We start from the raw sequence: 56,956 nt of genomic DNA on the forward strand, positions 1-56,956 counted from the left end.
CAATTGTTCGGGGGGAAGAGAGAATGCCGGCAGATACAACAGATCCCATAAGCCACCCAGACTCAAACGTCCAGGGTTGTATTGACTGTGGAAAACACCGTCGCTATAGAGGCGCAGAGTTTTTCCGGCACTGCGGACTTCGTAGCGGTGACCGTCTTTTTGCTGAAACCAGAGCAGCGCCATAATGCTCAGTGCAGAGCCGGAAACTGATATTCCAACAATGCCCGTGCATCCTTGAGCAGTTTGTCGCGATACTGTATTTCTATTTTGTTTCGGGCAAGATCCTGTTTCATACGTTCATTTTTGGGAAGTTGCTGACGTGCCTGATGACTATCGAAATCCTTGACCATCTCATACATTTCTTCAATGTTGGCAAATTGCTGTCGCTCTTCCTCACTGAGGTACAGGTTGTCCAGTAATACTTTGAGACGAATGGCGGCTTCAGATTCATTCATTTCACCGGCTACCAGTGTTCTGGCAATCACAGTAATACTTTCGATCAGCTCCTCACGCTGTTTGCGTCTGCGTTCAAGTTGCAAGGCTGTCTGCTGACGGACCTGTTGCCGTTGCCGAAATACGCGACGCCACATCACCACTGCAACAGCAGTCAGTGCCAGAATCGTTGTCGCTGCCAGTACAGTTAGCGTGATAGTCAGGGCAGTCATAAATCGGTCCTCTCCTCGCGCAATAGCTCTTTGGCTTCATCACTGGTCACTACATTGCACGTTTCGGTCAATGGATCAAACACGATATACACCTGCTTGTTCTGCAACTGCTGGCGAACTTGATCAACTTTTTCCAAAAGCGTGTAATCAGTGTCAAATTGATCAGCACCTTCCTGAACCACAAAGGCCTCCAGCAAAGCGGTCAAAGTCTCGGCAGGCAATGCTTCGTATGGGATGATCATGATGCGGCATACCGGAAACTGACATCATGTTCCCATTCACAACGTACACTCAATGCTGCATCTCCAGGGCAATGATGAATCCCCGTCGCATCCCAGTTAAATGTGTGTTTACCACTTAGCTCTGTTTCCAGGTGAACGGTGGCAGACACCCAATACATCTGGGTTAAAAGTCTCTCAAACTTGGACATCCAGCGCTCCCATTCATACTCCACAGCTTTGTAGGAAGCAGCAAAGTGGATCACCTGCGTCTGGTACGTTCCGCTCAGCAGTTCATCAGATGGCAACGAAAACATGCTGGTCAACAACGCAGGCTGCATATCCACTTCACCCAGTTCCAGTATGGCGTTGCAGTTGGTCAGTCGGAAGCGTGCCAGTTCATGGGAGCTGCTGCTGGGTACATCACGAATAACCCCGTAAACGATTGATTCCTGATCCACCTCAATTCTCCAACGTTTTCAAGTAATCCATAAATTCAGCTTCGTCCATGACCGGAATATTCAGCTCATTGGCCTTTTTCAGTTTTGATCCGGCACCCGGGCCAGCAACCACCTGAGTGGTTTTTTTGGATACACTGCCAGCCACCTTGGCGCCCAAAGCCAGTAACCGTTCGGAGGCCTCATCCCGACTCATGGCTTCAAGTTTACCGGTGACCACCCAGGTCTGGCCGGCCAGTAAAGCATCACCATTATCCTGCTGTTGTTGTGGCCATTGAATGCCCAGATCCAGCAACGCCTGAACTTCCTCACGGTTGTGGGTTTCAGCGAAGAAGGCAGAGACATATCTGGCAGCCACAGGACCAACATCATCCACGCCCAACAGATCCTCTTCTGAGGCATTCATCAGCTCATTTAGATCCGTAAAATGGTTGGCAAGGTTACGCGCTGTGGTTTCTCCCACTTCGCGGATACCCAGGGAAAACAGAAACCGTGGTAATGTTGTCAGCTTGCTACGTTCAAGCGCTTCCAACAGATTGTTAGCCGACTTCTCTGCCATACGCTCAAGATTCACCAGTTGCTCGAACGTCAGCCGAAAAAGGTCAGAAAAATGGTTAACCAGCTTAAGATCCACCAACGTATCAATCAGCTTGTCACCAAGGCCTTCAATGTCCATGGCCTTACGCGAAACAAAATGTTTCAGACCTTCTTTACGCTGGGCATCACAAAACAGGCCGGCGGTACAGCGCAAAGCCGCTTCGCCTTCAACCCGTAACACGTCTGAACCACAAACCGGGCAGGCGGTCGGAATAGCTATTACCTCACGCTCATCGTCATCAGCCTGATGAGCCACTTTCACAATCTGCGGAATCACATCACCGGCCCGACGAATAATCACCTGATCGTTGATGGCCAGGCCAAGACGGGTGATTTCGTCGAGGTTGTGGAGTGTGGCATTGCTGACAGTCACGCCGCCCACGAAAACCGGCTCAAGCCGAGCCACGGGCGTAATCGCACCGGTCCTGCCTACTTGATAATCTACCGCCAGCAGGCGTGTTTGCTCTTCCTGCGCCGGAAATTTGTGCGCAATAGCCCAACGTGGCGCCCGGGACACAAACCCCAGTCGCCTTTGCAAAATCACATCATCGATCTTGAACACAACTCCGTCGATGTCGTAATCCAGACCATCACGCTTGTTCAACATCTGTTGAAAATAATTCAGACAACCCTCAACACCCGTTACCTGGCGCATTTCGGAATTGATCTTTAACCCCCACTGTTGCAACTGTTTCAACAGTGCATATTGGCTGTCAGGTACTGTTCCCTGTTCAACCCGGCCAACGGAATAGCAGCAAAACTCCAGTGGCCGTTGTGCCGTGATTCCGGAATCCAGCTGACGCAATGCCCCCGACGCCGCATTACGGGGATTCATATAGGTTTTTTCATCGTTGCTGCGAAACCGTTCATTCATAGCTTCGAAGCCGGAACGGGTCATGTACACTTCACCGCGCACTTCCAGAATACCGGGATAATTGTCTCCCCGGAGACGCAGTGGGACATTACGAATGGCTTTGGCATTAGCGGTAATATTTTCACCTGTGGTGCCATCCCCCCGGGTGGCGGCGCGCACCAGCACACCATTTTCATATAACAGGCTGATGGCCAAACCATCAAGCTTGGGCTCGCAACAAAACTCAAATTCGTCCTGCTGACGCAGGCGATCCTGTATCCGGCGAACAAAATCGCGCATGTCAGGTTCGCCAAAGGCATTATCCAGAGACAGCATTGGCACTTCATGTACGACGGTTTCAAAACCTTCGGCCGGCCGGCCACTGACTCGTTGAGATGGAGAGTCGGGTGTGACCCATTCAGGGTGTTCAGATTCAATCTTCCGAAGCTGTTGCATCAAACGATCATATTCGGCATCAGTCACGGTGGATTCATTGAGCACATAATATTCATAGTTATGATGCTCAATAATTTGGCGCAGCTGTAGAAGCTGCTGATAGTCGGCTTGGTTCATATTGGGATTATGCATTTAAAAGCTGGGCGCGGGCGAATTCGCGGATCCGGTTACGACAATGTTCAACGGTCTGGCCCCGCATCACGCTGTGCATTTCATCTTTCAAAACACCGTGCATGTGACGGGCAACCACATTGGCTGTTTCATGCATGTAATCAAACGATTGCATGGCATCCGCACTATTGGGAAGCGTCATAAAAAAGGATACGCCCTGTATTGGCTGCTGCCCCATGTTATCGATATTAAATGTGCCGGGTTTCATGCAATTTGCCATACTGAACTGCAGCTGCCCCTTGTCATTAGTGCGATGAAAAATATCCATGGCACCGAAACGCATACCACACGCAAGCAGGATCTGCAGTAATTGCTCACCATCGAAACCTTCGTGCTCGGATACGACATTAATCACGATAACTTCCTGTGGTTCAACCAGGTCCTGACCTGGCACTTCTGTCGCAAAAATATCCATTTTTTCCTCAGCCGCTAGAGTTTTGGGTGGTTCACTGACCACTGCCGGTTCAGGTTGGAGGTCAAAATTGTCGGATTCCCGATCATACTCATCTTCAGGTTCATCGAAACTGTCTTCCAGATTTTCTGGCTCTTGTTCATCATCCAGTGCAAATGTTGGCTCCTGCCGAACATCGTCTTCTGCTTCGTATTGTGCTTCCGGCTCCTGAATGAAGTCTGTCTGATCGTTCCATTGGTCACTGTCCTGCTCTACCAGCTCAAGGGATTGCTGGTAGTGATCACCTTTAGCATCCTCACTATCAAAGTTATCTTGCTCAGGCTCAACCGACATAGTTTCCATTAGCAAAGGAACTTTTGTATCCAGATTAATTCTTTCATTACGTGCAAGAATTTCCTGTGGTGACAACGGCCTGACTCTGGCACCACCATTGGGCAGTTCTCCAGACGGGAACTCAGACAGTTCTTCTTCATCACGGGTATAGGAACCCTTATATTTAGGCCGTTCTTTCCAGCGACGAAACCCGTCGAGGAAAATTAAAATAATGGCCAGTACGCACAGGATTAACAGCCAATGTCGCAATTCCATGTCTCGACCCTTCTTATGCTCTCGATTATATTGCGGCCAGCTCTGCCGCTTCTTCTACGTTAACAGATACCAGCCTTGATACTCCAGGCTCATTCATCGTGACACCCATCAGGTCTTTGGCCATTTCCATGGCAATCTTGTTGTGAGTGATGTAGATAAATTGCACGTGCTCAGACATCGCATCCACCAATCGGGCATAACGCCCGACGTTAGCATCATCCAATGGTGCATCCACTTCATCCAGCATACAGAAGGGTGCCGGATTTAGTTTAAAGATGGAAAACACCAGAGCGATTGCCGTCAGTGCTTTTTCACCACCGGACAACAAATGAATGGTACTGTTTTTCTTACCTGGAGGTCGGGCCATGATGGCTACTCCGGTATCCAGTAAATCCTCTCCAGTCAATTCCAGATAGGCGTGACCACCACCAAACACTTTCGGAAACAGATCCTGTAATCCACCGTTGACCCGATCAAACGTTTCTTTAAAACGATTTCGGGTTTCACGGTCAATTTTGACGATGGCATTTTCCAGCGTTTCGAGTGCTTTCTGCAAATCATCATTTTGGGCATCCAGATAGGTTTTACGTTCACTCTGGATTTTATATTCGTCTATAGCTGCAAGGTTGATGGCACCCAGTCGCTGGATTTTCTGGTTGATCTGTTCCAGTTCCTGTTCCCATTCCTCTTCACTGGCATCCTCAGGCAGATTGGCCAGCACGGTTTCCAGATCAAAACTGGCTTCCTGCAATTGTTCCTGCAATGTGGTTCTGCGGGTAATGACAGTTTGTGATTCCATCCGAGCCTGTTCCAGTTTGCCGCGCACTTCCACGGCTTTGCCCTCCGAGCGATGGCGCTGACTGTCCAGCTCACGCATTTTGCTATCGATCGCTTCCATCTCGGCACGGGCATCAGCAACTTTCTGTTCCAACTCCAATCGCTGTTCCAGTTTGGTTTCCAGTTCGATCTGCAGATCGTTATCAGGCTCCAGCTGCTCTTCTTTCTGCATCAACAGCATTTCGCGTTTTTCCTGCAAACGTGCCAATTGTTGATCCAGGCGTTCAAGTGCAGTCTTTATCGCGTCAGCCTTGGCCTGACTGGCCTGATACTGCAACGCCAGAGAATGCACTTTATCTTTTTGTGAACGACTCGCATCTCGGGCTTCATCAACAGCCTGGCGCAGTTGCTCTCGCTCCTGCATCAGGTTTTCCCGTTCTTCTGTGCCTTCTTCCATGGCATCCAGAGCCGTCTGTAATTCTTCTCTGGACATGGCCATATTTTCCCGCTCTTCCGCGAGGTGGGTTTCCTGCTCGCTGATTTCCGCCAGCAATTGCTGGCGACGGTTTCTCATCTGTTCAGCCTGGGCCTGCTTGCCACTCAAGCGGGATTTAAAATCGGCATACTGACGGGCCAGCTGACCCAACTCCCGTTGAGCCTGCTCACGCTCCTCATTTAGTGAGCGAACCCGCATTTCCACAACCTCGACATCCACGTCGAGTTCTTCAACAGCCGCATCGAGTTCATCCAGCTGGATCTCAATTTCTTCAAGTTCGGTCTGACGACTTAGTATGCCATCAGCATCGTTACTATCTTTACTGATACGCAGCCAGTTGCGTCCCAGCCAGATACCGTCACGAGTGACGACTGATTCTCCAGCCTGAAGACTGCTGCGCATGGCCATAGCGGCTGGCAAGTCTTCTGCGATACGAATTCTGTCTAACAGGTCAGAGAGATCGTAGCGGCTATCCACTTCGGCACTTAGATAACCGGGTTGTGATGACGCTGCAGAGGCTGTCTGGTCGATCAGATTAAGCATACCCTGTTCAAAACGGGCCAAACCATGGGTCAAAGCCTCTGTGTCGTCTACACAGACGGCCTGCAGATAGGCACCCAGAACCGTTTCCACGGCTTTGTCCCAACCGTTTCGAACATGTACCTGCTGGGCCAGACGCTCCCGGTGCTGCAGTTGATGGCTTTCCAGCCAGCTTTGTACACCACCACCCGCCTCGCCCATTGCGGCCTGCTGCAAAGCTTCCAGCGTTGCCTGACGGCCCTTGATCTGGGTCTGACGACGTTGAGCATCGTTAAGTCGGGAACGTTTATCTTCCAGCTGGGTACGAGAGCTTTCGAGTTGTTCAGATAAGTCATCAAAACGATGTTGCTGAGTTTCCATGCTCTGCTCAGCTTCTTCGGTCTGCATCAATAACTCTTCGATTGCTTCTGCTTCCGGATCTGCCAGCAGACCATCACGTTCCTGATACAAAGAGCTCAGGCGCCGGTTTATCCGATCAATGACCTGCTCGAGATGTTGAATACGGGACTGAGCCACTTCTGCGGTTTGCTTGGGACCCGCCGAGTCCTGATTGAACAGCTCCCATTTGTGCTGCCATTGCTGCATGTTCTGTTCGTGGCGAACCAGAGCTTCCTGAGCCTCTTCTTCAGCAGCACGGGCCATTTCGAGTTCTGGCTCAGCAATCATCAACTGCTCTTCGATTTCCTCAAGCCGGTACTGATCTTCTTCTTTTTCGCGTGAGGTTTCCTGCAAACTGCGATCAAGTTCAATGAGATCAGTCTGCAACTGGGCAGCTTTTTCTTTCTGATGCTGCATGCTCTGTTCGAACCGGGCGATCTCAGTTCCAAGCTGGTAATACTGACTCTGTACCTGATTGAAAACTTCTGTGCGGTCATTATGACTGTCACGTAACTCTTCAACCTGAGCATCGATGCTGCGCTGTTCGGCAATATATTTTTCGTATTCGGTTTCCAGTTCGTTAATGCGCATTTCCCGCTGCCCGGCATCTTCATCAAGCCGCTGCCAGCGAATTGCACTCAACTGTGCCTTTCTCTCCCGCTCTTCTTTTTTCAGCTCGGTATATTTTTCCGCCGCCTGGGCCTGGCGATGCAGGTGCTGCAGCTGACGTTCCAACTCATCACGGATATCTGTTAGCCGTTCCAGGTTTTCCTGAGTCCGGCGCATACGCGACTCAGTCTCTTTACGGCGCTCTTTATATTTGGAAATACCTGCAGCTTCTTCGATATATACCCGCAGTTCTTCCGGCTTGGCCTCAATCAAACGGGATATCATCCCCTGCTCGATAATCGCATAACTACGAGCCCCAAGGCCGGTTCCCAAAAACAGGTCGGTGATATCTTTGCGCCGGCACTTGGTACCGTTGAGAAAATAGTTGGACTGACCGTCCCGGGTGACTTTGCGGCGTACTGAGATCTCGGCATATTTGGCATATTCACCGGGCGCTTTGCCATCGTGATTATCAAACACCAATTCCACCGAACACTGACCGACCGGTTTACGATTATTGGAGCCGTTGAAAATCACATCGGTCATAGATTCGCCACGCAGGTGCTTGGCGGAAGACTCCCCCATCACCCAGCGAACGGCATCGATGGTATTGGACTTGCCACAACCATTCGGACCGACAATTGCAGTCATATTGGTTGGAAATGGAATCGTGGTTGGATCGACAAAAGACTTAAAACCAGCCAGCTTGATACATTTAAGACGCATTGAGTCCAAATTCTCCGAAACTTTTTGACCCTTCCCTGATTCACCTGGCCCGCCTTCCAATTCCAAACGGACTGCGTGGCCGGACGTTATCAAGCAAGAAATAATCGCCGGATTGTATCGAAGTTATCAACACTAAGAAACAGCTTAATTCAGCCGCAAATGATAGGATTTTCCAACACTGACAAGTACTTAGAGCCTCTACGGAAATGACGAAAGAGGCTCTTTACATGCTGGTTACCCAGTGATGTGATCAATGCACCTTATCTATTAAAACCGTGGTGGCCTGCTCGCCAACCTTAACGGTCAACGGCTGCGACAGACCTTCGAGATCGCCAGCCTGGGCAGTCGCCACACCACCCTTAGATAGCCTGGCAACTATTTCAATATTCATTCCATCCTGCAAACCTGTCATCGCCGCCATCGTGGTGGTATCGTCCAACTGGATTGTAACTGGGAAAGAAGACGGTACAGACAGACGTTGAACCGCTACAGGCATCGGTGGCCCATTGACCTGACGTGCAGCAACAAACAACGAACGAGCACCATCAAGCTGCTGTTTAAGCTCATCCGAAAGGTCGATCGTAACCGCTAACACAATGGTAGGTTCAACAGCTGATTCGTCTTTAGGTATTGGCTTTCCGGCAGCTTTGAGATTATTTTCCGCCATAGTAATTGCGGACTGAACAGCCTCTGCTTCATTCGCTGGCATGACCTTGAGCATTTTTCGCCAATTGATCAATGCCTGCGCAAAGTCACCAGAAGCAAAAGCATCAACGCCCAATAACCCTAACGCCATTGTGTTAGTCGGTGCCAATTCCAGTGCCGTCTTCAGCATCTGCTTATCGGTATGACTGAGCACTCGATCATTATTGCTAAATCTCGCCTGGATCAGATTGGAAATCAACCAGGAATGATCAGTTGGATTAAGAGAACGGTTTTTTTCCGCAACTATTAAGGCTTTTTCGAAAATTCGTTCTGCATCCTGAGTCCGCCCAACCCCGAAATAGGTTTTACCAAGAAAAAACAAATCTTCAATGTTATCGGGGTGTCGTTCAACGCGCTCTTCCATCTGATTAAAAAACACCTGTTGCTGCTCCGGACTCTGACCCGCTGCCAGCATGGCTTCACGAAGTCTGACATCCCGCCAGCCACCTAGCTGGTAATAGACAGAAAAGGCGAACACGACCAAAACAACACCAGCCAACGGCACAAGCCATCTGGGGCGCGAAAGATCTTCACGGGAACGGGCTTCGAGTTTTTCAGTGTCCTCTACCAGACGGAGCTTCAACTCATTTTCAAGCTGTTGGTAATCTTCATCAGTGAATTCACCAGCAGCATGCGCCTGCTTAAGTTCACTAAGCTGTAATTTATGAGCACGTAAATTTTCCGCCTGACGATCAATTTGACGGGTCTTGGGCAGACTTCTGACAAACGGATAAAACAAAAAACCAAGCGCCACTAACGTCAGCAGGCCAGCAGTAATCCAGAACATGATTATTCCTTGCGGTTCAACAGCTCATCAGCTTTACGGAGCTGTTCTTCGGTCAATTCGAGTTGTTTGGTGGGTTTACGGGTACGCACGATCAGAACAGCTAAACCAAGTGCCAACAATAACGCCGGCCCCAGGTACAGCCATATGGTTGTCCAGGAAAGACGGGTGCGATAAGTTACAAACTCACTGTAGCGGGCAACCATAAAATCTACGATTTCTTTATCGGTCTTGCCGTCATTCAACAGTTCGTACACTTTGTCACGAATATCCTGAGAGATCGGTGCATCGGAATCGGCGACATTCTGATTCTGACATTTGGGACAGCGCAGCTCCTTGGTCAGCTTCTCATAGCGAAGCTCTAGTGTCGGGTTGTTCCAGTCGTATTTATAATCAGACACAGCACCAAATACGAAACCACTGCCCAGAAGTAAAAACAGTAAAATACTAAAGCGTTTCATAGATTGCCTTCAGCTTGTCATTCCAGACAACGTCGTTGATCTCACCCACGTGACGATAGGCAATCGTGCCATCACTGCGGATAAAGAACGTTTCTGGTGCTCCGGTTACACCAAGGTCAAATCCCAGGGTGCCGTCTTCATCATAAATATTGACTTCATAGGGATTGCCATAGGTCTCAAACCATTTGAGTGCAGATTCCCGACTGTCTTTGTAATCCATGCCGATAATTCTAACTCCCTGCTTGGAGAGCTTGTTCAACATAGGATGTTCAACCTTGCAGGTAATACACCAGGTTGCCCAGACATTCAGCAAAAAGGGCTTACCAACCATCGTGGTATTGCTGAGTATCTTTTGTGGATCCTTAACTGTTGGTAACGAAAATACCGGCAGTGGCTTACCTTTCAATGGGGTGGGAATATCCTCTTTGTTCTCGAGCTTAAGTGCCGGGACAAAGACCACCCCCAGAATGATGGCAAATACAACAGGGATAAAGAACAACCACCGATTCATGCGATTGCCTCTTGCTTGGCTGAAACATTATCGGTTTCCTTTAGGGCAGTTTTACGATAACGCTTGTCCAGCATTCCCAAAAGACCTCCAAATGCCATAAACAATGCTCCAAACCAAATCCAGCGCACGAACGGTTTAACATGAATACGAAGAGCCCAATCACCGCTGTCATTCAACTGCTCACCCAGTGCAACATACAAGTCACGAGTCAGGCCCGGTTGAATATCGGCTTCGGTCATGATGCTTCCGGCTGCCAGATACTGGCGTTTTTCTGGATGTAATACGACGATCAAATGCCCATTCCTGGAAACATCAATAGATCCTCTTTCAGCGAGATAGTTAGGGCCTCGTACCTTTTCTGTACCATTGAACTTGAAGTCATAACCGGAAAAGCTTTTTTCCTGCCCAATGGACATCCGTACATCATGTTCGACCTGAAAGTTTGCCACCATAACCACGCCAACCACCGTCACCACTACACCAAGATGCGCAATCAGCATACCGTAGTAACCCAGATTCATTTTTTTCAACCCGGCGGCAAAAGATGAAGCATGACGAATATTGTGGCGCACACTGATCATGGCGCTCAAAACGATCCAAAAAACCAGAGACAACCCCAGAACAACTGACCAAACAATACCACCGCTGTAGATATAAACAGCGAGAACAGCCAGCACCACTGAGACCGGAGCACTGATCAACTGAAATTTCAGAGTATGGGCAAGATTATCGCTTTTCCATTTCAATAACTGCCCGACACCAAGCAATGCCAGAAGTACAATCATCAGGGTATTGAACACCGTATTGAATATGGGTGGTCCAACCGAGATCTTACCCAACTTAAAAACATCGAAAATCAATGGCAGCAGAGTCCCCAACATGACTCCGAATGCAGCCACCGCCAGCAAGATGTTATTAAAAAACAGGAATGATTCCCGTGACATCATTTTGAAATAGGTGAAACTGCGCAGAGAAGGTGCCCGCAACGCAAACAACAACAGCGAACCACCAATCGCGATGGCCAACAAAGCCAGAATGAAATACCCCCGCTTGGGATCAGATGCGAAAGCGTGTACAGATGTCAGAACACCGGAGCGCACCAGAAACGTGCCGAGCAATGAAAAGGAAAAAGCGAAAATAGCCAGCAGCACCGTCCAGGACTTAAAGGCCCCGCGTTTTTCTGTCACAGCAAGACTGTGTATTAACGCTGTTCCGACCAACCAGGGCATAAAAGAAGCATTCTCAACGGGATCCCAAAACCACCAGCCTCCCCAGCCAAGTTCGTAGTAAGCCCACCAGCTGCCAAGCGCAATACCCAGCGTCAGGAAGATCCAGGCCACATTAGTCCAAGGCCGCGCCCACTTGGCCCAGGCAGCATCAAGTTGGCCGGAAATCAGTGCTGCGATAGCAAACACGAAAGCCACAGAGAAACCGACATATCCCATATAGAGCATCGGTGGGTGTAAAATCAGACCAATATCTTGAAGCAGCGGATTCAGATCCCGGCCATCCGCCGGAGGCATTGGCAATACCCGATCAAACGGACTGGATGTTAAAACCACAAAAATCAGGAATCCCAGAGTAATGATACCTAGCATACTCATTACCAGGGCCAATAGATCGGTAGGAAGTGAACGACTGAAAACAGATACCGCTAATGTCCAACCAGACAAAATCAGCACCCAAAGCAACATAGAACCTTCGTGACCACCCCAAATAGCACTGATTTTATAATAAATCGGTAATGCTGAATTGGAGTTACTGGCGACATAGGAGACCGAAAAATCATCCGTTGCCATGGCATAAGCCAACAAACCAAAAGCAAACGCCAGCATGACAAATACGCCCGTCGCAAGCATCCTGGAGGACATCATCATCCATACATTATTTTTAAAATAACCCCAGGCGGGTATTGTGGCGAGCAGAAAAGACAGCCCCAGTGCCAGAATCAAACAAAATAAGCCAAACTCAGGAATCATTGTGTCGCCTCTGCATAACTTGCATCACATGTGGCACCACCCTGTTGCGCTGCATCCAGGGCAGCCTTGGCTTCCGGTGGCATATATTTTTCGTCGTGCTTGGCCAATACCTGACTTGCCTTCACCACGCCATCGATAACCTTACCTTCAACCACTACACTCTGACCTTCACGAAATAAATCGGGCAATATTTTGTTATAACTGACTTTTACATCACTCATGCAGTCGGTCACCAGAAACTCTGTTTTCAGAGTGTCCTGATCCAACTGTCGGAACGAGCCGGCTTTCACAAGCCCACCGATTCGTACTTTCTGATCCACCAGATAATCACCTGCAGCAATTTCGCTCGGATGCTTGTACCAACTGATACTCTGACTGTTGGCATAGAGAATGACAGCAGCGGCAGTTCCTGCGAGCAGTACGCCACTTAAAATCAACACCAGTCGCTGGCGACGTTTTGGATTCATGATTCCTCCCGTCGATATTTTTGTAATTGCTGTTTAACAAACTGGCGCTGCCTGATTTTAGGCGCCATGATCAGATAGACCACACCAATGGCAAAACTGCCATAACTTAGCCATACATATTTGGCATGATGGCCCATCTGCAGGAATGCAGAAAAAGATTCAAACTGCCCCACTAACTCACTCCTCCCAACCGTTTGACTTCTTCACGAACCCAATTGGTTTTACGTTCCCGCTGCAGAATCTCTTGCCGGGTTCTGATCAAAACCTGGCTCCCGAAAAAGCAATACGTACCTAACACCATTACCAGTAATGGTATCCACATTTCTGCGGGCATGGCTGGCTTTTCAGTTAATTTAAACGTGGCGGGTTGATGCAGTGTATTCCACCAGTTAACAGAATATTTAATGATGGGAATATTGATGACGCCGACCAATGACAAAACGGCCGCCGACTTATCTGCGCTCTGCTGACTCTCCATGACGTTATAGATTGCCAGCACTCCCAGATATAAAAACAACTGAATCAGCATGGAAGTCAATCGGGCATCCCACACCCACCAGGTTCCCCAGGTCGGCTTGCCCCAGACAGCTCCGGTAATCAGCGACAGAATGCAGATCACCGTGCCAAATGGCACAGCTGACTTCAGCACCATATCTGCCATTTTCATACGCCAGACCAGACTGATGGCCCCTAGTACAGCCATCATGATGTAACAGGACTGCGCCAGAATAGCAGTGGGAACATGAATATAAATAATCCGATAACTATTACCCTGTTGATAATCAACCGGAGCATAAACCAACCCCCAGACGGTACCAATGGTTAACAATATCAATGCCAGAATGCCAAGCACCATACTCCAGCGCCAACTCATCTGGTAAAACCATTTCGGGGAACCCCACTTGTGAAACCAGGTCCACATAATCTATCTCAACCTCTTTTAAGACTGATTAACACTGATTCTCAATGCTACCGTAGTAATCCACGGAGCCAGGGCCAAAGCCACCAGAGAAATCGCGCAAATGTATAACAACTGTATTTTGAAACCCAGCCCAAGCGCCGCAGAAGCTACCGCACTGGCTCCGAATATCAGTACCGGAATAAACAACGGCATTACCAGCAGCGATAACAGCAGACCGCCCTTTCGCAGTCCGACGGTCAATGCAGCTCCCACTGAACCAATCAGACTGAGTGCCAGCGTCCCCACCCCCAACGACAACATTAGCGCGGGTACGGCTCTGCCGGGCAACGCCAGCATCAACGATAAAGCTGGACTGATCAGTGTCAGGGGTAACCCCGTCACCAGCCAGTGAGTTAACATCTTGGCCAGCACTCGCCATTCAACCACACCGTTTGACAACAAAATCTGCTCCAACGTGCCATCGTCGAAGTCAGCCCTAAACATCATGTCCAGCGATAACAGGGTTGCCAACAACGCAGCAACCCAGAGAATGCCAGCTGATAACTCACCCAGCTTCTCCATATCTGGTGTCACACCCATGGGAAATAGCGTAATAACCATCAGGAAAAACAGCAGTGGATTAAGTAAATCAGTACGTCGCCGGTAAGCAACCACCAACTCACGTTGTAACATTGCCCAGAATGCGCTCACCGGTACTGCTCCAGATCCAATACACTTAGATGTTCCATGTCCAGCCGGTGGTGGGTCGTCAAAATCACTGATCCACCACGTTCGCTGTGACTCGCAATATGTTGTTCCAGTTTGGCCACACCATCGAGATCCAGCGCCGTAAATGGCTCATCCAATACCCAGAGTGGCACCGCTTCATCAAGCAGATACAAACGTGCCAGGGCAATTCGCCGTTGTTGCCCGGCGGACAGGCTATGAGCCGGAACATCTTCAAAACCTTTTAGTCCGACTTTATCCAACGCTGCCAGGTACCGTGCCTCAGGCAAACTTAAATGAGCCTTAAGGGAAACACTGAAGCGCAGGTTTTCCAACGCAGTCGACACATTGGTCACACCAGGACGATGGCCCAGATACAAAAACTTCCCGGCATCCAGTTCCTGTTTGCTGCCGACAGGCTCATACCATTCGACGTCGCCTTCGACCACATCACTCAACCCTACAAGCTTACGTAATAAGGTTGTCTTGCCAGAACCATTTGCACCCTTAACCTGCATGACCTGATGACTGGTCAATGTCACAACAAGATTTTTGAACAATAAACGATCATCCCTTTCACAATATAAAGGGGATGTTTTTAGAATGACACGCTGCAAAAGCAATAACCTATGCTGAACCGGACTCAGATCAATCGAACTACCCCATGGGGAGTACTTTATTATCAGGGTTCGATAATCCCAGAAAAATCAATTATTTATAAGTATGCTATAGGCAAAGACCGGGGACTGTATCAAACCCTGAGTGTTAACTCTGTCAGAAAATTGACAAGAGTGATCCAACCCGAGCTCCAGAAACCCACTTTCCAGCCGATAAGGTGAAGGAGTATAACTACAACCCTGACTGGATGCATCGACCTGAATTTCATGGCTAATATCAGTAAAGAATCTATCCGCTTGTCACCCAGCAAACAGACGGGCGCCATTTCCAGCCAGACGGAACATCCGCCGGCAACAGCTCGCGCTCAGCCTCAGTCAGCTCCTGGTAACAAACTGATTGAAGCCATTGTCATGCGCAGCGAACCGTTTGTCGACCTGCAAAAAGGTAACGGAGAGCAGTTTCTGCTGGAGCTGAAGACTCCTCAGGGTACGTTATTCGTCAAATACCACAGCGCACTGGAACAGGGAACCGTGCTACTGCTCGAGCAAGAGAGCCAGCACTCGTTCAAAACGGCAGACATGAACCTGGAACCGTTAAGACTGAAACAACTGATACTTGCGGCTCAACAGTTCAATAATGAAAGTCTGCCAAAATCGAAGTTTATAGAGGGGCTCAGCACCCGTATTCTGAATCAATTGCAGAATACGGCATTCGAGTCGATTCCGACCCGCATTCAAAACGCATTGATTGCAGTATTGGTACATCATGCTCAGATGGGCGACTCCAACGCTGAAACACTCAGACAATGGGTCGGTCAGATTCAAAAACCGGCGATGCCAATTATCGAACCTTCTCAGACGCAGACAGCCTCCTCAATACCCAACAATCTTAATAACGAGCACAGTCAGCAGCAAACTTTCGCCCGAACGGCAGAAATCATGCGGCAGGTTCAGGAGCTGACTCTGCCAATCAAGTCAAACAATCAGTGGCAATCATTGGTCCGGATCCTGGCTGGTGAGTCGACCTCTTCCTCCTCACAACCGGCGACTCTGTCTTCTCAACATCAACAAACAACGCCAACATTAACGTCGCCAGGTACTGGCCCTGCTTCATCCATTACTACGGATTGGCCAGCCAGGCTGCAGTCGCTGTTTACTCAACTGCAGCCATACATTAAAAAACAGGAAAACACCGACCCGGCAACATCACAGCCAGCAACAGCTGCTACGGGGTCATCACCACAAGGTCCGGAGCAGGCTGCGACAATCCGTCAGCGCTTCATCGAACTGCTGGCCAAGGTCTCCACAAACAGCACAACGACAGATGCCGGTGTTCACCCTGTCTCAACTGATTTTGCCCCCAAAACAACGGCAACATCGGAGATACCACAACTGGTCGAACGAATTGCCAGGAAAACGGAAACCCTGCCGTTATCGCTTCTGCTCATGGAACTTGAACGCAGTCTCAACCAGGAACTGAGACAAAGACCGGACAGCATTGCCAACCGGCTCAAAACAGAAGCACAACGAATACTCAGCAGTACCGGCCTGTATACGCCGGAAAGTCTCAAAAAACAGGCTCACGGCGCATTAAGACCGGGCTCACAGGGTAATACTCAGGCATTGGAAGCGGTTTTGAATGAAAGCCGATCAGCACTGGCAAAAATTCAGTCTCAGCAAATGAATAACCTGCAGTTTCAATTTGAACCGGAATACCATCGGGCACATTTCCAGCAGTTCGAAATCCCTGTCAATCTGCCGGGTGTCATGACTCATGCTTTCGCCGAAATATGGCACCCTTTGGATAACAGCGATGAGACATCCGAGCAAACCAACAGCCGACAACAGCGTAAATGGCACCTGCGCCTGCATATGGAGTTCAAACCACTGCCACCGCATTGTGTGGAGTTATTTTTTTCGCTGAAAAATGAACATCAAATCCAGCAGCTGGGCCTAGTGTTCTGGAGTGAGGACCCACTGTCGCTGAACCTCTTTAATCAGTACCAGGACATCTTGCAGTCAGCCCTGCAAAGCAAAGGCATCGACGTGGAGCGGTTTGAATCCAAGCGGGGATTACCTGCCAGAGAACACATATCCCAACAACAACACAGCCAATCAATGGTGGACTTTAAAGTATGAACCAACCGGACCCTCAATCAGCGCTGGCGCTGCACTACAATGGCAAAGATACTCCAACGGTTGTGGCTACCGGTCAGGGAGAACTCGCGGAGGAGATTCTTAGACTGGCCAGGGAATATGAGGTACCCGTGCTGGAAAATAAAGAATTACTGGCTATGTTAACGAGCCTGGATATTGGCCAGGCCATTCCCGATCAGCTATTTGAAGTAATTGCTGAAATTATCGCCATGTCTTACTGGCTCAGAGGACGGGTACCGGAAGGGTTCAACTCAGACTAATGTGAGACAGTTTTTTACTGGGAGATGCTTACAGAGCAGCCCATCAAAACTCAATCAGATAACAGGAGAACACATGCACAAAAGCAAACTGGCCGGTTTTATCATTGATTGCCAGACACCTGACCTGAAGGGTTCTGCAGAATTCTGGGGCGCAGCACTAGGCATGATAACGGAAACATTTCCTGGGGAGGCGGGAGAAAAGTACATCAAACTTCAATCGCCGGAGACTCAGCTGAATATTGAGGTACAGACCGTTACTCACCCCAGCCGTATTCACCTGGATATAGAAACCGATGATATTGAAGCGGAAGTAAGCCGACTACAACGGTTAGGGGCCAAAGAAATAGAAAGGATTAAAACCTGGGTCATCATGGAAGCACCGACAGGCCATCGTTTTTGTGTGGTACAGGCCGAACCGGGAAACACATTCGACGATACTGCGAATCATTGGCAAGAATAATCTGTCACTCCACCTGGTCAGGGTGGAGTGAACTCAGACAAAATCATTGCAGATAGTACACACCATAGCGAATGGCTTTTGACAGATCAGCCGCCGCCTGACTTGCTGCAGTACCATTTCTCCAGCTTTTTGACACACTGGGTGAAAACTGATCCAACACCTGTTCAGTGGTCGCCATTCCATGGGCAATACTGGGCAGCAACTTGCCATTTTCAGAGGCAGCCATAAAGTCTTTTTTGCTTTTTTGGGCACACTGATCAAAACCCGCCAAAGACAAGTCCGTGCGTGCAGGAATAGAACCCTTGGCTTTATTGAACGCTATTTGAAAGCGCTCGCTCATGACATCTGATGCTAATGCCAGCTGGGCTTCAATTTTGCTTTCACCTTCCAGTTTGAACATGGCGAAACTGTCAACCACGTAAATAAAGCTGCCTTCCGTTCCCGGTGTCGTCGCACAGATATAGTCACGACCAGCTTGTTTGTTGGCCAGAATGAACTCACCCTTGGCCCAGTCACCCATGAACTGAAAAGCGGCTTCTCCATTGATAACCTGTTTGGTGGCTGCGTCCCAGGCCTCCGACCCCTTGCTCGGTGCCAAAAATGGCTCAAGACGTCCCATCTGCTCAAATACTTTCTCCATAGTTTTACTGCGCAGAACACCGGTGTCATGCTTGACAAATGCATCGAGATAAAACTCCGTACCACCTACAGCCAGAGCAACCGATTCAAACAACGTTGCGTCCTGCCAGGGCTCATTTCCAGCCGCAATCACAGGATACCCGGCCTTCTGAATTTTTTTTGCAACCGTCTCAAACTCTGCCCATGTAGTTGGAACTTTGGCACCAACTGCATCGAGAATCGATTTATTCACCCACATCCAATTACTGCGGTGCACATTCACAGGCGTGGCGACATAATGCCCTTTCAATTTCATTTCGTCGGCGATGACTTTGGGCAATTTGGAGTCCCAGTCTTCACGTTTGGAAATATCATCGAGATTAGCCAGGTAATTAAATCTCGCCCAGCGCTTGATTGACTCGCCTTTTAGAACGGTGGCTGCCGGCGGGTTACGCAGCAACACTCGATGATTAAGTTCCGATCTCGCCTGTACACCACTCCCTCCGGTGACGACAAAATCTTTCCAGGTATGGCCGGAATCCTGGACCATTTGCTTGAGGATATTGATCGCCGCAGCCTCACCACCGGATGTCCAATAGTGTAAAACCTCTACTTCCCCGGCCTTGACAAAAGTTGAGGCCATGAAAATGCACGCTATTTTAAAAAATATTCGAACCTGACGAGCTAATTGACAATTCATATTGATAACTTCCGTACTCTCTCGTTTATTTCTTGAACAACTAAAAACTGCTACCACTCCGGATTCGCCATGTCATTCAGGGGTCCTCTTATTGGAAACCCAAAGACAATCATCAAATTTGTCCGACTGAGCAAAACCTCAACAGTCTCACAAACTCTACGAAAATTTTTTTGATGAAAGCATAACCGCAATATTTACACTTTTATTATTCTCTTACAATTAGTAAATATCTAGTAAGCATCATATTTTATTTTTTAAGTAAGAAAGTTTCCATAGAACCTAATTTTCACGACCGCTAGACTGGTTAAAAAACTGAGGAGAGTACTATTTGAGAGGAAAGATTGAAAAAATCGGCTTTTTAGTAAGACATGCGACAAAAAGGAAACCGACACATCGTGTCAGTTCCCTGTATTGAATTACACGTTATAGGTTGAAGATGCGGTATCTCCGCCACGACCAGTCCAGTTAGTATGGAAAAACTCTCCACGTGGACGATCAATACGCTCATAAGTATGAGCCCCAAAGAAATCACGCTGAGCTTGTAGCAGATTTGCCGGAAGACGTTCAGCTCGGTAACCATCGAAATAGCTCAACGCTGATGTCATCGCAGGTGCTGAGATACCGTTGGTAACAGCCGCGGCGATCACTCTGCGCCATCCGGCCTGAGCCTGAGTAATTTTTTCTTTAAAATACGGGTCCAGTAACAGGTTGCTCAGCGCAGGGTTATTGTCAAACGCCTCTTTGATATTGCCCAGAAAAACGGAACGAATGATACAACCACCACGCCACATAAGTGCGATACCACCGTAGTTAAGGTTCCAGCCATATTCTTTGGCAGCTTCCCGCATCAATACATATCCCTGAGCATAGGAGACGATTTTGGCCGCAAACAATGCCTGTCTCAGGTCCTCGATAAACGCCTGCTTGTCACCTTCGAACACTGTTTGAGGGCCAGATAACACCTTCGAAGCCTCAACCCGTTCTTCTTTCTGGGCTGACAGGCAACGGGCAAAAACAGCTTCTCCAATCAAGGTCAGCGGGACACCCATTTCCAGTGCCGATACCCCTGTCCACTTACCCGTACCTTTTTGTCCAGCAGTATCAAGTATTTTTTCCACCAACGCTTCGCCATCTTCTCTATAAGCAAAAATATCGCGGGTGATTTCGATCAGGTAACTGTCAAGCTCCGTTTTGTTCCACGCAGCAAAAACGTCATGCAGTTCATCGGCATTCAGGCCCAGCAGCACTTTCATAATCTGATAAGCCTCCGTAATGAGCTGCATATCGCCATACTCAATGCCATTGTGAACCATTTTGACAAAGTGACCGGCGCCATTCTCACCCACCCAATCACAGCATGGAGTACCATCTTCTACTTTGGCGGAAATACCCTGAAAAATCGGCCGAACCGCTTCCCAGGCGGCGGGCGATCCACCTGGCATGATCGAAGGACCCGTCAGAGCACCTTCTTCCCCGCCTGATACACCACTGCCGACAAACAACAAGCCTTTGCTTTCAAGATAAGCCACTCGGCGATTGGTATCCGGGAAATGAGTATTGCCACCATCAATGATAATGTCACCGGGTTCAAGATGAGGAATCAACTGTTCGATGAAGTCGTCAACCGGCTGACCGGCTTTAACCATTAGCATGACTTTTCTAGGCTTGGACAAAGAAGCTACCAACTCTTCAATGGAATGGGCACCACGGATATTTTTACCCTTAGCACGACCAGCCAGAAAATTGTCCACTTTTTCTACGGAACGGTTGTAAGCTGTGACGGTAAACCCCTTGCTCTCCATATTCAGGACCAGGTTTTCGCCCATCACTGCCAAACCCACCAGACCGATATCCGATAATGCTTTCATAATTACCTTCCCCTCAATTTTTTAATCGCGCCGGGCAATTAACAGATAAACAAATTGTAGTTTTATTACAGAATAGTAACGCTTTTTGATGCTCAAAGTGAATTTTCTATCCCTTAATATCCTTTTTGAGCTTATTTTTTTGTAACAAACTTTCAGGATTGAATAAAACTCCAATGGTTGTCCCAGCGCAACCCAGTCTGCAGACTTGCTGACTGATCATCCGCCTTGATCATGCCAATGCCGCTACCGGCCCACCAATGCTGTCCATCAGAGACCAGAGAACAAACATCCGGAATATAGTCGCTATATAGAAAGGCCCGGCTGGCGACATCCCATACGCCAACCCGATGTCCACGCGGAGAACTGGCTACAATCTGATGTCCACAGCTCACAACAGACCCGATATAGTTTTTGAAATTCATCCAATCGAGATCACTGGCCTCAAAGGGTAACAGCTGTTGTGGCTGCTGGTCGACCGGACGATCTGTAATCGCCAGTAGCGGAAGGGTTTGCGGAATGTCGGATTGATACTGCATTGCAATCACTGCATGCCCGCTATCCGTCAAAGTCAGATGCCGCGTACTCAATAGATGATCCGCCGGTGCCAGACGCCAGTGTTCTTCACCTGTCCCCGGATGCACGCATAACAATGAAGGCTGCATGATATCCTGATTCAAGATCTCTCTACCAGCCGTCCTCAGGCCCCCAATACCAACCAATAGATAATCAGGGCGATGAAGAAGGATTTCATGTGGCCCCAATCCATCCAGAGGAACCATATCCCGCAATGACCAGCTTTCACGTTCATAATGAAACAACACCCCATCACTGGACCCCAGTTTTTCTCCGGAAACGTGCATGGCGTTGTCGGTAAATACCACATGACCATTAAACACATAACCTTGCGGTGCCGTGATACGACGGATAACTTTGCCAGTATCGGGCTCAAACACGATCACAAATGTACCCGGCCTACGGGCCACCACTGCGGCAACCTGATGCACCACTGACGCTGAGCCGTGAGCCCGGCCGGGCAGTGGAATCTGGTAGGTGACTCTGCCGGCAGTCAAATCAAAACAGATTGCAGACCATTGTCCGCCTCCTGTTTTAATCACTCCCAGAACCTTTTTCTGCTGACCACTTGGCATACTCGTGGCCAGGGTATGCCAGCTCATTCCGGCCAGCGCTGTAACCTTAATAAAGTCTCTACGATTAATCGCCATCTAAATTACTGAACCCTATGGTAATTCCAAGCTCAGGGGCCATTTCCGTCACCAGCAGCTTCACCAGGCTTTCTACAATAGTCTTTTGAATAACCCAGGATTTCAGTGGCATCTGCGGTTCTTCACCAGTGCTCAACACCACCATAACAGCATCAAAATCATTCCATAAAGCAGCATCCGTCTGCTGTTTCAAAACCTCTTCCATCTCCCGGATGGCATTAAACAGATGCCCCAGTATTATTAACTGAGAACCAGTCCGCCATCCTTCCATACCATAGAGGTTCAACTGGGTTTTACTCCCGGCAACCGCATCGATACGTTTTTCAGTCATGCCCAATAACGAGGTGTACTGGTTGAATTGGAATGCCAGGGTGGCTTGATCCGGAGTATTGGTGATTGACTCGACCTGCTGCAACATAGCGCTAAAGTTTATGATCCAGGCAGTAAAGTAACGACATGACTGCGAAGCTGGAGCCTGTTGGGCTGACAAAACATACTCAGCGCCCCCCAACGCGACTGCTGGTGCCGGTGCCTTGCCGAAGTCCATAGTATTGCTGGCCAATAAAGCCTGGGCCTGGCGTCGGGTAAGATCCTTTCGGTCGGGCCAGAAGCTGAACCGAAAGGCCAACCCCGACGCCTCCAACCGGTACGGTGCCAGCAACTGATAGCCGAGCCAGTTCCCGTGTAGGTTCTGCAACGAGTCCAGAGCTTGTTGGTAAGACGCCCCCTGCTCCTCAAGAGACTGACTGTCGTCATCAACTGCGGTACACAACGCCGTCACATCGTGCTCAAACGTTTCAAGCTGTTGATGGATCATCGCTAGTTTTTGGGTTTCATAGGTTTCCCACGGAGTCGCAGCAAATGCAGGAACCGTGATCAAAGCAAATAAAAAAGCAGCAACTTTCATTAGAGTGATTCCAAAAATTTCAATAATGACTGACGACTATCACGATCAGCTCTCAGATAGCGGTCGCGAGCGGCCTGGGCTTCGCCACCATGCCATAAGATGGCTTCTTCAATGGACCGGGCACGACCATCATGCAGGAAGAACGCTTTTCCGCCGGCTACTTCGTCAACCAGCCCCAACCCCCACAGTGGCGGGGTCCGCCATTCTGAACCGCTCGCATCAAATTCAGGACGATGATCAGCGAGACCTTCTCCCATATCATGCAATAACAAGTCGCTGTAAGGATAAAAAACCTGATTAGCCAACGATAGGTCCGCAATAGAAGCCGTTCGTTGTTGCGGTTTATGACACCACGCACATCCCATTTCGGCAAACAACTTTTCGCCCTGCTGTACGACGGGGTCATGGGTATTCCGTCGCGCAGGAACCCCCAAATGAGCAGTGTAAAATTCCACGTGAGAGAGGATATTATCACTGACTTCCTGATCTCCTCCGTTGGGAGCAGCCAGACAAGCCTGCTGCGCGGGTGTGCAGTCGGTCTGGTGAAACAGATAACTGGTCAGCCCCATATCACCAGAAAATGCTGCCGAATTCTGCTGCATCAAGGTAGGTTGACCGGCTTTCCAGCCAAACCGCCCGATCACGGTCTGTTGACGGGCAATATCCCAGACCTGATTAGGTCTGCCAGATACCATGCCCTGCTCTGCCTGTCGCTGCTGTTCGGCCAGTATATCGGCCTCTGGTATCGCCTGTATGAGCCCCAGACCAATCATTTGTGGAGCAATGCGAACAGAGGTCAGTAGGTCGGGCCCAGGGGCGCCGTAGCCAAAATTTTCCAAACGAAGATGAGGTTCTCGCAACTGCAGAGTCCTACCATCGGCAAAACGAACTTCTTTATCCTGATAATCAATAAAGATCTCCGCTTCTGCCGGGACGCTGGGAATGGCCATATCCTGTAACTGTCCTCCATAGACAGGATGAGGAATAACCCCTTCCCGCTGCAGTTGCTCTGGATCCGTCGTACCAGCGACACTCAACCGTACAAGCATAGATACTGCATTTTGCTCACCGGCTTCACGCGGATGACCTCGACCGTCTTTAATGTGACAGTTCTGACAACCGTTGGTATTGAATAATGGCCCGAGGCCATCGCGCGCGGTGGTTGAAGACGGCGCGATCACCCAGGGATTACGAAAAAAGCTGTTGCCAACACTAAAATCCAGACGCTGCAGAGGAGTTAGATTGGCTGCAGGAAGGGAGAAAGCCTGGCGACCGGATGCACTGACAGTGGTTTGTCCGCCACTCGGAGCCGCGTTAGCAACACCATAAACAAAAAGCAGAAACACAAAAGTTGGGAATATTTTTTCTTTCATAACAACAACGAAAAAGGCCGGTTTAGCACCAGCCTTTTTCAACATGGCTCAACGCCATGACTCCTCTATTAAGATTAGTATCAGAATTCATGATCCGCGGTATCCGGATTCAAATTGGTAATATCCAAAGCTTTCGCAGCACTTTCGATCCCCTGTGTCTCGGTGACAAGGGCCAAAATAGCGTTTCGAATAATCTCATGCCCAGCTTCATTTTCAGGAGCAATCATCTGATCAAACGCAATGTGGTTCTGTTCAGCTGAATTGACCATTACCGTCAGAGCAGAAGAGGTTGCCTTGAAATCGGCATCAAGCTGTTTGGATAATGCCTTATCAGTTTTCCGTAGCAGTTTGCGCAAGCTGGCACCCTTGGTTTTTTTGCCATCAGTAGCAACATAGGTACCATAGTAAATATTGCGGATACCCTGCGCATCGTAGAAATGGGAGTTATGGGTGTTGTCGCTAAAGCAATCATGCTCGTCTTCAGTGGAATTTGCCTCCAAAGCCACTTTCATGCGCTCTCCAGCCAATTCACCCAGGGCCAGGCTGCCCATACCAAATAGCATTTTGCGGATGACCTGTTGCTCAGGTTCAGCCAGCAGTTCAGCGCGATAATTATCAGCGACACCTGCCTGCCATTGGCCGGTCATCCACTCCAGATCATTGACCAGTAATTGAGTGACCGCTTGCAGATATTGGCCCCGACGATCACAGTTGCCATGAGTACAACCAGCACCCGTCAGGTAATCAGTGAAGGAACGTTCACCTGCTCCAGCTTCTAAGCCATGAAGATCCTGTCCCCACAGCAAAAACTCTATTGCATGATAACCGGTCGCCACATTGGCTTCAGACCCGGCAAACTCATTGAGACTAGACAACAGCTCTGGCGTCAGTTCTGTCATATCAATCGTTTCACCACCAATTTCCAGTTTGGGCGTGGCAATAATGTTCAAGGTCGCCCCCGGATTACCCAACTCGTAGATGTATGTGCCTTGGTCGACATAATCGATCAATCCTTCATCTAATGGCCAGGCATTCAGCCCCCCTTCCCAGTCATCCACAACCGGGTTGCCGAAACGAAATACTTCAGATTGTTGGTAAGGAATTCGGGAAACTTTCCACGCGGCTTTAGCAGCAGCCATAGTCTCAGCACTAGGCGCTTTCACCAGTGCGTCAACCGCAGCCTGCAGATCTTGGGCAGTGGCTAGCGCATCAGCATATGTAGCATAAGCGATATCTGCATAATTCTTGACGATCTTACTTTCCAGGCTAACAGCGGATGCCGCCCCAGCACATAAAGCTGCCATGATTCCGGCAACCAGCTTGACACGATACATCATTCTTACTCCCCGTTTACTTAATTGATAATCATTATCATTTAAAATGTTAACAAAATACTTATAATATGCAATCAATAATTATTTGTATTTGTAATACGGAGATTTCATCATGTTTTTGACGGCACTGTTTTCCATCATGGTGATGTTTGTTTGGCTACTGATCATTCTGGGATCAGACCGGGAAAACAAATATTTCGGGTTAAAAGCAGGACGGCTTTTTCAATGGGGTTTGCCCACCGCAGTGATCATGGCGATCAGCATAGAGCTATTGCATTTTTATTTTTAAAATCAGTTGCTGCTAGCTGCGCTTGAACTCTAAACGTCATCAATCTCACGAGCAAAATTTTCCGGCAGATTTTTTTTGGCCGTGGCCCCCATGGCCTTGAGCTTTTCCACTCGTCCCAACAGGTTGCCACGACCGCTCTCAAGCCGTTTGACAGTTTGTTCATACGAGTCCGATGCTTTGTTCAAATGCCGGCCAATTTCGTTTACCGATTCCAGCACCATTGCAAATTGGTCGTACAAACGGCCAGCATCCTGGGCGATGCGTTCAGCATTGCTGTTTTGGTTTTCATAGCGCCAGATGCTTTGCACTGTACGCAAAGTGGCCAGCAAGGTTGTCGGACTAACCAGAATTATGTTTTTTTCAAAAGCAGATGTAAAAATAGCGGAGTCTGTTTCCACCGCCAGCATAAATGCCGCTTCAACCGGAATAAACAACAGTACAAAATCCAGGCTACGCACACCTTCGAGGCGCTCATAGTTTTTCGCTGACAACAGCTGGATATGGCGCTTCACAGAATCGACATGGGCACGCAAATGCTTAACACGCAACTCATCAGTCTCTGCATTGCGGGTTCGCTCATAATCCAGCAGAGAGACTTTCGAATCGATAATAATGTCTTTATTTTCAGGCAGATGAACAATGACATCGGGTATCTGGCGTTTACCGGCTTCATCCTTCAGCACAACCTGGACATCATATTCATGACCTTTGCGTAAGCCACTATCCTGGAGGATTTTTTCGAGTACCATCTCCCCCCAATTACCCTGGATCTTGTTATCTCCTTTCAAAGCACGGGTAAGCGCCTGTGCCTCTTGAGACATTTTCAGATTCAGGTCTTTTAAACTTCCCAGCTCGAGTCGCAGCATCCTTCGGTCATCAGTATCTTTTTCATAAACATCCTCCACCCGTTGGCGAAAATCCTGCATTTGACTCCGCAAAGGATTCAGCAACGCTTCAAGCGAGTCTTTGTTGTCCTGTTTGAAAGCTTGTCGTTTCTCTTCAAATATCTTGTTGGCAAGGTTTTGAAACGACTGCGTCAACCGCTCTTCTTCACGCTGCACCAACTCCATCTGTTCCCGATACCGTCGGCTCTCCTCGCTACGGCGGGTTTCAATAACAGCCAGTTGCTGCTGTAACTGACGTACCCGTTTATCACTTAGATCCAGTTTGTCACGCAATCTTACGATCTCATGCTCCTGGCCGACTAACTGGGCAGACTGCTGTTGTTCCTTGAGGTTTGAAGCAACATGGTGATGACGCAGTTGTTCCAGCTCATCCCGTTGAGCCCGCCGCTTTGCAGCAGTAATGAAGATCCATCCCAGTAGCAGTAACACCAACAATACAGCAATTCCAGCCACTGCCTGCCACACTACCAGTTGTTCAATAATCACGTACGTATCCCAAACAAAATCAACTAAAAAAACCTGCGATTTTTTTTCGCTCTGCTAAATTAAATTTATATAGGAGGAAAAATATGAGCATCACCATATTACAGGCAACCCAAGAAATAGACGATCTACTGCCATTGCTGGATCGTGCTTATTGGGAAGCCAACAGTATTGATCACAAGGATACCATACACAACGTCATCTGGTTGCTGACTCAGGAAGCCATAGAGCTACACAAAGTCAGCATTCAGGATGGCCACTACCGTTATGAACCGGTGACTGAGACAATACGACATGCGCTACCACAGATGCGATATCTGGCAGAAAATCTGAGCGAAGTTTGTCGGCGAACCAATACTCACAAAGCATTGAGCCCGGCACTGCACAGCGCCATAACCATCTTCGACTAGCGTTCATCGTTAAATTCCGATACCCCTATTTCGGTATCGATTCTGACCTGAACAGGCATATCCATGAAAAAAACATTAATGCTGTACACGGGCGGAACCATCGGCATGAAGCCATCAGCCAAAGGCTTAGTCCCGGTCACTGGTTTTTTTGAAAAATATCTGCGCAGCCAGGATTTTTGCCGCTCTCACAAACTACCTGAGTTCGACTTTATTGAATTCAAACCTGTACTGGATTCTTCCCAAATACAGCCGCAGATATGGAATGACATCGCTGATCGGATTATTGCCCACTATGACGATTATGATGGCTTTATGATTGTTCATGGCACGGATACGATGGCATATACTTCATCAGCGCTCAGCTTCATGTTGCGCAATCTCGACAAGCCGGTAGTCATGACCGGCGCAATGTATTCTATTGTCGATTCCGGATCCGACGGCCCGGGCAATATTCTTGGCGCCTTCGATGCATTGACGTTTCCAGCAAACCAGCAGGTTTGCGTTTATTTCGCAGGGCATCTGTTTCCCGGTAGTCATATTACCAAAATGGACTCTATGGACCATGATGCCTTTGCCGCGCCCGTCAGTGGCCCTCTGGACCTGCGCTTCCACTATAACAAGACCGGCAGTGGTGATATTTCATTATTTCAGGCTCAGGCAACACATATCGATATTCTGCATTTTTACCCTGGAGCCCCCCTGTCTACTCTGGCAAACATGGTGGCAAGTGACAGCAAAGCCATCGTATTACGCAGCTACGGCAGCGGTAATGGTCCTGACAATCCTGATTTTTATGAACTCTTAAAACAGGCACAGCAGAAACGGAAGCTGATCATCAACAGTAGTCAGTGCTTTCGACCTCTGGTCAATATGGCCCGATATGGCGCCGGTGCACAATTACTGGACAGCGGAGCGATTGGCTCACAAACCATGACCCTGGAAGCGATTATCACCAAACTGACGATATTATTTTCCAACTTCGAGGAACTGGAAACGATCAAGCAGCAGTTTGAAACTCCATGGGCCATGGAGTATCCAAACTGAGACTGACCGGCTTGCAGTTGGCGCCGGTGCCCGCATAATGGTTCGTCTTATCGCAGACATAGAGAGCAAACCACATGAGCACCGGTACCTGGGAACCAGAACCCCAAACCCCAAGAACCCCCGACTCCGCAGTACTGGCAAAATTTCTGACTCTGACGGATGAACAAACGGCCAATCTCGCTGAACATATTGATGCCCCAACCCTGGCTGACAATCAGTACCTGATGAAACTTGATCTGGCAGCCTGGCAGCCAGTCGCAAATCACTTTAATGATGACGAGATTCGCCAGCTAATTCGCTTTTTTACGCTGGCAGAAGCACAACTGCCTGGCTGGGAGGCCCAGGATAAATCCCCAGTCATCTGGCTCTGTCGAATCCTTAAGCAACGAGGGCAGTTTCCAGATAAAGAGCTGACCCGTTGGATCAAAGCGCATACCGAAAACCGCTTTCTTCCTTATGGCAGTGTACTGTGACATTACCGGTATTTGATATTCAGGAACCCCTGCAAAGCACTCTGAGCAATCATCCGATCACCTTATTACAGGCACCTCCCGGCTCGGGTAAAACCAGCTGGGTACCGATCTGGCTCAACCGTCTCGGTGGCAGAGTGCTGCTGATTCAACCACGTCGGATTGCAGTATTGAATGCTGTGCACCAGCTCTCCCGTAATTTTGATGATAAACCGGAAGGCACAGTGGGCTATCGCATGCGGTTCGATACCTGTATCACCAGACATACTGAGATTGAGGTAGTCACCGAAGGCGTATTTGTCCGGCTGATACAATCCGACCCTGAATTAGCCGGCTATCATTGGGTTATTTTTGATGAATTCCACGAACGGAACCTGGATGCTGATCTTGGTTTGGCACTGGTTCGCTCGTGTCAGGAACTGTTTCGCCCGGACCTTAAAGTGTTGCTGATGTCTGCCACACTGAATGAAGGTAGGATCAGTCAGCAACTTGGGGCACCGGTAATCAAATCTGACGGCAGATCGTTTCCCATACAGATTCGCTATCACTCTGTAGCAGCACCGGATCTGAACAAAACGATACTGCAGGCCATCAGTAGCGTATTTGCCACGGAACCCGGAAATTTGCTGGTATTTTTACCTGGAATGAAAGAAATTCTGAGTTGTCGTGACTTTTTGAAGTCACAGCTACCCGACACTCTTCAAATCGATATACTGCATGGCAGTTGTACAATACAGGAACAAAAGCAGGCACTGGAACTCACTCGGCAACGCAAACTGATTCTGGCCAGCCCGGTTGCCGAATCAAGTATTACCTTACCGGATATCAGGGTCGTCATCGATTCCGGTCTGGCACGATTCCCCCGCTATGACCGGGACACCGGCATGACCCACCTGATTACCCGCAAAATCAGCAAAGCCAGCGCAGACCAGCGGGCCGGTCGGGCAGGACGAACGGCACCGGGCATATGCATAAGACTCTGGAGTGAAGATCAACAAAATGGTCTTGCTCCCTTTCCAACCGTTGAAATGGAACAGGCGGATTACAGCCGGATGCTGCTGGAGATTGCGGCCTGGGGCATGCAGGTCGATGAACTGAACTGGCTGACCAAGCCAAACCCGGCCAATGTCACAGAAACCCAGACCATGCTGAAATCCATTTCTGCATTGCATTCCGAATCAGGGCTACACATTACTGATCACGGCCAGAAATTGCTGTCTATGCCCTGCCACCCACGACTGGCACATATGATCTGCGAACAACCGGGAGAGCTGACCATCAGGCTAGCGGTATTACTGCAGGAACGCCCCATGCCTCAGGGAATGATTGATGAGTCCTGGTTAAAGCAGCCGTTGACCACAAACGAACGTCAACTACAGCAAAGGTTGTCGGCGCACGTATCCATGGGTCACCACCCGGATTGGAAAGCCGCCCTGTGCCAGGCTTTTCCCGATCACATTGGCCACCGATTGAGCGACAATAAAGTCAAACTCGCCAATGGCCAACAACTGACAATATTGAAACCGGACAACCATGCCTCCTGGCTATTGGCACTCAAATTCAACGATCACAGGATTATCAGTTGGATAGACCTGAGGGATTTCCAGGCTCAGACATTCCCAAATATGTTGATAAACCAAAAGCACCTGGCATTGGAAAATAACCGCCTTCAGGCTAAAGAAATCGAGCTGTTCGGTCGTATCCAGCTGAAGCAGCGGAATATCCCAGTGAGCGCAGAGCAACGACTTCATTTCTGGGATGATTATTTCCAGCACCATGGCCTTAACCATATTACCCTGACGGATGCGGAACAAACCCTGCTCAAACGGATGTCCTGGATGTCAGAACTCACTCATGACGAACAGTGGCCAGGGAAAAACTGTCCACCACTTGATTTTCTGTACGAACATCGACAACAGTATCTGCTTCCCATATGTACTGATGCAAACAGCTTAAATGACATTGAAATTAGTCGAGCCTTGGATATGATGCTGAGCTGGGAACAACGACGGACCCTGGATAACATGCTGCCCGTGTCGATTGTTATAAATGACCGGCCAAGACCGCTTATCTACGGTGAACAGGGTCGGGTGTCCATTGCCATTAAACTGCAGGAGACTTTTGGGTTGCTCAAAAATCCAACGATTGCCGGAGGCCGTATTCCGGTTGTCTTCGAGCTGTTATCCCCCGCCGGTCGGCCATTACAGATCACCGCAGATCTGGAACACTTCTGGCTCCACAACTATCAGGAGATTCGCAAAGAGATGCGTGGCCGCTATCCAAAACATCCCTGGCCGGAAGATCCTATCAACGCAAAACCGACTGCCTATACCAAACGCCACGTCGCCAGGAGTGAACAGTGACCAAGAGAGGAACCAAAGGGTTCAGCAGATTAATCAATGCAACCCGTTTTACATTTAAGGGACTGATCGCTGCATGGAAAAATGAAGAAGCTTTCCGCCTCGAAGTACTTGGGCTGCTTTGTATTCTACCTCTGGCGATCTGGCTGGCCAGTAGTTATCTGCAGTTTGCGTTGCTGTGGGGAAGTGGTCTGGTGGTGGTCATAGTTGAACTGATCAATTCTGCTATCGAAGCGGTGGTTGATCGAATTGGTGAAGAACGCCATGAGTTGTCAGGTCGTGCCAAAGATATGGGGTCTGCAGCGGTATTTCTGGCGCTGATCCTTACGGCAATCATCTGGATTGCAGTGGTATTTGACCGCTTTTCAGGTTAAGGGCAATAGTGTTTGTAAGGCCAGTAATCTGCAGGACGATCCTCAATCTTCTCCAGTTCAGCCACCTGCTGCTCAAAAGCAGAGATAATTTGCATGGTATATCCAAAAGACTCTTCATCATCCATACCAATTGTTGTCACAACCAGACACAAACGGCTACAACATCGCTGATGACTCTTGATAAACAGATTATCAATCTGCCATTGCTCAGCAAATGCGGTCAGCAATTCCGGCGAAGATATCGGGGTTTTGACTTTTAGCCACCAACACCGCTCCCAACTGTTCCGGGAGAGGCGTCTTTTAGGGGGGAGAAAGGGGATATCAGGCTGTTCCAGGTTAAATTCAAATAAATTTTCTGCAAAAACCATGACACGGATATCCAATTAGTCAACTACACGCTGTTAAAAACAAGGGGCTGTGACAATGAGTATAGCTGTTCAAAAAACAAACAATTATAAAACAGCCATTTTTTCATGCTAAAAGCGCTCCATGCTGCTGTTTTTTGCAGAACTGAGAACCAATTCTCACCTGACTAACAGATTCCCTGGATATCTCCGTCTTCCGGGCGACAATACATTTCGTACAACAATGCCATCAGCCGACCGATTTTAGGGTCATTAATACGATAATAAACAGTTTGAGCTTCTTTGCGTACCGCCACAAGCTGATCGTGACGAAGTTTGGCTAGATGTTGTGATAACGCAGACTGACTCAATGGGACTTTCTCATTGATTTGCGATACAGACATCTCTCCATCCAACAGATTACACATAATAATAAGCCGACAATCATGACTGAGTGCCTTCAGCAATGCAGCAACCTGACCTGCTTTACTACTCAGTTCATCAATCGATTGAGAAGCCATATCCAATGCTAAAAACTCCTGTAGAAGGTTTCATTCGTGGTTAATTATCGTAAACTAGTTTAATCGAAAATAAAAAGCAGTTGCATTTTGCCTAAGTCCTTTGTCTATGTCATCACAATCATTACCTAAGCCATCTCTGTCTAAAATACTCGCTGCCATTTTCTACGATCTGATCGTGGTCTGCGGCATCCTCATGATTACTGGATTTATCGTAATCCCTATTTATCATGGAGTGACACATGAAGATTCCATTCCGGCAGGCAACTGGCTGTTCCGTATTATCCTCTATCTGGTGGTCTTTGGTTACTACGCTTTTTCCTGGTTGCGGGGAGGACAGACAATTGGAATGAAGTCCTGGAAACTGAGATTGGTCAGTGACACTCCCCAACCCATGACCCTGCCCAAACTATTTATACGTTTTGTTGGCGGACAGCTGTCATTTTCACTCGCCCTGATCGGTTACCTGATGCTGCTGGTTGGTCCACGGTACAGAATGCTGCACGACCTCATCAGTGGCAGTCATATTGTAAGCCTCAAAACCAAATAAACGGATGGCAGTACTGGCAGGTTACTGTTTTTTTGTGTGATGACAAGGTGTAAAACATCGAGAAAGCGCAGTTGTTACTTGAAGCCACGAGATCATAAATGAGCATCTTAAGGTAGTTTTCTACGCCTAATTCACCCTGCTAGCCAACCCGGCGAAGTAACCACAACCCCAGACCACCACAAAGCACTATCGGCAACGAATCTATGATAATCGGATCGATATCGTAGATCATCGCGAACGATGGCAGGATGTTTTCACTCATTTTAATCAGCAGGCCAACCAGCACACCTGCAAATATGCGTGTTCCCATTGCCACTTCACGCAAAGGGCCAAAAATGAAACTGATGGCCACCAGCACCAGCGCGGCGGTCATAACAGGTCGCAAGGCTTTCTCCCAGAACGCCAGCTCATATTTACTGGCATCTATTCCCTGAGCATTCAAATAGGAAACATACTTCCACAACCCCAGAATGCTCAGCTTACCCGGTTCAACGATCAGGGTACTTAGCAGCTCAGGTGTGACATCAGTGTTCCAGCTCATCACATCATATTGCTGCTGCTCAATAGAACGATCATGAAACTTGTCCTGTTCTACCTCGAATAATTGCCACTGATTATTTTCAAACTTTCCTCTTTTGGCAAAGATCATCCCTGCCGGCCGGCCGTTGCTATTCACGATATAACGACGCAGCCCCTCAACATTTCCCTCAGGTGTCAACGCTCCAAAATAGATAAACTCGTTGCCGTCTTTGTGCCAGAAACCGTAACGACCAGAAGAGGTGTCCTCATGGCTTCGGGTACTGCGGTAGGCCTGACCATAACTTTCTGCCATTGGGATGAAGGTTTCCCCTAATAATCCCACCACAATCATAATGACCAAAACCGGCTGTAATACCCTGATAGTAATGGCAGGAATAGAAAAGCCCGCCGCCCGGATCACTGTAAGTTCGCTTGAGTTGGCCAAAGAGCCAAGACCGGTCAAACAACCAACCAATACAATCAGTGGGAATAGTTCATATAATCGACTCGGAGAAGTAACCAGCACAAACCATAAGGCCTGAACCACCTGATAATCCCCTTCAAGACCATAGCTGAACTCACTCAACCCCGTCATCATGTACTCAATAATGCCGAAGACCAACAAAACAGTCAGAATGTGAGTAAAAATACGCTTCCACAAATAAACATTAAGGATCATCCATGCTTCCTTTTACGAAGCCATGAAGGCAGTGCGGTAAAAAACAGACATAAGGCCACCGTGCCAAACTGCAAAATATGGATCCCATACTCCAGTGGAATACGACCTTTCGAGACATTCTTATCCCAATCATTCAGAAGAAAATTAAATACGGCGTATAACAGCACGGCAGGAAACACTTTCAAAAAGCGTCCTTGCCGGGGATTGATTTTACTGAGGGGAACAGCAATAAATACGGCCACCAGGATGTTTAAAGGCGTCAATATCCGCCACATCAGCTCTGCTTTGTGTTTTATATTGTCTGATTTAAACAGATCAACGGTACTGATGTTACGGTTACGCGTTCTCGGGCGCTTTTGCTGTTCGGCGATTTTCACGCCATATTCCCGAAAATCGGTCAAATTAAATTCGCCCTGAAACGGAATACCCTGCTGCTGCACCCCCTGAGTCAGTACCAGATACCGGGCTCCGGAGTTACGATCCACCCGAATTTCACCACCCTGAGCGTAATAGATCTCTTCCGGACTGTTGACCAGGAAGATGTTGCTGAGCAGTTGCCCATCTCCAGACTTCCCGCCAACATACATCACCTGACCATTATTGCCGACTTTCATAAAACGACCGACATTTATCAAATCAAATGGTGTCAGGCTGTCCTGTTCTGCCCAGGCCTGAGCCGCATGTTGTTGAGCCCAGGGGGACAACCATAGGTTATTGACCCATAGAAACACTGCCAGCAAACCCGCTGGTACCAGAGTGACCTTGACCAGCTGCTGATATTGAAAACCGCAGGCAAACAGTGCGGTCATTTCATATTCTGAATACATACGCCCGTAGGCAATCAAGATTCCGAGCAAAAAGCCGGCTGGCAGAGCTTCTTGAAGAAATAACGGCACATAATAGAGAATAATAACGAACAACTCGCCCGACGCACCCTGTCCGGATACCGCATCCTCCAACCAGCGCCGCAGCCAATTGCTCATGGTCATTACCACAATAACACCGGTAATCGCGAAGGTTGGAAAGAATATCTGCCGGGATAAATAACGAACGATGATCAAACTGTGTTTACCTAAATGACAGGTCAGAAAACCTGCTGTACCAATAATTGTCCAAATGTCTGTTACTTGGATGATTTTCCAAAGCTGTCAATCAAATCGTATTTACCACACGATTGCAATGATCATGCAAACCCCTGCCTCTATTCAGTGGGCCCGGTTGGAATTTTCCGGACCGACACCATCATATTTCCAAAGCCTGATACAAAAAACCGTTTTCATGGCCACATTTTATCCGTGTCACCGGCTCTCCCCTGTGAGAAGGAAAATTAAAGCGTAGGCTCTGTCCATGGAATGTCCGCTGCTATGATTTCTCCGGTTGAACGGTTCCATGTCGGCTCTGATTTTCGTGTATCATGGCGATATATATTTCCTAATGCCAAGCCTTACAGGACAATCTATGAAAGTATCCGCATCAAATGTCTCAATCACTCAGATTCAGAGTCAGGCATTGTTTGTTTTTCATTTTGAAAATGGTAACAACAAAACAATCGACTTACTGGCAGAACATAGTAAATCCATCGCCGCTCTTGCAGACGAAGGACTGTTGTCTACAGAGCCTGGCACTATTACTCCAGTATTCAATGCAGAAGGACTGGCAGTTAAAATTGTGTATGCTGTCGGCTGTGGCAAAGCTGATAACTTCAACGAAAATGCATTTATCAAAGCCATCAAAGCCATTGCCGAGACCATGACCAAGGCTAAGCTAAACGACGCCACAGTGGCACTTGATAACCTGTCCATCCAACATCGCAGCATTCATTGGAAAGCGCAAAAGTTCACAGAAGTTTGCTTATCCTCTTTCTATAAATATGATGCAACACTGTCAGATAAAAGTGGCGAACCCTGCCTTGAGCAATTGACCCTTCATTCTCAGGAGACCAACCTGGAACTGGCCATAGATACTGGCCGCAGTATAGCCCATGGCATTAACGTCGCTCGTGAGCTGGGTAACCTGCCTGGCAATATCTGTACCCCGACGTATCTGGCAGAGCAGGGGCTGGCACTTGCCGGGGCTTATTCAGATATCGAAGCACAAGTCATTGATGAAAAAGAACTTGATAATATGGGTGCCGGATGTTTCATGTCTGTTTCAAGAGGCAGTGATCAGCCAGGCAAACTCATCATCATTCAATACAAAGGTGCCGAAGAAAATCAGAAACCTTATGTCCTGGTTGGTAAAGGGGTGACATTCGATACCGGCGGAATCAGCCTGAAACCTGGTCCAGGTATGGATGAAATGAAATTCGACATGTGCGGTGCAGCATCCGTTCTGGGAACCATGAACACTCTGGCCGAATTAAAACCCTCTATTAATGTTGTCGGCATTATCGCGGCAGTTGAGAACATGCCCTCGGCAATCGCGACCAAACCTGGCGATGTTGTGACCTCACTGTCAGGTAAAACAGTGGAAATTCTGAATACAGATGCGGAAGGCCGGCTGGTATTGTGCGATGCACTGACCTACGCAGAGCGTTTTGAACCTGAAAGCGTCATAGACATAGCCACTCTGACCGGAGCGATTGTCGTCGCTCTGGGACACCATCCGACGGGGGTATTTGCCAATGACGAAACCCTGCAACAAGAACTCGTGACAGCCGGTCAGGAAGTCTGGGACCGAGGCTGGCCAATGCCAATATGGGACGAATACAAGGAAGAACTGAAATCTCCATATGCTGATCTTGCCAATATAGGAACCGCAGGCAGAGCTGGTGGATCGAATGTTGCCGCAGCGTTCCTGTCAGCATTCACCGAAAAATTCAAATGGGCCCATCTTGATATTGCCGGTACCGCCTGGAATAACCGCAAAGAAGGTGCATCCGGACGACCAGTGGCAATGCTGACCCAGTACCTGCTGGATCGTTGCTGAGTCTAGGGAAGCACGAGAAGAGCCTATTTTTCACAAACGCCCAAGAAGGCAGCCGTTAAACCGGCTGCCCCCACATATCATATTCATCCGCATCCTCGATTCTGACCGTCACAATATCCCCTACCTGTAATTGGGTCTGGCCATCGAGAAATACCTGTCCATCAATTTCCGGTGCATCATATTGACTGCGCCCAACAGCCCCCTCTTCGACCACTTCATCAATGATGACCTGCATGGTTTTACCGATTTTCTGCTGCAGTCTCGCTGTACTGATCTGCTGCTGTAGTGCCATAAAACGTTCAAACCGCTCCTGTTTGACCGCTTCATCCACCGGGTCAGGCAATTCATTGGCAACAGCGCCATCCACAGGTGAGTATTTAAAGCATCCCACCCGATCCAGCTGAGCCTGTTCGAGAAAATCCAGCAATTCCTGAAAATCTTCTTCAGTCTCACCGGGAAAACCCACAATAAAGGTGCTGCGAATCGTCAGATCCGGACAGATTTCACGCCATTGCTGAATTCGTTGCAGTACTTTTTCAGAGGCAGCCGGACGCTTCATCAGTTTGAGAATTTTTTGACTGGCATGCTGAAACGGAATATCCAGATACGGAAGTATTTTTCCTTCTGCCATCAAGGGGATCAGATGATCGACACTCGGATACGGATATACATAATGCAACCGCACCCACACCCCCATCTTGCCCAACTGCTCACACAGCTCCTGCAATCTCGATTTAACCGGCATGCCGTCCCAAAATCCGGTGCGATATTTGATATCCACACCATAGGCACTGGTATCCTGGGAGATCACGAGTAGTTCTTTGACCCCGTTATCAACAAGACGTTTGGCTTCATCCAGCACCGAACCCACCGGACGGCTGTCCAGGTCGCCACGCATCGAGGGGATAATGCAAAAGGTACAGCGATGGTTACAACCTTCGGATATTTTCAGGTATGCATAATGGCGGGGTGTCAGTTTGATTCCTTGAGGCGGAACCAAGCTGGTAAACGGATCGTGCTGAGGAGGAATAACCTCATGTACCTGCTTGACGACCGTCTCATAAGCATGAGGACCAGTAACCGCCATCACATTAGGGTGGACCTGGCGAATCTGATCCTCTTTGGCCCCCAAGCATCCAGTCACCAATACTTTGCCGTTCTCTTTTAGTGCCTCACCAATGGCGTCAAGGCTCTCCTGCACGGCGCTGTCGATAAAACCACAGGTATTGACCACCACCACATCGGCATCATGATAACTCGGCACGATGTCATAGCCCTCGGCTCTGAGTTTGGTCAGAATACGCTCGGAATCGACAGTATTCTTAGGACAGCCGAGACTGACAAAACCGACTTTTCCGGAACTGGTGTTGGTCTGAGACATGATGTTACCCTGGCAAGCACATTAAAAAAGGGGCGCAATTCTACCCGCATGGCACGACGATAGAAACTGGATCACCGTTAATTTCAACCAGCCGGGCTCTGAAGCAAAAAAATCTTCTCATAACCTCTCAGATTTCCATATGAGCAAGTATTCTCCAGACTCAATGCAACATATAATTCCGCAACTTTTGACCAGTTAGGAATACTTTTATGGCGCGTGCTGCCGAACTGAAACCCGGAAAAATTTGTGAAATCAATGGTAAGCAGTATTTCGTTAAAAGTGTGGAAGTGAAAAGCCCTTCCGCACGTGGAGCAGCCACTCTGTACAAATTCGTATTTAACGAAATTCTGACCAAGCAGAAATATGAAGAGACCTTCAAAGGCGATGATATTGTCGGTGATGTCGATTACATGACCCGTTCTCTGCAATGTTTATTCAGCGACGGAGAACAGTTCACTTTCATGGACATTGAGGATTACAGTCAGTATATCCTCAATCATGATGAACTTGGTGAACAGGTATCCTGGCTGCAGGATGGCATGGAGGGCATCATGGGGATGTTCATCAATGAAGTGCTGGTGGGCATCCAGCTCCCAAACACAGTCACTCGTAAAGTCCTGGATACGGCCCCCAGAATGAAGGGAGCCACTGCCACCAAGAGTGCCAAACCGGCCAAAATCGAAGGCGGCATCTCTATCAACGTTCCCGACTACGTCGAAAACGAAGAAATGATCAAAGTGAACACTCAGACCTACGAGTTCATTTCCCGGGCCTGAGCATTTACTCCTTATGCGAGCAGATTGACCAGAATCTGCTCGTACATATCTGTCAGCAGTTCAAGATCCTTCACACTGACACATTCATTGATCTGATGGATCGTGCGATTAACCGGCCCTAATTCAAGCACCTGAGCCCCAGTTGGCGCAATAAACCGACCATCTGAAGTACCGCCAGCCGTGGACAATACCGGCTCCTCACCGCTAACCTCTTTGATCGCCTGAACGGCTGCCGCCACCAAGGCTCCCTTATCCGTTAGAAACGGTTCACCTTTGAGATCAAACGTCAGTTCATACTCCAACGCATGGCGATCAAGAATATCCCTGACCCGGCCCTGCAATTGCTCCGGTGTCACTTCAGTTGAAAAACGAAAGCTGAACTGAACTTCTGCGGTTCCCGGAATCACATTGCTGGCGCCGGTACCGGAATTGAAATTGGACACTTGAAAGCTGGTTGCCGGAAAATAGTCGTTCCCTTCATCCCATACCTGGGTACTGAGTTCTGCCAGTACAGGTGCGACCATATGAACAGGGTTTTTGGCCAGATGCGGATAGGCTACATGCCCCTGAATACCGTGAATCACCAGATGCCCGAGCATGGAACCACGACGGCCATTTTTAATTACGTCACCAACACGCTGAGTACTGGATGGTTCACCAACCAAAGCCCAATCAATCTGAATCCCCCTGTCTGAGAGGATATCCATGACGGCTTTAGTGCCATGATGGGCATCTCCCTCCTCATCTGAGGTAATCAGAAAAGCAATGGTGCCCTTATGTTCCGGATGTTTTGCCACAAACCGTTCAACTGCCACAACCATGGCAGCCAGACTGCCTTTCATATCGGCAGCACCACGCCCAGTCAGCACGTCGCCTTCAATAGTGGGATCAAACGGATGAGAGTTCCATTTACTGACATCACCTACCGGAACAACATCAGTATGGCCGGCAAATACAAACAAAGGCGCCCCTTTTCCACGCAGCGACCAGAGGTTGGTCACCTCTTCAATTTGCATGGTTTCATTGGTGAAGCCGACCTGAGACAGATGCTCTGCCATGGTCGCCTGACAACCACAATCCTCCGGTGTAACCGACTGTCGGCTGATTAATTCCTTGGTCAGCTCAATTGTTTTACTCATAAGACTCGAATCCAGCGCAAAAGGCTGCGTATAATAACTGAGCCTGAATCTAACCGTAAGTTCGAATGAATAAAACACAACCCGTTTTAAAATGCCCGGTCTGCTCACAACCGCTGGACAACACTGATTTCGGACTGGCATGTGCCGCCCCTCATACGTTTGACAGGGCCAAGCAAGGTTACGTCAATTTGTTGATGTCCAACCATAAGCGCTCGCGCTCACCAGGTGATGACAAAGAGATGGTCACTGCCAGAACACGATTTCTGGATCTTCAACGCTATCAACCCTTAATTGAAGCTATCATTCATTGTGCCGACAAGTTCTGGCCGGACGTCCAGAGCTGGGTTGACCTTGGTTGTGGCGAAGGCTGGTACACACAGCGCTTGAACGAGCACCTCGATTCCGCCAGAGCTTTTGGACTCGATATTTCCAAACATGCGGTGATGGCAGCTTGCAAACGCAGCAAGCAGGTCGATTGGTATGTCGCCAGTAGCGCTCGAGCCCCCTTTATGAATCAGTCCATAGATGCCGCGCTGATTTTGTTCGCACAGCTCGAACCACAGGAACTGATACGCATACTCAAACCGGGCGGTAGCCTGATAATCGCAGGAGCAGGTTCTGATCATTTACTTCCACTCAGAGAGTTATTGTACGAACAGGTCAATTTCAACCATTTTGATCCATCTACGCAGTTGACTCCACAGTTCGAACTCGCTTACGACAAAGAAATCAAGTTTGAGTGGATACCTGAAAACGACCAGGAACTGTATGACCTGCTGGCCATGACCCCTCACAATTGGCGGGTCAAACCTGAAAAAAAAGAAGCGATTACAGAATTAGCCGGTAAATTGATGGTCGGGCACTTTCGGGTACAGGTATGGGAACTCGCCTCCAACGCTGGCTAGATAAAAAAACCAGTCAACCAATCCGTTTATTTAGCGGTCTGATTCAGGGAGGATTGATATTTGTGCTTGGATATCTGGTCATTTTTGCGTCGAACCATTATATGACACCCTCAATACGACAGGAACTTACCGCCCTGGCAGGACTGGTTATCTGCGTTACGGGAAGTGTTTTCTGGCTCAAAAATTATCTGACCATTATTATGGTGAAAATATTTAAAAAACCAGATCAAGCAGGTGAAAATAAGCATGAGTCAACGTCTCCCGGACCTTGAGGTATATATCCTGTGTCCGGATATCGCAGTCATCCAGGAATGGCTTGCCAGGCAGTTTCCGTCCCTGGTCTTATTGAAGGAAAAAAAAGGCAAACCAGCCAGTTTTAGTTATCAGGCTGAATATAAACATCATACTCTGCCAATTGTTCTGGTGGAAAAAGCCATCGGTAAGTTTGCATCTTTATGGATAGACAGCAGTCACAGCCCTTGGGACGATGATGAAATGTTGGCCAAGGATATTGTGACAAACCTCCAACTGGAAGTACGTTTTGCGAAAAACAGCTGGACGGAAGAGCAGGATACAGAAACAAACGACAACTGGATAAAACTGACTACCGAAGAACGTCGGGAAATTCTGTGGCGGACATAAAAAATGGCTCCGAGGAGCCATTTTTAACGAACATTGAAAAGCGCTTTACTGATGCCGAATAACACTGACATCTTCAGCCTGAAGGCCTTTTGAACTCTCCACCAGACCAAACTTGACTCTTTGACCTTCCTGCAAAGAACGATGGCCACGTCCGCGGATAGAACGAAAATGCACAAATACATCATCACCGTTTTCACGAGTGACGAATCCAAACCCCTTACTGACATTAAACCATTTCACCACTCCTTCCTCACGGTCATCAATGACCTCAGAATCATTAAGAGCGGCATCAATATATAAACCGAATAAAATGGCAATGGCGGTTGCGATTACTCCAATCGCATACATGGTAACCTTACTGGTTCCGGAAAGTGAGGCAATAAAACTATATAAACCTGTGCTTTCCATACTAAGCTTAGCCACAGCAAGAAAAATAAAAGGGGCTGCTAGCGCGATAATTAAACTCAGGATCAGACGAATATTAAATATTTTTAAATTCATAGCCGTTATTCTACCTTCTAATACGAATATCAACTTGTTTTTGTTGTAACATTTGTCTCCTCGGTACTAATAAACTGGCAGTTTGCCAAGCCTGTTCTATGCAAAACTTGATAAAACTATTTGAGGAGACCAACATAATGCCAAATTCTTTGACGCTTGCCAAAGGGATAAATTGTGGAAGAACGCATGAATAACCGACTGGAAGAACTGGAAGTAAAAATCGCATTCCAGGAACAAATGATAGAAACGCTTAATGAAACCGTTATCAGTCAGGCGGAAGAGCTAAAATATCTGAAATCTGCAATAACGTTGTTGTCTAAAAAATTCAAACAGCTGGATCTGGATAATAATATTGAAAGCGAAAGCAGCCCGCCTCCTCATTATTAATATTAAGGTTAATCAATAAATCTGCCTGAAACGTTTGTTAGACCCACCGACAATTGAGAAAGCACTAATTCACAATCTGATCAATTAACTTTCTGATATCCTCACTTCCAGGCATATCATGTTGTAACCATACTAACCGTGAAGGCGGAAATCCCATCAGATACTCCGCCTGATCAATCAAACCCTGCATGTTTTCCTTGAACTGGGCTTCCGAAAGGTGTTTTGGTTGATAATTCTGCAGAATTTCATGAATAGAGACATTACCCATCAATGGATCAGATTGATTCTGGGCCACAGCTTCAGATGAAATAAAAAAAGCATAAATCAGAGTCCAGCCTGACGGTAATCCAACTTCATTCAACCGGGCAGACGTATTCCAACCAATATCGACAAATGGCATTGATTTATCTTTCAAATAGCCGTGGAGATAAACATCGACATCCTGTTCAAGCAGGGCGTCGATCAAAGGTTTCATTTCCGGGCTGGGCAGTAATCCAAACTTCAGCATATGTTTATTTCCTGGCACCCATATAGCTACTTAGAAAGCTAGCAGGAAATCCGCAACTCTCAAGTTTCTACTCATAAATACAGTTTTCGGAAGCATCGTGAGTGCCAACAAAATCCTTAACCGCCTGGAGAATACTGCGACAACTGACCTGCCCCTTGAATTGGCCATTTTCAACCACCGGAATACGACGGCGCTTGGAATCTATCATAATTCTGGCCACTTCTAGCACATCCATTTTGTCGACATTCTCCAAAGTCTGTACTTGTTTGGTCATAAACTCTCGTACCTTCCCGCCGACTTCGCCATAATAACTACCGTCGAGAATCGCTTTCAGACAATCCAGCTCAGACAATACCCCCACTACTTCAGCATTGGCATTCACAATAGTTAGACCAGTTAATTTTTTTTCGAGCAGCACGTGTATGGCTTCAAACAGGTCTGCGTCTTCAGACAGGGTCACGGGGCTTTTGGTGAGATATTCACTGGCACTGATAGATTTGATTGTCATGGGACACCCTCGATTTCGGTGGGATTATTATTCTTGTATGGCTGTTTTAAAACCGTTCAGCCCAATATATTTAGGTTTACACTTGAATACCTGGGGGGTCAAGAAATTGCCAGTTTTTTCTTGCTCAGACACCTCATGCTTCAGTACGGGATCTTTGGCTGTATTTCAAAATATACCGGCAAGCACCCATAATTACGCATATAAAAATATATAGCAGTCGAAAATCAATTAGACTTATCGGTAATATGAGACGGGCTATTTTACAAGAACGGATGGGATTAAAAAAAGCGGGGTAATCGACCAACACATGCCCCGTCTATGTATATCATTCGTGTCCGGGTTTGATTTCAGGCAGATGCAAATGCCTGAATACGTTTGACCATCGCACGCAGCCCATTTCCACGGGTGGGACTCAGATGCCTGAGCAAATCAAGATCAGCAAAATATTGTTCAATATTAAAGTCCAGCACCTGTTCAGGAGTTTTACCATTAAATGCAGCCAAAACCACTCCCAGCAGCCCTTTTACAATGTGAGCATCGCTGTCCGCGTCAAAGAAAAGCCTGCCATCCTGCTTCTGACTTTCGATCCACACCTGACTTTGGCACCCTTTGACCAGACGGTCCTCTGTTTTCAGCGCATCAGGCAACGCGGGAATCTGTTTACCAAGATCGATGATGTATTTATAACGCTCCTCCCAAGTATCAAAAAAACTCAAAGTTTCGACGATATCATCAGTGGTAATTTCAGTTCCAAATGGGTTCATACATTTCTCTATCAGAATGGAATGGATCAGCTATCACAAAAACCTGTCTACACAACAATCAATAAAACATGCCGGTTTCCAGCTTTGCTTCATCAGACATCATATCCCGGTGCCATGCGGGATCAAAAACCAGATCCACATTAACGGATTTAACATTCGGCACTTTCGCAACCCGGTATTCAATATCGCCCACCAACACGGGCCCCATGCCACATCCAGGTGCGGTTAACGTCATTTTGATATCGACAGTCTTGTTTTGCTGATCCACCACGACACTGTAAATCAATCCAAGACTAACGACGTTAACAGGAATTTCAGGATCAAAAATAGTTTCCAGAGCCTGCCAGACCTGTGCCTCCTGTATATCTTCACCGTCATTTCCGGTAAAGACCAACTCCTGCTTTTCAAATCCGAGCGCATCGGCATCTGTGCCATCGATCCGAGCCATGTTCCCATTAACGGTCACGGTGTAATTACCACCCAGAGATTGGGTAATGGTGATGAAGCTACCTTCCGGAATGGTAATCGGCGTACCTGCCGGAACAATCCGGGCGGGGACATCACGCAAGGTTGCAACCATTTTACGTTCCAAGGGAAATACCTCTTTGCTGTTCACACAAAACACCATCCACCAGACGTGATGATCTCCGCATGAATAAAAAGCTGTTATCGTTTAGTTAATGCTGAAACTTTCACCACAACCACAAAAATCCTTAGCATTGGGGTTGTTAAATTTAACGACTTGATTCACACCGTCCAATGCATAGTCAATCTCAGTACCGCGAATAACCGGTAACGCTTTTGAATCGACAAATATCTTTAATCCCTGTTCCAGCTCCAACACCATATCTTCACTGGCTGGTTCATTCACTAGGTCCATAACGTATGCATAACCAGTACAACCACTTTCTTTTACACTGATTCTTACCGCCTGCGCGTGCTGGCCGGCCAGCTGCTTCACAAAATGCCGCTGTGCCGCCTGGGTCACGGATATAGTATCCCTGCCAGGAATATATGATTCGACACTCATGATGTTCTCCTACCTATAAAAACTGCTTTACTTTCTCCAGAGCAGCAAACAACCGATCGATATCCTGACGATGGTTATAAATACTGAACGATGCCCGCACAGTTCCGGGAATACCCAGTTGCGCCATAATCGGCTGGGCGCAATGGTGTCCTGTTCTGACCGCAACTCCCTGTTGATCCAGTAACATGCCAACATCCGATGGATGAGCACCCTGGAGATTAAAACTCAGGACTCCAGCACGATGCCGCGCCTGCCCGATCACATTGACTCCCTGGCACTCTTCCGCCTGCTTAAAAGCATAGTTCAGAATATCATTCTCATGATCAATCAGCTGCTGACGCTCAAACTGTTCAAGATAGTCGATGGCCGCCCCTAAACCGATCACATCAGCAATATTGGGGGTACCAGCCTCAAACTTAAAGGGCAATTGATTAAAAGTAGTCCCTGCAAAGCTGACCGTTTCAATCATTTCACCACCCCCTAGAAACGGCGGCATGGCATTTAACAATTCTTCTTTACCGTACAACACACCGATACCCGTCGGTGCAAACATCTTATGACCGGAAAAAGCATAGAAATCGACATCGAGTTCCTGCACATCTACTGGCCAGTGACTGATTCCTTGAGCACCATCCACCAAAACTCTGGCACCATGACGGTGAGCCAAATCAATAACATCACTGATCGGATTAATTGTCCCCAGTGCGTTGGACACATGGGCAATTGATACCATCTTAACAGAATGCTGCTGTAACAGGTTTTCAAGTGCCTCAAGTGCCATGTCTCCTTTATCAGAGACCGGTATGGGCAGCACCTGGGCATTTTTACGGGCAGCAATCAGTTGCCAGGGTACGATATTGGAGTGGTGCTCCATAGCACTGACCAGGACAGTATCGCCTTCTTCCAATACCATCGAACCGTAGCAATAAGCCACCAGATTAATGGACTCAGTTGTGCCCTTGGTCCAGATGATTTCATGGCTGTGAACAGCATGAATAAAGTCCCGGACTTTTTCACGCGCCGCTTCAAATTTATGAGTGGCCCGATCACTCAGAGTGTGTGCACCACGATGAACATTGGCATTATCGCAACGATAGTAATCACTCAGAGCATCAATGACTTGGTTCGGTTTCTGCGTGGTGGCAGCATTATCGAGATACACCAGCGGCTGGCCGTTGATCTGTTGCTCCAGAATCGGGAAGTCGGCGCGAACCTCATCAACATTAAACATGCGCTTCTGGGTCATATGATGTGCCTTTTCAGTTCACTGTCTTTAACAAACACGCCCACCAACAGTGGTTTAAGCAAATTTACCAGAGCTTCTATCTCAATTTGTTCGATGAGCTCATTGATGAAGCCGAAACTCAACATGACTTCGGCTTCTTTACGGGAAATTCCGCGGCTTTGCATATAGTACAGAGCCTTGTCATCGATCTGACTGACTGTGGCACCGTGAGCACAGCGCACGTCATCGGCATAAATTTCCAGTTCCGGCTTGGTATAGATTTCAGCTTTTGGACTCAACAACAGATTTTTGTTGCTAAGCTCCGCCAGAGTCTTTTGTGCGTCAGGGTGAATGTGAATCCGGCCATTGAATACTGCCTTGGACTCATCTGCCATGATACCGCGGAAAACTTCGTCGGTTGTGCAGTTCGGGACAGCGTGCTCAATACAGGTATGATAATCGATATGTTGTTTTTCACGCGGCAAATAAACGCCCTTCAACACACACTGAGCGCCTTCTCCTCGATGGGTCACGTGAATGTCCGTCCGCTTGCATAATCCACCAAGGCCAATATTAAAAGCATCATAAACCGCTGAACGCTGTAGCGAGACGTGAACTCCCGCAATCGCGACCGCCGCATCAGTTTCCAGACTCAACCGGTAATGTTTTAACTGGGCATTATCGGCCAGCGAGATCTCTGCCAGATGATTACCAAATGTAGCTTCTCCCTGACCGAGGGTCACAAACTGTTCAATCAGGCTCGCCTGTGCACCGGAATCCAGCAAACACAATAAACGGTGGGCCGGAAGATCTGCACGACTGCCTTGGGTAGAGACATGGACCACCCGTAAAGGCCGCGGCAAGCGAACATTTTTACCAACCCGCAACAACATGCCATCTTTTATCAGGCTGTTGTTCTGATAAGCAAAGATGTGATCGAAAGGATTCTGCACCTGAGAAAAAACACTGCCCAAATGCTCGGTGATCATGGCCCTGTGGTGATCATCGGCTCCACTGAACGCAGTCAGAGTGATGCCTTCGACTTCTACAGCATCTGATAACTCTGAACGAAATTCACCATCGACAAATACAAGCGTATCAGCATCGAGATCATTAACACGATAACTTGACTGGATATCCTCTGTTTCGGGCTGATCATAAGTACTTTCATCTGCCAGGGTGTTCAACACTCGGGTAACAGGAGTATTCAGCCAATGCTCGGTTTTGCGTGCGGGCATAACCATCGATGCCACAACCGCTCTAGCCTGTTGACGATATTGATCCAACCACGGCAGTCGGCTAATGTCTTCACTTAACTCAATGGTCCTTTCAATAACAGACATCGATCAGGACACCTCTTGTTCTATCCAGCCGTAACCCTTCTGCTCCAATTCAAGGGCCAGCTCTTTTCCACCCGACTTCACAATCCGGCCCTTTGCCAGCACATGCACATAATCCGGCACGATAAAATCCAGCAGGCGTTGATAATGGGTTACCACGATAAAGGCACGATCAGGCGAACGTTGGGAATTAACGCCATCGGCAACCACCTGAAGCGCATCAATATCGAGGCCGGAGTCGGTTTCATCCAGAATGGCCAGTTTGGGTTCCAACAGCATCATTTGCATCAGTTCATTGCGCTTTTTCTCGCCACCCGAAAAACCTTCATTCACACCGCGTTTCAGAAAGTTCTGGTCAAGATCAACCAGTTTGCACTTTTCTCTGGCCAGCTTCATAAAGGAGACAGCATCCAGAGGGTCCTGACCACGGGCTTCGCGATGAGCATCAACCGACGCCTTAAGGAACTCAAGATTACTGACACCGGGAATTTCTACCGGATATTGAAATGCCAGAAACAGACCGGAACGGGCACGCTGTTCAGCCTCCAGGTCCAGGATAGACTGTCCATCCAGTTCAATAGTGCCTTCGGTAACCTCATAACCGTCACGACCAGACAATACATAACCCAATGTGCTCTTACCGGCACCATTAGGACCCATGATTGCGTGAACCTCTCCAGCCTTCACTTCCAGATTCAGTCCGTTAAGGATTTGCTTGTCTTCAACACAAGCAGACAGATTTTTGATGGACAGCATTAAATTTGTTTTCCTCTCTTTTTCTAACCAACAGAGCCTTCGAGACTGACTTCCAGAAGTTTACCGGCCTCTACCGCAAACTCCATGGGCAACTCTTTGAATACTTCTTTGCAAAATCCATTAACAATCATGGATACCGCTTTCTCAACATCAATGCCACGCTGACGACACAGGAACAACTGGTCATCACTGACTTTTGAGGTTGTGGCTTCATGCTCGATCACTGCACTGGGGTTTTTGCTTTCAATATATGGAAAGGTATGGGCACCACAACGATCACCAATCAACAGAGAGTCACACTGAGTGTAATTGCGAGCCCCCTCGGCTCTGGGATTCATACGTACCAGACCGCGATAGGCATTCTGACTTTTACCTGCAGAAATCCCCTTGGAAATAATCGTGGAACGGGTGTTCTTACCAAGATGAATCATCTTGGTACCGGTATCAGCCTGCTGGAAATTATTGGTCAGCGCCACGGAGTAAAACTCACCGACACTGTTATCACCTTTTAATACACAACTGGGATATTTCCAGGTCACCGCAGACCCGGTTTCAACCTGAGTCCAGGATATCTTGGCATTGGTATGCGCCATCCCACGCTTGGTAACAAAGTTATAAATCCCGCCTTTGCCTTCTTCGTTGCCTGGATACCAGTTCTGTACCGTTGAATATTTGATCTCAGCATTATCCAGAGCCACCAGCTCCACAACTGCGGCATGCAGTTGGTTTTCATCACGCATCGGGGCAGTACAACCTTCCAGATAGCTGACATAACTGCCTTCATCAGCAATGATCAGTGTGCGTTCGAACTGACCCGTTTTGGCTTCGTTAATACGAAAATAAGTACTCAGCTCCATTGGGCAACGAACCCCTTTAGGGATGTACACAAAGGAGCCATCGCTGAATACTGCGCAGTTTAGAGCCGCGTAAAAATTATCTTTTTGCGGCACAACCGAGCCCAGATATTGTTTAATCAGTTCAGCGTGTTTATGCACCGCTTCACTGATGGGCATAAAGATCACGCCCGCCTCTTCCAGCTTTTCCCGGAAGGTAGTGGTTACAGATACCGAATCAAATACTGCATCAACCGCCACTCCCGCCAGGGCAGCCTGTTCATGCAGCGGAATACCAAGTTTTTCATAGGTAGCCAATAATTCCGGATCGACTTCATCCAGGCTTTTGGGTTTATCTTTCAGACTTTTGGGCGCTGAATAATAGGAGACACTTTGAAAATCCACATTGGGATAGGAGACGTGTGCCCACTCTGGTAACTCCATTTGCTGCCAGGCGGCAAATGCATTCAGACGCCATTCCAGCAACCACTCCGGCTCGCCTTTTTTGGCTGAAATAAAACGAATAACGTCTTCATTCAACCCAGGTGGCAATGTGTCAGATTCAATACTGGTGACGAATCCGGCTTTATATTCTTTACCCAAATAACGATCAATTTGTTCAGACATTTTTCTTTCCTCGCCGACTAGACAGTCTGGCCAGTCACTGCGCGCATCCGTTCTACGGTTGAACGAATATGTTGAATTGCAAACTCCACCTGGGCACGATCAGTAAAGCGTCCCAGGGAAATTCTGAGAGAAGAGTGAGCCAACTGGGTATCAACACCAATGGCCCGTAAGACATAACTGGGTTCCAGACTTGCACTGGTGCAGGCAGACCCAGTCGATATCGCAAGGTCTTTCAGCGACATCAGCAACATTTCACCGTCCAGGCCGTCAAACGCAACATTCAGGATATTGGCCAATCGCTGCTCAGGATGCCCATTCAGGCTGACCCCGGGCAAATCCCTAATGCCATCCCATAACAAATCCTTTAAAGAAGTAATACGTTGCAGTTCATCCGACTGTTCCTGCCGTGCCAATTGAGCAGCCTTCCCCATTCCGGCAATTTGATGGATTGCCAAAGTTCCGGAACGCATGCCCCGTTCGTGTCCGCCACCATGGATCAACGGCGCCACTCGCACCTGCGGCTGACGGCGAACAAACAGTGCCCCCATGCCTTTAGGACCATAGAATTTGTGGGCGGATAGCGATAACAGATCAATATTCATTGCCTGTACATCGACGGGTAGTTTGCCGGCACTCTGAGCAGCATCAACATGAAACAGGATACCGCGGCTACGACACAACTCACCAACTTCATCCACCGGGTTGATAATCCCGATTTCGTTGTTTACATGCATCAAACTGACCAGCACAGTATCCGGGCGTAACGCCTGCCGAACCTGCTCAACACTGATCAGCCCCTGACTGTTAGGGTTAAGATAAGTTACCTCACACCCCTGGGACTGCAAATAGTTACAAGGGTCCAGAACCGCTTTATGTTCTATTGCGGAAGTGACGATATGACGCCCACGTTCATCACCATACTGTTCCACCACACCTTTAATAGCGAGGTTGTTGGATTCGGTGGCGCCCGATGTCCAGACGATTTCACGTGGTTCAGCACCGATCAGATCCGCTACCTGACGGCGAGCCTCTTCAACAGCTTCTTCTGCCTGCCACCCGTATAGATGAGACCGCGAAGCCGGGTTACCAAAGTTTCCCTCCATCGTCAGACAGTCCGCCATCAGTCTCGCCACTCGCGGGTCAACAGGGGTACTGGCAGCATAATCGAGATAAACCGGTAATTTCATGAAAGACTCAATAACAATATGAATTTATTAATTGGAGGAAACGGCTATTTGCTCATCAGAAGTCTGCTGATGGCCCTGATACTCATCCTGACGCAGGGATATTTCCAGAATATCTCGACGCGCCACCAATTGGGCCAAAGAAATACCAGACAAAAACTCGTGGATCTGAGCACTCAAATCCTGCCATAAATGATGAGTCAAACAACGCTCCCCTTTCTGACAGTTTCCCTGGCCTTCGCAACGTGTGGCATCCATGGACTCATTGACCGCATCAACCACCTCAGCCACATTGATCAGATGACCATCCCGTCCCAAACGATAACCGCCACCTGGGCCACGAACACTGGAAACCAGTTCGGCTCTTCTTAACTTGGCAAATAACTGTTCTAAATAAGATAGAGATATTTCCTGACGGGTGGAGATATCCGCCAAACTGATCGGGCCACTCTTCTCGTGTAACGCCAGATCCAGCATGGCAGTCACCGCATATCTGCCTTTAGTTGTCAGTCGCATAATGGCCTTGCCTCAATTAAAACTGAGCTTTCATTATCGTATTCTTGACTAATTTAGTCAACTTTATAACTCACTGCCCAACTCGGCTATAGGCTGTCAAAGCATTGCGATTATAGAAGCTATAGAGATACATCTCCATAGAAAAGACATGGATAAGATGGTTTTCAATCGTTGCAACCAAGAGCCGATAAATGCGGCACTTCAGGTACAACAGTCACATCAAAGAACAACTGCAGGAAAGGATCGTCGCCGCGCAGATAGTAAAATATTTGCATGTTTTCTGTTAACAATTGTTTAAAAAAACTATGACTTAAGTAGTATTTTTCCTCATCAATTTGCTGGACAATATACTTATCGGCATAACGATTTTTTTCATTGGATGAATTTTGAATGGCAGTATTAAATTCAAAAAAGTTGTATTCAACCACTCTGGATCACCAAAAAGCACACACTGGATTTGATCTCGTCAAAATCTTTTCTATTGCTTTTTTACTCTTTTACCATGCATCTTTGGTTGTCCCTTATGATGCCAACCATATTATTTTTAAACTGATTGCTTACGTCAGCCGATGGGGCTGGCTAGGCACGGATTTTTTCTTTGCATTGGTCGGTTTTCTGCTGTTCACCCGCCTATCATCCTCAGAACACAGCAATCTGCGCTCCAACCTCAAATATACGGTTAACCGGATATTGCGGATCATTGTCCCTTATTATTTATTTCTGCTTATTTACCTGCACACGGGCAATTGGTTTTTTGATTATCTGGGCCTGGGCTGGTCTGTTGGACCGGGAGCAGAGCTACCATTATGGACATTGACCATCAACTGGTTTCTGAACAGTAAGATCACCGGCGTTGGCATGGAGGGTATATTTGCTCTGGCGACCGGTGTACAGATGATTCTGCTGGCGATGATCATCGCTACCTTTGTCAAAAATCAAAAAACGACTTTCTGGATATACGTTTCACTGGAGTTACTAACAGTTGCAGCACGGTTTATATACGGCAATGAAACAGACAGCCGGTGGGAAATTATCCGTATAGATCCATTTTTATTTGGCTTTTTACTGGCTATGGGGAAACAAAAGCTGAAAGCAAATGTAAACATCCGTAACGTTGCCATGATCATGACCTTAACAACATTGTCAGCATTACTGACGTTCGAATTTCTGACCCGGGGAGTCAGTTATTGGTCCCACCTGACGTTGTATATTGGCCATCCGCTGATAGCTTTGCTAGCGGCATCAACCGTGTTATGGGTTTCAGAACTAAACATAAACAACCGATTCCGAAAACCCATATGGCATTTAAGCAAGGCAACTTACTTTGTTTTTTTTGTCAAAATGCCAATGGTATTTTTCATCGTAATTTCGCTGCAGAAGCTTCACATCCTGAACCACAATCTGTTTTTACTGCTAACAATGGTTTCCACCATAACGATCAGCTTCGCACTGGCAATATTGTGGTGGCTTCTAGTTGAACGAAAAATTTTGCATTTGCTTTATGTGAGTCCAGGGCAAGAGGGAGATTCCCGGCAGACCAGCCACCGGGTAAACACATCAGAAAGCGATGCTGACATCTCCGAAAAAACGAATGATAAACTGGGAAATACCGGCAGCCAGAACAATGGCAATGATCGCACGCAGAGCACTAAAACGGGCATGCTCCCCTTCATACGGCTTACTCCCATGAATCATCGATTGAATCAGGGGCTCTCCTTTAAACCGCTGATGCCAGACCACCGCCAGAACATGGATAACCACGACAATCTGCAAAATCGCAAAAATCCAGCCGTGGAGATCCCTGGCAATGTCACTGATATCGGATGACACCAGAGAAACAAACGGCCCGTCAAACATGATGTCATCAGTCGACATCATACCGGTGATCAGCTGAGCCAGTATCAGACCCAGTATCGTCAGCACGGCAATCCCGCCCATAGGGTTATGTGACAAATGGCGGTGGCCGTCATTACGTCTGAACATGGACGGCAAATAGGACAGTATCGTTCCAGGACCTCTAACGAACTCCCTGAAGCGTGCATACCGACTGCCCCAGAACCCCCATATAATCCGGTACAGAACCAGTGCCGCGAGGCTAAAACCCAAGGTCTGATGCAGATAAATCAGATCGCCCCCCTGCTCCCCGGTGTACCAGAGCCCACCAATTATAGCTACTGTAGCCCAGTGAAATATTCGAATACTGGGATCCCAGACTTTGGTCATCTAATTTGTTCCTCATGGTTACGGATCGATATCAAGAAGTAGTAAGCCAGATTAGCGCCGTGAAGCCAAGACACCTGCTTTGCTCCTTACAATTTGTTAGCACTTATACGGTTCTGGGAACTATCGCAATCTCTTTGCGTCTAAGCAATGAAACGGACTGCACTGGAGTACCGATAATGAAAGTGGTTTTAACAATTCTGACACTGCTCTGCGCTATCTCTTCGGCCATGGCACAACAATGGCAATCGCCCCAACAGCAGACGGAGTTGATTGAACTGTTCACCTCCGAGGGTTGCAGCAGCTGCCCAAAAGCGGATCAATGGCTTTCAACCCTGAAAGATGACCCGGGCCTGTTCAAGTCGTTTGTTCCTATCGCTTTCCATGTTGACTATTGGGATTACATCGGTTGGAAAGATCGTTTTGCCAAGCCCGAGTTCAGCCAACGTCAGCGCCGCTATGCCCGGGAAAAACTCATCAGTCAGGTCTATACGCCTGGCATTATTATCAACAGCCAGGAGTGGAAGGCCTGGTTCAGAGGGGCAACACAATGGCCGGATTCGGGGTCATCAACCGGACGATTGACGGCAGACCTGAATGGTAATCACCTGCATGTCACGTTTGAACAGAACCAAACCTACAATCTCTATGTCGCCTACCTGGGGATGGGGCTTGAGACGACGCATGTTAAAGCTGGAGAAAACCGGGGCCGAACTCTTCGTCACGATTTTGTTGTTATGAGCATGCAGTCCGTTGAGGGCAATCGGGACTGGCAGCTCACATTGTTACCACCCCCGGATATCGGACAACAGCAGACCGCCCTGGCTTTGTGGGTCTCACCACCAAACTCACAACAGGTTATTCAAGCCATAGGAGGCTACCTGCGTGCATCAGAATAGCCGCTGACAACTACCGATTACGAACGTCTGGTTGATCAGAAAAATACTGCACAAACTCAATCTCCGTACCATCCGGATCGAGAAAATATGCATTTTGGCGCTCATCACTTTTGCCCTGCAGGTGCGGGGCAAAACCTGCTTTCTCCATCCGTTCAATCAACGGATCAAGGGAGCTGGTCTCAATACCAAAGTGAGCCACACCAACCTGATGCATTAGCTGTGAACGATCCTGCCCATCCCCCTGATCATTAAGAGTCAGGTAATGATAGTCATCACCGAAATGCACCCAGCTCCGATGCCGGCCATACCACTCCATTTCCCCTGAAGCCCTGACCGACCAGTGCGGCATGGCAACCTGATAAAAGCGAATACTGGCTTCAATGTCTGTTACAACTAAATTCACGTGTTCTATGCGCATCATGATCATTCTCCTATTGTTTTATTCGACCGATTCCCACGACCATCTAATTATGTAAATAAAAATATTTACTTAATAAAAATAGCCTCGACTCATTCATAAGTAAACAAAAAATTTTACTTAAATGTTTTTTTCGCCATAATGCCATCATGAAAAGCCTGCAACAGATACTTAACATCCTGAAAACAGAAGGACCGCAGTCAGCAAAACAGCTGGCTGATGCCCTTGATCTCACCACAATGGGAGTCAGACAACATCTCCTCAGCCTCGAAGGTCAGGGTAAAGTCTCCTATGAAGATCGCCCGGCCGTTCGTGGTCGCCCTGTGCGTTACTGGTCTCTGACCGAACATGCCAATGAAGAATTTGAAAACCGCCATGAAGAGCTGACACTGCAACTGATCGAATCGGTACAGGAAATATTTGGAAGTGCCGGATTGGAGCAACTGATCGATAACCGTGAACAGAAAATGCGTCAGCTCTACACCGAGGCTCTGGAAAATCAAAAAACCCTTTCGCAAAAGCTGCACTC

General features: G+C 48.0%; 61 protein-coding genes and 1 pseudogene (2 of these 62 cut by a window edge). 18 read left to right on the forward strand and 44 right to left on the reverse strand.

All coding sequences use genetic code 11. From position 1 onward, the window contains the following. The 16 genes from ACQY6I_RS14120 to ccmA form a co-directional block, all read right to left on the reverse strand. Positions 1 to 183 carry the start of a hypothetical protein gene (locus ACQY6I_RS14120; protein WP_428242136.1) on the reverse strand. Its footprint begins 534 nt before the window's first position, so only the first 183 of its 717 coding nucleotides appear in the window; its start codon is at positions 181 to 183; its stop codon lies off the left edge, out of view. Positions 184 to 188: 5 nt separating this feature from the next. After that, positions 189 to 665 carry a DUF2489 domain-containing protein gene (locus tag ACQY6I_RS14125; protein ID WP_428242137.1) on the reverse strand — a complete coding sequence of 159 codons (477 nt, stop codon included), beginning with the start codon at positions 663 to 665 and terminating at the stop codon, positions 189 to 191. Beyond that, positions 662 to 907: a YheU family protein gene (locus ACQY6I_RS14130; protein WP_428242138.1), complete on the reverse strand. Its 246-nt coding sequence runs from the start codon at positions 905 to 907 to the stop codon at positions 662 to 664. Before ACQY6I_RS14130 ends, ACQY6I_RS14125 begins: the two co-directional genes overlap by 4 nt. Beyond that, positions 904 to 1,344 carry a hypothetical protein gene (locus ACQY6I_RS14135; RefSeq protein WP_428242139.1) on the reverse strand — a complete coding sequence of 147 codons (441 nt, stop codon included), beginning with the start codon at positions 1,342 to 1,344 and terminating at the stop codon, positions 904 to 906. Before ACQY6I_RS14135 ends, ACQY6I_RS14130 begins: the two co-directional genes overlap by 4 nt. Before the next feature lies 1 nt (position 1,345). After that, positions 1,346 to 3,364, reverse strand: a complete 2,019-nt coding sequence (gene ligA / locus ACQY6I_RS14140) for an NAD-dependent DNA ligase LigA (RefSeq protein ID WP_428242140.1) — start codon at positions 3,362 to 3,364, stop codon at positions 1,346 to 1,348. A 7-nt stretch (positions 3,365 to 3,371) separates the two neighbouring features. Next, on the reverse strand, positions 3,372 to 4,418 hold the full coding sequence (zipA, locus tag ACQY6I_RS14145; RefSeq protein WP_428242141.1) for a cell division protein ZipA: 1,047 nt from the start codon (positions 4,416 to 4,418) through the stop codon (positions 3,372 to 3,374). Between the two features lie 25 nt (positions 4,419 to 4,443). After that, positions 4,444 to 7,944 carry a chromosome segregation protein SMC gene (gene smc / locus ACQY6I_RS14150; RefSeq protein WP_428242142.1) on the reverse strand — a complete coding sequence of 1,167 codons (3,501 nt, stop codon included), beginning with the start codon at positions 7,942 to 7,944 and terminating at the stop codon, positions 4,444 to 4,446. 250 nt (positions 7,945 to 8,194) lie between these two features. Then, entirely contained in the window at positions 8,195 to 9,436 is a 1,242-nt protein-coding gene (ccmI, locus tag ACQY6I_RS14155; protein WP_428242143.1) for a c-type cytochrome biogenesis protein CcmI, read from the reverse strand. Between the two features lie 2 nt (positions 9,437 to 9,438). Further along, positions 9,439 to 9,894, reverse strand: a complete 456-nt coding sequence (locus ACQY6I_RS14160) for a cytochrome c-type biogenesis protein (protein ID WP_428242144.1) — start codon at positions 9,892 to 9,894, stop codon at positions 9,439 to 9,441. After that, positions 9,881 to 10,405: a DsbE family thiol:disulfide interchange protein gene (locus ACQY6I_RS14165; RefSeq protein ID WP_428242145.1), complete on the reverse strand. Its 525-nt coding sequence runs from the start codon at positions 10,403 to 10,405 to the stop codon at positions 9,881 to 9,883. Before ACQY6I_RS14165 ends, ACQY6I_RS14160 begins: the two co-directional genes overlap by 14 nt. Then, on the reverse strand, positions 10,402 to 12,384 hold the full coding sequence (locus ACQY6I_RS14170; protein ID WP_428242146.1) for a heme lyase CcmF/NrfE family subunit: 1,983 nt from the start codon (positions 12,382 to 12,384) through the stop codon (positions 10,402 to 10,404). Before ACQY6I_RS14170 ends, ACQY6I_RS14165 begins: the two co-directional genes overlap by 4 nt. After that, positions 12,381 to 12,851, reverse strand: a complete 471-nt coding sequence (gene ccmE / locus ACQY6I_RS14175) for a cytochrome c maturation protein CcmE (protein ID WP_428242147.1) — start codon at positions 12,849 to 12,851, stop codon at positions 12,381 to 12,383. Before ccmE ends, ACQY6I_RS14170 begins: the two co-directional genes overlap by 4 nt. Beyond that, a complete protein-coding gene (gene ccmD / locus ACQY6I_RS14180; protein ID WP_428242148.1) occupies positions 12,848 to 13,024 on the reverse strand; it encodes a heme exporter protein CcmD in 177 nt (58 codons plus the stop codon). Before ccmD ends, ccmE begins: the two co-directional genes overlap by 4 nt. Then, complete coding sequence (locus ACQY6I_RS14185; protein ID WP_428242149.1) at positions 13,024 to 13,773, reverse strand: heme ABC transporter permease; 750 nt, start codon at positions 13,771 to 13,773, stop codon at positions 13,024 to 13,026. The genes ccmD and ACQY6I_RS14185 overlap by 1 nt, the downstream gene beginning before the upstream one ends. An 18-nt stretch (positions 13,774 to 13,791) precedes the next feature. Beyond that, a complete protein-coding gene (gene ccmB / locus ACQY6I_RS14190) occupies positions 13,792 to 14,463 on the reverse strand; it encodes a heme exporter protein CcmB (protein WP_428242150.1) in 672 nt (223 codons plus the stop codon). After that, a complete protein-coding gene (gene ccmA / locus ACQY6I_RS14195) occupies positions 14,460 to 15,038 on the reverse strand; it encodes a cytochrome c biogenesis heme-transporting ATPase CcmA (RefSeq protein ID WP_428242151.1) in 579 nt (192 codons plus the stop codon). Before ccmA ends, ccmB begins: the two co-directional genes overlap by 4 nt. A 324-nt stretch (positions 15,039 to 15,362) precedes the next feature. Here ccmA and ACQY6I_RS14200 point away from each other — a divergent pair, with 324 nt between their 5' ends. From ACQY6I_RS14200 to ACQY6I_RS14210, 3 genes are all read left to right on the forward strand, one after another. Next, the gene (locus ACQY6I_RS14200) at positions 15,363 to 17,234 is read left to right on the forward strand and encodes a hypothetical protein (RefSeq protein WP_428242152.1); all 1,872 of its coding nucleotides are present in this window, start codon (positions 15,363 to 15,365) and stop codon (positions 17,232 to 17,234) included. Then, the gene (locus ACQY6I_RS14205; protein ID WP_428242153.1) at positions 17,231 to 17,512 is read left to right on the forward strand and encodes an EscU/YscU/HrcU family type III secretion system export apparatus switch protein; all 282 of its coding nucleotides are present in this window, start codon (positions 17,231 to 17,233) and stop codon (positions 17,510 to 17,512) included. The genes ACQY6I_RS14200 and ACQY6I_RS14205 overlap by 4 nt, the downstream gene beginning before the upstream one ends. 73 nt (positions 17,513 to 17,585) lie before the next feature. Then, positions 17,586 to 17,972, forward strand: coding sequence for a VOC family protein (locus ACQY6I_RS14210; protein ID WP_428242154.1), 387 nt, complete (start codon positions 17,586 to 17,588; stop codon positions 17,970 to 17,972). 43 nt (positions 17,973 to 18,015) lie between these two features. Here the strand turns inward: ACQY6I_RS14210 and ACQY6I_RS14215 are convergent, their stop codons facing one another. The 6 genes from ACQY6I_RS14215 to ACQY6I_RS14240 form a co-directional block, all read right to left on the reverse strand. Beyond that, positions 18,016 to 19,233: an ABC transporter substrate-binding protein gene (locus ACQY6I_RS14215; RefSeq protein ID WP_428242155.1), complete on the reverse strand. Its 1,218-nt coding sequence runs from the start codon at positions 19,231 to 19,233 to the stop codon at positions 18,016 to 18,018. Between the two features lie 473 nt (positions 19,234 to 19,706). Then, a complete protein-coding gene (gene gnd / locus ACQY6I_RS14220) occupies positions 19,707 to 21,158 on the reverse strand; it encodes a decarboxylating NADP(+)-dependent phosphogluconate dehydrogenase (protein WP_428242156.1) in 1,452 nt (483 codons plus the stop codon). A gap of 152 nt (positions 21,159 to 21,310) precedes the next feature. Next, a complete protein-coding gene (locus ACQY6I_RS14225; RefSeq protein ID WP_428242157.1) occupies positions 21,311 to 22,381 on the reverse strand; it encodes a DUF1513 domain-containing protein in 1,071 nt (356 codons plus the stop codon). Further along, positions 22,371 to 23,288 carry a hypothetical protein gene (locus ACQY6I_RS14230; RefSeq protein ID WP_428242158.1) on the reverse strand — a complete coding sequence of 306 codons (918 nt, stop codon included), beginning with the start codon at positions 23,286 to 23,288 and terminating at the stop codon, positions 22,371 to 22,373. Before ACQY6I_RS14230 ends, ACQY6I_RS14225 begins: the two co-directional genes overlap by 11 nt. After that, a complete protein-coding gene (locus ACQY6I_RS14235; protein ID WP_428242159.1) occupies positions 23,288 to 24,706 on the reverse strand; it encodes a di-heme oxidoredictase family protein in 1,419 nt (472 codons plus the stop codon). Before ACQY6I_RS14235 ends, ACQY6I_RS14230 begins: the two co-directional genes overlap by 1 nt. A 35-nt stretch (positions 24,707 to 24,741) precedes the next feature. Beyond that, positions 24,742 to 25,998: an imelysin family protein gene (locus ACQY6I_RS14240; RefSeq protein ID WP_428242160.1), complete on the reverse strand. Its 1,257-nt coding sequence runs from the start codon at positions 25,996 to 25,998 to the stop codon at positions 24,742 to 24,744. A 109-nt stretch (positions 25,999 to 26,107) separates the two neighbouring features. Between ACQY6I_RS14240 and ACQY6I_RS14245 the strand changes: the two genes are divergently transcribed. Further along, on the forward strand, positions 26,108 to 26,284 hold the full coding sequence (locus ACQY6I_RS14245) for a hypothetical protein (protein WP_428242161.1): 177 nt from the start codon (positions 26,108 to 26,110) through the stop codon (positions 26,282 to 26,284). Positions 26,285 to 26,313: 29 nt separating this feature from the next. Here ACQY6I_RS14245 and ACQY6I_RS14250 read toward each other — a convergent pair whose 3' ends face one another. Beyond that, a complete protein-coding gene (locus ACQY6I_RS14250) occupies positions 26,314 to 27,675 on the reverse strand; it encodes a DNA recombination protein RmuC (protein WP_428242162.1) in 1,362 nt (453 codons plus the stop codon). Between the two features lie 83 nt (positions 27,676 to 27,758). On the opposite strand from ACQY6I_RS14250, the gene ACQY6I_RS14255 reads away from it, so the two are divergent. From ACQY6I_RS14255 to ACQY6I_RS14275, 5 genes are all read left to right on the forward strand, one after another. Continuing rightward, the gene (locus tag ACQY6I_RS14255; protein ID WP_428242163.1) at positions 27,759 to 28,082 is read left to right on the forward strand and encodes a hypothetical protein; all 324 of its coding nucleotides are present in this window, start codon (positions 27,759 to 27,761) and stop codon (positions 28,080 to 28,082) included. 63 nt (positions 28,083 to 28,145) lie between these two features. Then, complete coding sequence (locus tag ACQY6I_RS14260) at positions 28,146 to 29,126, forward strand: asparaginase (RefSeq protein WP_428242164.1); 981 nt, start codon at positions 28,146 to 28,148, stop codon at positions 29,124 to 29,126. Positions 29,127 to 29,200: 74 nt separating this feature from the next. Next, entirely contained in the window at positions 29,201 to 29,599 is a 399-nt protein-coding gene (locus ACQY6I_RS14265) for a hypothetical protein (protein ID WP_428242165.1), read from the forward strand. Further along, a complete protein-coding gene (gene hrpB / locus ACQY6I_RS14270) occupies positions 29,596 to 31,959 on the forward strand; it encodes an ATP-dependent helicase HrpB (protein WP_428242166.1) in 2,364 nt (787 codons plus the stop codon). The genes ACQY6I_RS14265 and hrpB overlap by 4 nt, the downstream gene beginning before the upstream one ends. Then, entirely contained in the window at positions 31,956 to 32,330 is a 375-nt protein-coding gene (locus ACQY6I_RS14275) for a diacylglycerol kinase (RefSeq protein WP_428242167.1), read from the forward strand. Before hrpB ends, ACQY6I_RS14275 begins: the two co-directional genes overlap by 4 nt. Here ACQY6I_RS14275 and ACQY6I_RS14280 read toward each other — a convergent pair. Both ACQY6I_RS14280 and ACQY6I_RS14285 read right to left on the reverse strand, forming a co-directional pair. After that, complete coding sequence (locus tag ACQY6I_RS14280; RefSeq protein WP_428242168.1) at positions 32,327 to 32,698, reverse strand: hypothetical protein; 372 nt, start codon at positions 32,696 to 32,698, stop codon at positions 32,327 to 32,329. The two genes, ACQY6I_RS14275 and ACQY6I_RS14280, sit on opposite strands and share 4 nt — an antisense overlap. 164 nt (positions 32,699 to 32,862) lie before the next feature. Next, positions 32,863 to 33,195 (reverse strand): ArsR/SmtB family transcription factor, encoded by a 333-nt coding sequence (locus tag ACQY6I_RS14285; RefSeq protein ID WP_044618679.1) that lies wholly within the window; start codon positions 33,193 to 33,195, stop codon positions 32,863 to 32,865. Between the two features lie 106 nt (positions 33,196 to 33,301). Here ACQY6I_RS14285 and ACQY6I_RS14290 point away from each other — a divergent pair, with 106 nt between their 5' ends. Continuing rightward, positions 33,302 to 33,742 (forward strand): RDD family protein, encoded by a 441-nt coding sequence (locus ACQY6I_RS14290; protein WP_428242169.1) that lies wholly within the window; start codon positions 33,302 to 33,304, stop codon positions 33,740 to 33,742. A gap of 139 nt (positions 33,743 to 33,881) precedes the next feature. Here the strand turns inward: ACQY6I_RS14290 and lptG are convergent, their stop codons facing one another. Continuing rightward, the gene (lptG, locus tag ACQY6I_RS14295; protein WP_428242170.1) at positions 33,882 to 34,940 is read right to left on the reverse strand and encodes an LPS export ABC transporter permease LptG; all 1,059 of its coding nucleotides are present in this window, start codon (positions 34,938 to 34,940) and stop codon (positions 33,882 to 33,884) included. Further along, positions 34,937 to 36,001 carry an LPS export ABC transporter permease LptF gene (lptF, locus tag ACQY6I_RS14300; RefSeq protein ID WP_428242171.1) on the reverse strand — a complete coding sequence of 355 codons (1,065 nt, stop codon included), beginning with the start codon at positions 35,999 to 36,001 and terminating at the stop codon, positions 34,937 to 34,939. Before lptF ends, lptG begins: the two co-directional genes overlap by 4 nt. Before the next feature lie 397 nt (positions 36,002 to 36,398). On the opposite strand from lptF, the gene ACQY6I_RS14305 reads away from it, so the two are divergent. Continuing rightward, positions 36,399 to 37,868 (forward strand): leucyl aminopeptidase, encoded by a 1,470-nt coding sequence (locus ACQY6I_RS14305; RefSeq protein WP_428242172.1) that lies wholly within the window; start codon positions 36,399 to 36,401, stop codon positions 37,866 to 37,868. A gap of 55 nt (positions 37,869 to 37,923) precedes the next feature. Here ACQY6I_RS14305 and rimO read toward each other — a convergent pair whose 3' ends face one another. Then, positions 37,924 to 39,249 carry a 30S ribosomal protein S12 methylthiotransferase RimO gene (gene rimO / locus ACQY6I_RS14310; protein WP_428242173.1) on the reverse strand — a complete coding sequence of 442 codons (1,326 nt, stop codon included), beginning with the start codon at positions 39,247 to 39,249 and terminating at the stop codon, positions 37,924 to 37,926. Positions 39,250 to 39,458: 209 nt separating this feature from the next. Between rimO and ACQY6I_RS14315 the strand changes: the two genes are divergently transcribed. Next, a complete protein-coding gene (locus tag ACQY6I_RS14315) occupies positions 39,459 to 40,025 on the forward strand; it encodes an elongation factor P (protein WP_428242174.1) in 567 nt (188 codons plus the stop codon). Positions 40,026 to 40,036: 11 nt separating this feature from the next. On the opposite strand, the gene dapE is transcribed toward ACQY6I_RS14315, so the two are convergent. Further along, positions 40,037 to 41,164: a succinyl-diaminopimelate desuccinylase gene (gene dapE / locus ACQY6I_RS14320; RefSeq protein ID WP_428242175.1), complete on the reverse strand. Its 1,128-nt coding sequence runs from the start codon at positions 41,162 to 41,164 to the stop codon at positions 40,037 to 40,039. 65 nt (positions 41,165 to 41,229) lie between these two features. On the opposite strand from dapE, the gene ACQY6I_RS14325 reads away from it, so the two are divergent. Next, positions 41,230 to 42,069: a putative RNA methyltransferase gene (locus ACQY6I_RS14325; protein WP_428242176.1), complete on the forward strand. Its 840-nt coding sequence runs from the start codon at positions 41,230 to 41,232 to the stop codon at positions 42,067 to 42,069. Between the two features lie 246 nt (positions 42,070 to 42,315). Then, positions 42,316 to 42,711 (forward strand): hypothetical protein, encoded by a 396-nt coding sequence (locus ACQY6I_RS14330; RefSeq protein WP_428242177.1) that lies wholly within the window; start codon positions 42,316 to 42,318, stop codon positions 42,709 to 42,711. A 45-nt stretch (positions 42,712 to 42,756) separates the two neighbouring features. On the opposite strand, the gene ACQY6I_RS14335 is transcribed toward ACQY6I_RS14330, so the two are convergent. Further along, positions 42,757 to 43,212 (reverse strand): cold-shock protein, encoded by a 456-nt coding sequence (locus tag ACQY6I_RS14335; RefSeq protein WP_428242178.1) that lies wholly within the window; start codon positions 43,210 to 43,212, stop codon positions 42,757 to 42,759. A gap of 186 nt (positions 43,213 to 43,398) precedes the next feature. Between ACQY6I_RS14335 and ACQY6I_RS14340 the strand changes: the two genes are divergently transcribed. Next, positions 43,399 to 43,599 (forward strand): SlyX family protein, encoded by a 201-nt coding sequence (locus tag ACQY6I_RS14340; RefSeq protein WP_428242179.1) that lies wholly within the window; start codon positions 43,399 to 43,401, stop codon positions 43,597 to 43,599. Between the two features lie 64 nt (positions 43,600 to 43,663). On the opposite strand, the gene ACQY6I_RS14345 is transcribed toward ACQY6I_RS14340, so the two are convergent. The 12 genes from ACQY6I_RS14345 to ACQY6I_RS14400 form a co-directional block, all read right to left on the reverse strand. Beyond that, complete coding sequence (locus tag ACQY6I_RS14345; protein WP_428242180.1) at positions 43,664 to 44,107, reverse strand: hypothetical protein; 444 nt, start codon at positions 44,105 to 44,107, stop codon at positions 43,664 to 43,666. Positions 44,108 to 44,174: 67 nt separating this feature from the next. Further along, entirely contained in the window at positions 44,175 to 44,615 is a 441-nt protein-coding gene (locus ACQY6I_RS14350; RefSeq protein ID WP_428242181.1) for a CBS domain-containing protein, read from the reverse strand. A 347-nt stretch (positions 44,616 to 44,962) separates the two neighbouring features. Continuing rightward, positions 44,963 to 45,379 (reverse strand): SufE family protein, encoded by a 417-nt coding sequence (locus tag ACQY6I_RS14355; protein WP_428242182.1) that lies wholly within the window; start codon positions 45,377 to 45,379, stop codon positions 44,963 to 44,965. Between the two features lie 58 nt (positions 45,380 to 45,437). Beyond that, positions 45,438 to 45,959 carry a putative Fe-S cluster assembly protein SufT gene (sufT, locus tag ACQY6I_RS14360; RefSeq protein ID WP_428242403.1) on the reverse strand — a complete coding sequence of 174 codons (522 nt, stop codon included), beginning with the start codon at positions 45,957 to 45,959 and terminating at the stop codon, positions 45,438 to 45,440. 93 nt (positions 45,960 to 46,052) lie between these two features. Then, on the reverse strand, positions 46,053 to 46,409 hold the full coding sequence (locus tag ACQY6I_RS14365; RefSeq protein WP_428242183.1) for a HesB/IscA family protein: 357 nt from the start codon (positions 46,407 to 46,409) through the stop codon (positions 46,053 to 46,055). A 13-nt stretch (positions 46,410 to 46,422) separates the two neighbouring features. Further along, positions 46,423 to 47,655, reverse strand: coding sequence for an aminotransferase class V-fold PLP-dependent enzyme (locus tag ACQY6I_RS14370; RefSeq protein ID WP_428242184.1), 1,233 nt, complete (start codon positions 47,653 to 47,655; stop codon positions 46,423 to 46,425). After that, entirely contained in the window at positions 47,652 to 48,977 is a 1,326-nt protein-coding gene (gene sufD, locus ACQY6I_RS14375) for a Fe-S cluster assembly protein SufD (RefSeq protein WP_428242185.1), read from the reverse strand. Before sufD ends, ACQY6I_RS14370 begins: the two co-directional genes overlap by 4 nt. A gap of 3 nt (positions 48,978 to 48,980) precedes the next feature. Beyond that, entirely contained in the window at positions 48,981 to 49,730 is a 750-nt protein-coding gene (gene sufC / locus ACQY6I_RS14380) for a Fe-S cluster assembly ATPase SufC (RefSeq protein ID WP_428242186.1), read from the reverse strand. Positions 49,731 to 49,753: 23 nt separating this feature from the next. Continuing rightward, on the reverse strand, positions 49,754 to 51,190 hold the full coding sequence (gene sufB, locus ACQY6I_RS14385; RefSeq protein ID WP_428242187.1) for a Fe-S cluster assembly protein SufB: 1,437 nt from the start codon (positions 51,188 to 51,190) through the stop codon (positions 49,754 to 49,756). A gap of 17 nt (positions 51,191 to 51,207) precedes the next feature. Next, positions 51,208 to 52,377 (reverse strand): IscS subfamily cysteine desulfurase, encoded by a 1,170-nt coding sequence (locus tag ACQY6I_RS14390; RefSeq protein WP_428242188.1) that lies wholly within the window; start codon positions 52,375 to 52,377, stop codon positions 51,208 to 51,210. A 27-nt stretch (positions 52,378 to 52,404) separates the two neighbouring features. Continuing rightward, the gene (iscR, locus tag ACQY6I_RS14395; protein WP_428242189.1) at positions 52,405 to 52,890 is read right to left on the reverse strand and encodes a Fe-S cluster assembly transcriptional regulator IscR; all 486 of its coding nucleotides are present in this window, start codon (positions 52,888 to 52,890) and stop codon (positions 52,405 to 52,407) included. A gap of 164 nt (positions 52,891 to 53,054) precedes the next feature. Continuing rightward, entirely contained in the window at positions 53,055 to 53,318 is a 264-nt protein-coding gene (locus tag ACQY6I_RS14400) for a hypothetical protein (protein ID WP_428242190.1), read from the reverse strand. Here ACQY6I_RS14400 and ACQY6I_RS14405 point away from each other — a divergent pair. Further along, a pseudogene (locus ACQY6I_RS14405) lies at positions 53,281 to 54,285 on the forward strand (acyltransferase family protein); the annotation flags it as partial. The gene ACQY6I_RS14400 and the pseudogene ACQY6I_RS14405 sit on opposite strands and share 38 nt — an antisense overlap. A 162-nt stretch (positions 54,286 to 54,447) precedes the next feature. Here ACQY6I_RS14405 and ACQY6I_RS14410 read toward each other — a convergent pair. Continuing rightward, positions 54,448 to 55,113, reverse strand: coding sequence for a cytochrome b/b6 domain-containing protein (locus ACQY6I_RS14410; protein ID WP_428242191.1), 666 nt, complete (start codon positions 55,111 to 55,113; stop codon positions 54,448 to 54,450). 176 nt (positions 55,114 to 55,289) lie between these two features. On the opposite strand from ACQY6I_RS14410, the gene ACQY6I_RS14415 reads away from it, so the two are divergent. Continuing rightward, a complete protein-coding gene (locus ACQY6I_RS14415) occupies positions 55,290 to 56,009 on the forward strand; it encodes a DUF1223 domain-containing protein (RefSeq protein WP_428242192.1) in 720 nt (239 codons plus the stop codon). A gap of 10 nt (positions 56,010 to 56,019) precedes the next feature. On the opposite strand, the gene ACQY6I_RS14420 is transcribed toward ACQY6I_RS14415, so the two are convergent. Continuing rightward, positions 56,020 to 56,430 carry a VOC family protein gene (locus tag ACQY6I_RS14420; RefSeq protein WP_428242193.1) on the reverse strand — a complete coding sequence of 137 codons (411 nt, stop codon included), beginning with the start codon at positions 56,428 to 56,430 and terminating at the stop codon, positions 56,020 to 56,022. Positions 56,431 to 56,576: 146 nt separating this feature from the next. On the opposite strand from ACQY6I_RS14420, the gene ACQY6I_RS14425 reads away from it, so the two are divergent. After that, positions 56,577 to 56,956 carry the 5' portion of a helix-turn-helix transcriptional regulator gene (locus ACQY6I_RS14425; RefSeq protein WP_428242194.1) on the forward strand. Its footprint extends 238 nt past the window's final position, so 380 of the gene's 618 nt are visible here — the first part of the coding sequence; the start codon lies at positions 56,577 to 56,579; its stop codon lies beyond the right edge, outside the window.

The sequence above is a fragment of the Gynuella sp. genome, from assembly GCF_050297175.1.
Lineage (GTDB): Bacteria > Pseudomonadota > Gammaproteobacteria > Pseudomonadales > Natronospirillaceae > Gynuella.

Excerpts from the sequence above, each read along its gene's own strand:
- ACQY6I_RS14125 (WP_428242137.1), bottom strand. The coding sequence starts at position 665 with ATGACTGCCCTGACTATCACGCTAACTGTACTGGCAGCGACAACGATT.
- ACQY6I_RS14130 (WP_428242138.1), bottom strand. The coding sequence starts at position 907 with ATGATCATCCCATACGAAGCATTGCCTGCCGAGACTTTGACCGCTTTG.
- ligA (WP_428242140.1), bottom strand. The coding sequence starts at position 3,364 with ATGAACCAAGCCGACTATCAGCAGCTTCTACAGCTGCGCCAAATTATT.
- zipA (WP_428242141.1), bottom strand. The coding sequence starts at position 4,418 with ATGGAATTGCGACATTGGCTGTTAATCCTGTGCGTACTGGCCATTATT.
- smc (WP_428242142.1), bottom strand. The coding sequence starts at position 7,944 with ATGCGTCTTAAATGTATCAAGCTGGCTGGTTTTAAGTCTTTTGTCGAT.
- ccmI (WP_428242143.1), bottom strand. The coding sequence starts at position 9,436 with ATGTTCTGGATTACTGCTGGCCTGCTGACGTTAGTGGCGCTTGGTTTT.
- ACQY6I_RS14160 (WP_428242144.1), bottom strand. The coding sequence starts at position 9,894 with ATGAAACGCTTTAGTATTTTACTGTTTTTACTTCTGGGCAGTGGTTTC.
- ACQY6I_RS14165 (WP_428242145.1), bottom strand. The coding sequence starts at position 10,405 with ATGAATCGGTGGTTGTTCTTTATCCCTGTTGTATTTGCCATCATTCTG.
- ACQY6I_RS14170 (WP_428242146.1), bottom strand. The coding sequence starts at position 12,384 with ATGATTCCTGAGTTTGGCTTATTTTGTTTGATTCTGGCACTGGGGCTG.
- ccmE (WP_428242147.1), bottom strand. The coding sequence starts at position 12,851 with ATGAATCCAAAACGTCGCCAGCGACTGGTGTTGATTTTAAGTGGCGTA.
- ACQY6I_RS14185 (WP_428242149.1), bottom strand. The coding sequence starts at position 13,773 with ATGTGGACCTGGTTTCACAAGTGGGGTTCCCCGAAATGGTTTTACCAG.
- ACQY6I_RS14200 (WP_428242152.1), top strand. The coding sequence starts at position 15,363 with ATGGCTAATATCAGTAAAGAATCTATCCGCTTGTCACCCAGCAAACAG.
- ACQY6I_RS14205 (WP_428242153.1), top strand. The coding sequence starts at position 17,231 with ATGAACCAACCGGACCCTCAATCAGCGCTGGCGCTGCACTACAATGGC.
- ACQY6I_RS14210 (WP_428242154.1), top strand. The coding sequence starts at position 17,586 with ATGCACAAAAGCAAACTGGCCGGTTTTATCATTGATTGCCAGACACCT.
- ACQY6I_RS14215 (WP_428242155.1), bottom strand. The coding sequence starts at position 19,233 with ATGGCCTCAACTTTTGTCAAGGCCGGGGAAGTAGAGGTTTTACACTAT.
- gnd (WP_428242156.1), bottom strand. The coding sequence starts at position 21,158 with ATGAAAGCATTATCGGATATCGGTCTGGTGGGTTTGGCAGTGATGGGC.
- ACQY6I_RS14225 (WP_428242157.1), bottom strand. The coding sequence starts at position 22,381 with ATGGCGATTAATCGTAGAGACTTTATTAAGGTTACAGCGCTGGCCGGA.
- ACQY6I_RS14230 (WP_428242158.1), bottom strand. The coding sequence starts at position 23,288 with ATGAAAGTTGCTGCTTTTTTATTTGCTTTGATCACGGTTCCTGCATTT.
- ACQY6I_RS14235 (WP_428242159.1), bottom strand. The coding sequence starts at position 24,706 with ATGTTGAAAAAGGCTGGTGCTAAACCGGCCTTTTTCGTTGTTGTTATG.
- ACQY6I_RS14240 (WP_428242160.1), bottom strand. The coding sequence starts at position 25,998 with ATGATGTATCGTGTCAAGCTGGTTGCCGGAATCATGGCAGCTTTATGT.
- ACQY6I_RS14245 (WP_428242161.1), top strand. The coding sequence starts at position 26,108 with ATGTTTTTGACGGCACTGTTTTCCATCATGGTGATGTTTGTTTGGCTA.
- ACQY6I_RS14255 (WP_428242163.1), top strand. The coding sequence starts at position 27,759 with ATGAGCATCACCATATTACAGGCAACCCAAGAAATAGACGATCTACTG.
- ACQY6I_RS14260 (WP_428242164.1), top strand. The coding sequence starts at position 28,146 with ATGAAAAAAACATTAATGCTGTACACGGGCGGAACCATCGGCATGAAG.
- ACQY6I_RS14265 (WP_428242165.1), top strand. The coding sequence starts at position 29,201 with ATGAGCACCGGTACCTGGGAACCAGAACCCCAAACCCCAAGAACCCCC.
- ACQY6I_RS14280 (WP_428242168.1), bottom strand. The coding sequence starts at position 32,698 with ATGGTTTTTGCAGAAAATTTATTTGAATTTAACCTGGAACAGCCTGAT.
- ACQY6I_RS14285 (WP_044618679.1), bottom strand. The coding sequence starts at position 33,195 with ATGGCTTCTCAATCGATTGATGAACTGAGTAGTAAAGCAGGTCAGGTT.
- ACQY6I_RS14290 (WP_428242169.1), top strand. The coding sequence starts at position 33,302 with ATGTCATCACAATCATTACCTAAGCCATCTCTGTCTAAAATACTCGCT.
- lptG (WP_428242170.1), bottom strand. The coding sequence starts at position 34,940 with ATGATCCTTAATGTTTATTTGTGGAAGCGTATTTTTACTCACATTCTG.
- ACQY6I_RS14305 (WP_428242172.1), top strand. The coding sequence starts at position 36,399 with ATGAAAGTATCCGCATCAAATGTCTCAATCACTCAGATTCAGAGTCAG.
- rimO (WP_428242173.1), bottom strand. The coding sequence starts at position 39,249 with ATGTCTCAGACCAACACCAGTTCCGGAAAAGTCGGTTTTGTCAGTCTC.
- ACQY6I_RS14315 (WP_428242174.1), top strand. The coding sequence starts at position 39,459 with ATGGCGCGTGCTGCCGAACTGAAACCCGGAAAAATTTGTGAAATCAAT.
- dapE (WP_428242175.1), bottom strand. The coding sequence starts at position 41,164 with ATGAGTAAAACAATTGAGCTGACCAAGGAATTAATCAGCCGACAGTCG.
- ACQY6I_RS14325 (WP_428242176.1), top strand. The coding sequence starts at position 41,230 with ATGAATAAAACACAACCCGTTTTAAAATGCCCGGTCTGCTCACAACCG.
- ACQY6I_RS14330 (WP_428242177.1), top strand. The coding sequence starts at position 42,316 with ATGAGTCAACGTCTCCCGGACCTTGAGGTATATATCCTGTGTCCGGAT.
- ACQY6I_RS14335 (WP_428242178.1), bottom strand. The coding sequence starts at position 43,212 with ATGAATTTAAAAATATTTAATATTCGTCTGATCCTGAGTTTAATTATC.
- ACQY6I_RS14340 (WP_428242179.1), top strand. The coding sequence starts at position 43,399 with ATGAATAACCGACTGGAAGAACTGGAAGTAAAAATCGCATTCCAGGAA.
- ACQY6I_RS14345 (WP_428242180.1), bottom strand. The coding sequence starts at position 44,107 with ATGCTGAAGTTTGGATTACTGCCCAGCCCGGAAATGAAACCTTTGATC.
- ACQY6I_RS14350 (WP_428242181.1), bottom strand. The coding sequence starts at position 44,615 with ATGACAATCAAATCTATCAGTGCCAGTGAATATCTCACCAAAAGCCCC.
- ACQY6I_RS14355 (WP_428242182.1), bottom strand. The coding sequence starts at position 45,379 with ATGAACCCATTTGGAACTGAAATTACCACTGATGATATCGTCGAAACT.
- sufT (WP_428242403.1), bottom strand. The coding sequence starts at position 45,959 with ATGGTTGCAACCTTGCGTGATGTCCCCGCCCGGATTGTTCCGGCAGGT.
- ACQY6I_RS14365 (WP_428242183.1), bottom strand. The coding sequence starts at position 46,409 with ATGAGTGTCGAATCATATATTCCTGGCAGGGATACTATATCCGTGACC.
- ACQY6I_RS14370 (WP_428242184.1), bottom strand. The coding sequence starts at position 47,655 with ATGACCCAGAAGCGCATGTTTAATGTTGATGAGGTTCGCGCCGACTTC.
- sufD (WP_428242185.1), bottom strand. The coding sequence starts at position 48,977 with ATGTCTGTTATTGAAAGGACCATTGAGTTAAGTGAAGACATTAGCCGA.
- sufC (WP_428242186.1), bottom strand. The coding sequence starts at position 49,730 with ATGCTGTCCATCAAAAATCTGTCTGCTTGTGTTGAAGACAAGCAAATC.
- sufB (WP_428242187.1), bottom strand. The coding sequence starts at position 51,190 with ATGTCTGAACAAATTGATCGTTATTTGGGTAAAGAATATAAAGCCGGA.
- ACQY6I_RS14390 (WP_428242188.1), bottom strand. The coding sequence starts at position 52,377 with ATGAAATTACCGGTTTATCTCGATTATGCTGCCAGTACCCCTGTTGAC.
- iscR (WP_428242189.1), bottom strand. The coding sequence starts at position 52,890 with ATGCGACTGACAACTAAAGGCAGATATGCGGTGACTGCCATGCTGGAT.
- ACQY6I_RS14410 (WP_428242191.1), bottom strand. The coding sequence starts at position 55,113 with ATGACCAAAGTCTGGGATCCCAGTATTCGAATATTTCACTGGGCTACA.
- ACQY6I_RS14415 (WP_428242192.1), top strand. The coding sequence starts at position 55,290 with ATGAAAGTGGTTTTAACAATTCTGACACTGCTCTGCGCTATCTCTTCG.
- ACQY6I_RS14420 (WP_428242193.1), bottom strand. The coding sequence starts at position 56,430 with ATGATGCGCATAGAACACGTGAATTTAGTTGTAACAGACATTGAAGCC.